At 51.4% G+C, this 57671-nt stretch carries 44 protein-coding genes (2 of these 44 cut by a window edge); 16 read left to right on the top strand and 28 right to left on the bottom strand.

What is annotated here, in order from left to right; genetic code table 11:
* Together H7U12_RS03370 and H7U12_RS03365 are read right to left on the bottom strand one after the other, a co-directional pair.
* Positions 1–1971 carry the 5' portion of a PAS domain S-box protein gene (locus H7U12_RS03370; protein WP_255897405.1) on the bottom strand. The gene continues 567 nt to the left of window position 1, outside the view, so only the first 1971 of its 2538 coding nucleotides appear in the window; its start codon is at positions 1969–1971; the stop codon falls past the left edge of the window.
* 526 nt (positions 1972–2497) lie between these two features.
* The gene (locus tag H7U12_RS03365; RefSeq protein WP_186632889.1) at positions 2498–2890 is read right to left on the bottom strand and encodes a response regulator; all 393 of its coding nucleotides are present in this window, start codon (positions 2888–2890) and stop codon (positions 2498–2500) included.
* Between the two features lie 398 nt (positions 2891–3288).
* On the opposite strand from H7U12_RS03365, the gene H7U12_RS03360 reads away from it, so the two are divergent.
* Positions 3289–3636, top strand: a complete 348-nt coding sequence (locus tag H7U12_RS03360; RefSeq protein WP_186632886.1) for a TM2 domain-containing protein — start codon at positions 3289–3291, stop codon at positions 3634–3636.
* A gap of 88 nt (positions 3637–3724) precedes the next feature.
* Here the strand turns inward: H7U12_RS03360 and treF are convergent, their stop codons facing one another.
* From treF to H7U12_RS03345, 3 genes are all read right to left on the bottom strand, one after another.
* Positions 3725–5263, bottom strand: a complete 1539-nt coding sequence (gene treF, locus H7U12_RS03355) for an alpha,alpha-trehalase TreF (protein WP_241749083.1) — start codon at positions 5261–5263, stop codon at positions 3725–3727.
* A 242-nt stretch (positions 5264–5505) separates the two neighbouring features.
* Complete coding sequence (locus H7U12_RS03350; protein WP_186632878.1) at positions 5506–6192, bottom strand: potassium channel family protein; 687 nt, start codon at positions 6190–6192, stop codon at positions 5506–5508.
* Between the two features lie 12 nt (positions 6193–6204).
* Positions 6205–8031 (bottom strand): TrkH family potassium uptake protein, encoded by a 1827-nt coding sequence (locus H7U12_RS03345; protein WP_186632875.1) that lies wholly within the window; start codon positions 8029–8031, stop codon positions 6205–6207.
* Positions 8032–8172: 141 nt separating this feature from the next.
* Here H7U12_RS03345 and H7U12_RS03340 point away from each other — a divergent pair, with 141 nt between their 5' ends.
* On the top strand, positions 8173–8469 hold the full coding sequence (locus tag H7U12_RS03340) for a sll1863 family stress response protein (protein ID WP_186632872.1): 297 nt from the start codon (positions 8173–8175) through the stop codon (positions 8467–8469).
* Between the two features lie 286 nt (positions 8470–8755).
* On the opposite strand, the gene H7U12_RS03335 is transcribed toward H7U12_RS03340, so the two are convergent.
* Complete coding sequence (locus H7U12_RS03335; protein ID WP_186632869.1) at positions 8756–9166, bottom strand: response regulator; 411 nt, start codon at positions 9164–9166, stop codon at positions 8756–8758.
* A complete protein-coding gene (locus tag H7U12_RS03330) occupies positions 9132–11024 on the bottom strand; it encodes a PAS domain-containing sensor histidine kinase (protein WP_186632865.1) in 1893 nt (630 codons plus the stop codon). Before H7U12_RS03330 ends, H7U12_RS03335 begins: the two co-directional genes overlap by 35 nt.
* Before the next feature lie 861 nt (positions 11025–11885).
* On the opposite strand from H7U12_RS03330, the gene H7U12_RS03325 reads away from it, so the two are divergent.
* The gene (locus H7U12_RS03325; protein ID WP_186632862.1) at positions 11886–14411 is read left to right on the top strand and encodes a S8/S53 family peptidase; all 2526 of its coding nucleotides are present in this window, start codon (positions 11886–11888) and stop codon (positions 14409–14411) included.
* Positions 14412–14523: 112 nt separating this feature from the next.
* On the opposite strand, the gene H7U12_RS03320 is transcribed toward H7U12_RS03325, so the two are convergent.
* Positions 14524–16800, bottom strand: coding sequence for an aconitate hydratase (locus H7U12_RS03320; RefSeq protein WP_186632859.1), 2277 nt, complete (start codon positions 16798–16800; stop codon positions 14524–14526).
* Positions 16801–16954: 154 nt separating this feature from the next.
* Here H7U12_RS03320 and H7U12_RS03315 point away from each other — a divergent pair, with 154 nt between their 5' ends.
* The 5 genes from H7U12_RS03315 to H7U12_RS03295 all read left to right on the top strand — a co-directional run bounded on the left by H7U12_RS03315 (position 16955) and on the right by H7U12_RS03295 (position 24938).
* Complete coding sequence (locus H7U12_RS03315; RefSeq protein ID WP_186632856.1) at positions 16955–18202, top strand: peroxiredoxin family protein; 1248 nt, start codon at positions 16955–16957, stop codon at positions 18200–18202.
* Between the two features lie 267 nt (positions 18203–18469).
* Positions 18470–18892: a hypothetical protein gene (locus H7U12_RS03310; RefSeq protein WP_186632853.1), complete on the top strand. Its 423-nt coding sequence runs from the start codon at positions 18470–18472 to the stop codon at positions 18890–18892.
* A gap of 301 nt (positions 18893–19193) precedes the next feature.
* Positions 19194–20282, top strand: coding sequence for an efflux RND transporter periplasmic adaptor subunit (locus tag H7U12_RS03305; RefSeq protein WP_186632850.1), 1089 nt, complete (start codon positions 19194–19196; stop codon positions 20280–20282).
* Positions 20283–20308: 26 nt separating this feature from the next.
* A complete protein-coding gene (locus H7U12_RS03300; protein ID WP_186632847.1) occupies positions 20309–23512 on the top strand; it encodes an efflux RND transporter permease subunit in 3204 nt (1067 codons plus the stop codon).
* Entirely contained in the window at positions 23505–24938 is a 1434-nt protein-coding gene (locus tag H7U12_RS03295) for a TolC family protein (protein ID WP_186632842.1), read from the top strand. Before H7U12_RS03300 ends, H7U12_RS03295 begins: the two co-directional genes overlap by 8 nt.
* Before the next feature lie 357 nt (positions 24939–25295).
* Here the strand turns inward: H7U12_RS03295 and H7U12_RS03290 are convergent, their stop codons facing one another.
* The 4 genes from H7U12_RS03290 to H7U12_RS03275 form a co-directional block, all read right to left on the bottom strand.
* A complete protein-coding gene (locus tag H7U12_RS03290; RefSeq protein WP_186632839.1) occupies positions 25296–25856 on the bottom strand; it encodes a hypothetical protein in 561 nt (186 codons plus the stop codon).
* A gap of 92 nt (positions 25857–25948) precedes the next feature.
* Complete coding sequence (locus H7U12_RS03285; RefSeq protein WP_186632836.1) at positions 25949–26434, bottom strand: hypothetical protein; 486 nt, start codon at positions 26432–26434, stop codon at positions 25949–25951.
* 84 nt (positions 26435–26518) lie between these two features.
* On the bottom strand, positions 26519–27205 hold the full coding sequence (locus tag H7U12_RS03280; protein ID WP_186632833.1) for a hypothetical protein: 687 nt from the start codon (positions 27203–27205) through the stop codon (positions 26519–26521).
* 187 nt (positions 27206–27392) lie between these two features.
* Complete coding sequence (locus H7U12_RS03275; RefSeq protein ID WP_186632831.1) at positions 27393–28370, bottom strand: polyprenyl synthetase family protein; 978 nt, start codon at positions 28368–28370, stop codon at positions 27393–27395.
* A 105-nt stretch (positions 28371–28475) separates the two neighbouring features.
* On the opposite strand from H7U12_RS03275, the gene H7U12_RS03270 reads away from it, so the two are divergent.
* Positions 28476–29333: an alpha/beta hydrolase family protein gene (locus tag H7U12_RS03270; protein WP_186632828.1), complete on the top strand. Its 858-nt coding sequence runs from the start codon at positions 28476–28478 to the stop codon at positions 29331–29333.
* Complete coding sequence (gene folK / locus H7U12_RS03265; protein WP_186632824.1) at positions 29333–29827, top strand: 2-amino-4-hydroxy-6-hydroxymethyldihydropteridine diphosphokinase; 495 nt, start codon at positions 29333–29335, stop codon at positions 29825–29827. Before H7U12_RS03270 ends, folK begins: the two co-directional genes overlap by 1 nt.
* A 260-nt stretch (positions 29828–30087) precedes the next feature.
* Here folK and H7U12_RS03260 read toward each other — a convergent pair whose 3' ends face one another.
* From H7U12_RS03260 to H7U12_RS03250, 3 genes are all read right to left on the bottom strand, one after another.
* The gene (locus tag H7U12_RS03260; protein ID WP_186632819.1) at positions 30088–31980 is read right to left on the bottom strand and encodes a polysaccharide biosynthesis protein; all 1893 of its coding nucleotides are present in this window, start codon (positions 31978–31980) and stop codon (positions 30088–30090) included.
* 51 nt (positions 31981–32031) lie between these two features.
* Entirely contained in the window at positions 32032–32907 is an 876-nt protein-coding gene (fabD, locus tag H7U12_RS03255; RefSeq protein WP_186632816.1) for an ACP S-malonyltransferase, read from the bottom strand.
* A gap of 151 nt (positions 32908–33058) precedes the next feature.
* Entirely contained in the window at positions 33059–35809 is a 2751-nt protein-coding gene (locus H7U12_RS03250; protein WP_186632813.1) for a T9SS type B sorting domain-containing protein, read from the bottom strand.
* Between the two features lie 348 nt (positions 35810–36157).
* Here H7U12_RS03250 and H7U12_RS03245 point away from each other — a divergent pair, with 348 nt between their 5' ends.
* The 4 genes from H7U12_RS03245 (at position 36158) to H7U12_RS03230 (ending at position 40382) form a co-directional block, all read left to right on the top strand.
* On the top strand, positions 36158–36847 hold the full coding sequence (locus tag H7U12_RS03245) for a succinate dehydrogenase cytochrome b subunit (protein ID WP_186632810.1): 690 nt from the start codon (positions 36158–36160) through the stop codon (positions 36845–36847).
* Positions 36848–36859: 12 nt separating this feature from the next.
* Positions 36860–38773, top strand: a complete 1914-nt coding sequence (locus H7U12_RS03240; RefSeq protein ID WP_186632807.1) for a fumarate reductase/succinate dehydrogenase flavoprotein subunit — start codon at positions 36860–36862, stop codon at positions 38771–38773.
* A gap of 147 nt (positions 38774–38920) precedes the next feature.
* A complete protein-coding gene (locus H7U12_RS03235) occupies positions 38921–39673 on the top strand; it encodes a succinate dehydrogenase/fumarate reductase iron-sulfur subunit (RefSeq protein WP_186633285.1) in 753 nt (250 codons plus the stop codon).
* Positions 39674–39857: 184 nt separating this feature from the next.
* Positions 39858–40382, top strand: a complete 525-nt coding sequence (locus tag H7U12_RS03230) for an NADPH-dependent FMN reductase (RefSeq protein ID WP_186632803.1) — start codon at positions 39858–39860, stop codon at positions 40380–40382.
* 365 nt (positions 40383–40747) lie between these two features.
* Here H7U12_RS03230 and ftsZ read toward each other — a convergent pair whose 3' ends face one another.
* The 13 genes from ftsZ to mraZ all read right to left on the bottom strand — a co-directional run bounded on the left by ftsZ (position 40748) and on the right by mraZ (position 56365).
* Complete coding sequence (gene ftsZ / locus H7U12_RS03225) at positions 40748–42256, bottom strand: cell division protein FtsZ (protein WP_186632800.1); 1509 nt, start codon at positions 42254–42256, stop codon at positions 40748–40750.
* 23 nt (positions 42257–42279) lie between these two features.
* On the bottom strand, positions 42280–43614 hold the full coding sequence (gene ftsA / locus H7U12_RS03220; RefSeq protein WP_186632797.1) for a cell division protein FtsA: 1335 nt from the start codon (positions 43612–43614) through the stop codon (positions 42280–42282).
* An 8-nt stretch (positions 43615–43622) separates the two neighbouring features.
* A complete protein-coding gene (locus tag H7U12_RS03215; protein ID WP_186632794.1) occupies positions 43623–44384 on the bottom strand; it encodes a cell division protein FtsQ/DivIB in 762 nt (253 codons plus the stop codon).
* Positions 44371–45777: a UDP-N-acetylmuramate--L-alanine ligase gene (gene murC / locus H7U12_RS03210; protein ID WP_186632791.1), complete on the bottom strand. Its 1407-nt coding sequence runs from the start codon at positions 45775–45777 to the stop codon at positions 44371–44373. Before murC ends, H7U12_RS03215 begins: the two co-directional genes overlap by 14 nt.
* Positions 45774–46880, bottom strand: a complete 1107-nt coding sequence (gene murG, locus H7U12_RS03205; protein ID WP_186632787.1) for an undecaprenyldiphospho-muramoylpentapeptide beta-N-acetylglucosaminyltransferase — start codon at positions 46878–46880, stop codon at positions 45774–45776. The genes murC and murG overlap by 4 nt, the downstream gene beginning before the upstream one ends.
* Positions 46873–48039: an FtsW/RodA/SpoVE family cell cycle protein gene (locus tag H7U12_RS03200; protein ID WP_186632784.1), complete on the bottom strand. Its 1167-nt coding sequence runs from the start codon at positions 48037–48039 to the stop codon at positions 46873–46875. The genes murG and H7U12_RS03200 overlap by 8 nt, the downstream gene beginning before the upstream one ends.
* Entirely contained in the window at positions 48036–49385 is a 1350-nt protein-coding gene (gene murD / locus H7U12_RS03195) for a UDP-N-acetylmuramoyl-L-alanine--D-glutamate ligase (RefSeq protein WP_186632781.1), read from the bottom strand. Before murD ends, H7U12_RS03200 begins: the two co-directional genes overlap by 4 nt.
* A 260-nt stretch (positions 49386–49645) precedes the next feature.
* Positions 49646–50863, bottom strand: coding sequence for a phospho-N-acetylmuramoyl-pentapeptide-transferase (gene mraY, locus H7U12_RS03190; protein ID WP_186632778.1), 1218 nt, complete (start codon positions 50861–50863; stop codon positions 49646–49648).
* A gap of 77 nt (positions 50864–50940) precedes the next feature.
* Positions 50941–52404: a UDP-N-acetylmuramoyl-L-alanyl-D-glutamate--2,6-diaminopimelate ligase gene (locus H7U12_RS03185; RefSeq protein ID WP_186632775.1), complete on the bottom strand. Its 1464-nt coding sequence runs from the start codon at positions 52402–52404 to the stop codon at positions 50941–50943.
* Positions 52343–54496: a penicillin-binding protein gene (locus tag H7U12_RS03180; RefSeq protein WP_186632772.1), complete on the bottom strand. Its 2154-nt coding sequence runs from the start codon at positions 54494–54496 to the stop codon at positions 52343–52345. The genes H7U12_RS03185 and H7U12_RS03180 overlap by 62 nt, the downstream gene beginning before the upstream one ends.
* The gene (locus H7U12_RS03175; protein WP_186632769.1) at positions 54486–54926 is read right to left on the bottom strand and encodes an FtsL-like putative cell division protein; all 441 of its coding nucleotides are present in this window, start codon (positions 54924–54926) and stop codon (positions 54486–54488) included. The genes H7U12_RS03180 and H7U12_RS03175 overlap by 11 nt, the downstream gene beginning before the upstream one ends.
* A gap of 38 nt (positions 54927–54964) precedes the next feature.
* Positions 54965–55891, bottom strand: a complete 927-nt coding sequence (rsmH, locus tag H7U12_RS03170) for a 16S rRNA (cytosine(1402)-N(4))-methyltransferase RsmH (protein WP_186632766.1) — start codon at positions 55889–55891, stop codon at positions 54965–54967.
* 6 nt (positions 55892–55897) lie between these two features.
* A complete protein-coding gene (mraZ, locus tag H7U12_RS03165) occupies positions 55898–56365 on the bottom strand; it encodes a division/cell wall cluster transcriptional repressor MraZ (protein WP_186632763.1) in 468 nt (155 codons plus the stop codon).
* A gap of 433 nt (positions 56366–56798) precedes the next feature.
* On the opposite strand from mraZ, the gene H7U12_RS03160 reads away from it, so the two are divergent.
* Both H7U12_RS03160 and H7U12_RS03155 read left to right on the top strand, forming a co-directional pair.
* Positions 56799–57128 carry a hypothetical protein gene (locus H7U12_RS03160; RefSeq protein ID WP_186632760.1) on the top strand — a complete coding sequence of 110 codons (330 nt, stop codon included), beginning with the start codon at positions 56799–56801 and terminating at the stop codon, positions 57126–57128.
* Positions 57129–57212: 84 nt separating this feature from the next.
* A protein-coding gene (locus H7U12_RS03155; protein ID WP_186632757.1) for a TonB-dependent receptor crosses the window boundary here: on the top strand, positions 57213–57671 show its 5' end (the start). It continues 1764 nt past the right edge of the window; the window shows 459 of its 2223 coding nt (coding positions 1–459); its start codon is at positions 57213–57215; its stop codon lies off the right edge, out of view.

Below are 57671 nucleotides of genomic sequence, written 5' to 3'. Positions count from 1 at the left end.
AGAAGTGTCATACATTTCTGAATGCTTGTCCAGTTTGGTCAGGAAATCGGCCAGGCCCATGGCATTGGCCACCGGGGCCCGCAGGTTATGCGACACGATGTAGGTGAACTGCTGAAGGTCACGGTTCTGCCTGAACAAATCATGGGTCATCTCCAGTTGACGTTCTTCGGCCTCTTTTCTAAAAGTAATGTCTTTCTGGATGACGATGTGTTGCGTAATGACACCTTCCTCGTTCAGGATGGGCGTAAAGTCCATGGAGATCCAGACCTTGCGGCCATTCTTCCGGTAGTGAAGCACCATGGCGTTGAAAGGAACACCCAACTTGAGCTTCTCCCCGATCTCGTTGCCTACCTTACGATCAGTCTCAGGCCCCTCCAGAAAGGTGGTGAGTTGCTGCCCTTGGGCCTCCTTGAACGAATAACCCGTGTTTAGGGTAAACGCGCTGTTAACCCACTCAATGTTCCCTAAGGCATCAGTAATGATGACGCCGTTGGAGATCTTACTGGCTACCAGCGACAACTTTTGGCTTTCTTTTATGGCGATCACCCGCTTGGTGATGTCAGAGAAATACACCGAGAGCCCTTCTTCAGACGGGAAAGCTTTCACCTCCACCCAGATCTGGGACTGTTCCAGAAAAGACTCAAATCTTACTGCCTGCCCGGTGTACAGCGCTTTTTTATAGTAGTGGTAGAAACTGCCGTTGATAAGCTCGGGGAACACCTCCCAGATAGTTTTTCCCAGGCACGTTTGCCGGTCTAACTGGAGCATCTGTTCAAACTCAGAATTCATCAGTTTAAACCGCCAGTCACGGCCTAACATGAAGAACGCATCCGTAATGCTCTCAAAGACCGACTGCAGGGTTTCCGCTTGTTTTTTGATGGTGGCCTGGGCAGCAGTTACTTCCGTCAAATCTTTGATGATGGAGTGCGCTCCAATGACTTCACTGTTCACCAGGACGGGAATCTTGGTGATATTCAACACCAGAGACGTATTGTTTTCTCGCGGAATATTCAGATCGAAATTGACGACTTTCCCCTGGAACGCTTCCTCCAGGTAGGACATACAAACATCTTTGTCCTGCGAAGGAACAAATTCACAGAAGTGCCTGGAAATAACTTCCTCTTTTGGAAGCCCCAAATAAGCAAGGAAACGGGAATTCACATCCAGAATGGTTCCGGTTCTGTCTTCGTAGATTACCAGATCCGGATTATTATCAAACAAAGACCGGAAACGTCGCTCACTCTCCTCCAGTTGTAATGCCGCTACCTTGCGTTCGGTGATATCTCTGGCACTCACCACCAAGGCTTTCACGGCAGGATTATCCAACTGATTACTGACAATGGCTTCAATCCATTTCCAGGCTCCATCGCTCGTCTTAAACCTTAAATCTGGCACTTGCACCAACTTCTCGCTTATCACTCTCTCCAAAGCAGATGTTGCCAAATGCACATCCTCCGGATGGATAAAGTCAAAAGCAACTCGTCCTGTCATCTGCTCGGGCGCATAGCCCAACCATCGGGTGACCGCACCTTCTACATGGAGATACTCCCCGGCTTGGTTGAGCAGACCAATCATATCAGAGCCATACTGGACCATGGTGCTGTGCCACTCATCCTTTTCGGCGAGTTTTTGCCGGGCTTCTTTCTGCTCGGCGGCATCTCTTCCCATACAGTACAACAGTTGATCTTCTTCTGACCAAACCGCTGACCAGGCCATCATCACCTCTTCGCCGCTTGCATGTAAAATGGAATTGATGAAATTCCTGACAGGTGTGCCGTCTTTGGCTTTTAGCATCGCCTCAAGCGTTCTTTCCTGATCTGCGGGTGAAACGAAGTTGATGAAATTTCTCTGGAGTAATTCCTCTCGCTGAAAGCCTATTATTGCTTCACTCGTTGTACTTAGGTAGGCAAACTTTCCTTGCGCATCCATGGCACAAAGAAGGTCAGGTGAACTAGCAGTTACCTTTTCCACCACCTTTTGGCTCCACAGGTCTTCTGCTGAATCTATCTTGTCAGATCTCACTTAATAGCTTGAATAATTTTTCTTTGATGCAAGTTACATCATTTTGCTTCTATAAATAGCACTTTATTAATGCAGCCAGAATTCATGAAAAATATTCAATTATTAACTTTTTTATTAATGTCGTTACTTATAAACGTTCAAAATAAGGGGTTTAAAAAATTTTCAAGGTACAAGGCTTACTTAAATTATAAGAATTTAAATAAAACCTTCCCAACAGAGTCTGTTACCAGATAGAACAATAAAGATTGTGTACAGAAAGAGACTTCTCCTGAATTGCTGTATCAAATAGGCATAACCGCCCAATGACCGGTGTCAGGCATTCTTAGATTAACTGAGAATGCCTGACACCGGTCATTGGGATTCCTTAAAGAAATCGCCCGCTACTTTGCTGAAGCAATGCGAAAGGGTGATCAGTTTTCGAGAAAATACCTGAAAACTAATTAGTAAGGGATGAACTAGCTGCAGAATGTAAAACCTACAGTTCTGCCACTACTTTTCTGAAGTCTTTTTCGTTGAGGGGTTTCTGAAGACAGGTAGTAATGCCTAGAGAACGCATCTGGTTCATGTCTGAACTGTTGGAGGAAGTAGACAACACGACAATCTTGGTGGAGGTGTCTTCTACCAGCGGAAGCCTGTAATACTCTTCCAGAAATGAAAAACCATCCAGGACGGGCATGTTGATATCGAGCAGAATCAAGGAGGGGAAGTCATCGGGAGATTGCAATCTCTGTAGGTAAGACAAGCCTTCTAAGCCATTCAAGGCGACTATGATTTCCTCGGCTACGCCCGTCTCTTCAATCACGGTCTGGTTGAGGAAATTGGTTATTTCGTCATCTTCAATGAGTAAAATTGACTTAATCTTCTTCACTTGTACTCAATTTCGGGGTGAGGGTATTTTCGCTGTAAAGTAAAGGCAAACTAAGGAATAAATACTTACACCACCTAAGATTTTACTTAAACACGTGTAAGGATTGCCATAAACCTCTGCCTTAAGAAAAACGCCTCTTTAGCGAAAGTGGTATAAGACCAAGCCGCAGATTCCCTCTATTCTCTTCTTAATCGCTTTATTTCCAGCTCTTAAAACCTGAACGGTAGAAAGCTGGGTAGCCGACCATCCATAAATAATTCTAATGGCTAGACAGTGTACAGATTTTTCCATCGGCTGCGCCGGAAAGAGGTTTTTAAGAAACATTCTCCTAAACAATTCCAAACAAATACAAAAAAGGTATATTCGTTCTCTATCTAAACCGGGCAAAAACTACGCGTATGGAGACGACCAACACCATCTTACCTGCTTCTTTCCTCCGTCAGCTGCCCTATATGGCGCAGGTAGACTTACCTATGCTCTCGCCCCAAATCCAGAATAGCTTTTTCACGCAGTATGTCCAGCGGCAAAAATCCACTGGATTCGCGTACCTGCTTTGGGTCTTCTTCGGGTTGCATTACGCCTACGTCAATAGATGGGGCATCCAGTTCCTGTTCTGGATCACGGCGGGCGGGCTGGGACTCTGGTGGTTCATTGATCTGTTCAGGATGCCGGGCATCGTGCGGAAGTACAACCATGACATGGCGCTCCAATGCCTGGCTTCCATTAGAATGGCGCACCGGATCTAACTAAGCCTACCTGTTTTCAGGCCATTTTCAGGAAAACACCCTGAAAACAGCGATGGCCTTGCCTCTCACCTGCAAGGCCATTGCTGTTTTAGTCTTTCTGTTTTTGAAGCAGTTTCAGCAAAACGCCATTGGTCCAGCCGAAACCGTCCTGGTTGGGATATTCGCCGCCGCCGCCTTCGGCGCCGGGTTTCTCCACGTTGTATTTCTCGGTCAGCTTTCCGGATAACCGGTACACCTCGGTGTTCTGTTTGATCCAGTGATCGGCAATGGTGTTGGCCAAGTCATGCTGCTTGTAGGCCCGCAGGCCTTGAATACTCATCCACTGCAGGGGAGCCCAGCCATTGGGCGCATCCCATTGTTGCCCCGAGTGAGTTAGAGTAGCCGGCAGCCCGCCCGTTTTCAGGAAATCGCGCTGTAACCGCTGCGCCACCGCATTGGCCTGGGCTTTAGATGCCAGGCAGAAAAACAACGGAGTCACGCCCGCCAGAGTGGGAATATCAGTGGTTTTCTGTCTGGTGAAATCATAATCATAGAAGAACTGGTGGGTGGGGTTCCAGCAATAAGCCAGCAGGGCCTTTTTCCGTTTTTCTGCTTTGTTTCGGTAGAGACGTTCCTGGGTTTTGTTTTTCTGAAGCTGCGCCATGTCTGCCAAGGTGATCTCTAGGTGGTAGAGCAAAGCGTTCAAGTCAACGGGAATCAGCTGCGTTGTCCGGATGGTCTCCAGGGTCTTCTGGTCCAGAAACCACCGGCTGCTGAAATCCCAACCAGACTCGGCGGCGGCCCTGATGTCACGGTACACTTCCTCGGGGTTGCGGCCGGAGTGGCGGGCTACTTCCACGTCTTCTTTGTAAGCCTCGGGACGGGGCGTAGGATCATCATCCCAGTAACGGTTCAGCACACTTCCATCGGGTAGCCGAACTACTCGCCGGTGGGCGGGCTGCCCGGCAGAAAGGGTTTCCTGCCCCTGCATCCAGAAGTCATATTCTTTCTGAAGCGCGGGCGCATACTTCAGCAAGATCTCGGGGCCTTTTTCTTGGGCCAGCACACGCAGCATCAGCGCATAGAAGGGCGGCTGAGACCTGCTCACGTAATACGAGCGGTTGCCATTGGGAATGTGCCCGATGGCGTTGATCAGGTAAGTGAAATTATCGACCATGTTCTGGATGAGCCCCACTTGGTTGCTCTCCTGCAGCCCCAGCATGGTGAAGTAGCTGTCCCAGTAATAAATCTCTCTAAAGCGGCCGCCGGGCACCACGTAGGCGTGCGGCAGGGGAATGAGTGAACTCTGCTCCTCCATCGGCTCACGGGTAAGCACCGGCCACAGGGCCCGGATGTGCTCCTCCACTGATTGGCTGGTATTGGAGGCAAACCCGGTCAAGCGTTCTTTGGGCAGCGAAAAATGCCGCAACACAAAGGCTTTCAGATCAAAGCCCGCCTTGTTCTTTTCCTGGGCGTACGCTTGCAGGATCTGGGCCGGCGGAGAAAGCGGCAGGCAATCCGGGAAAGTCTTGGAATCAGGGAACACGGATGCCAGCTGTACGTCCCGGAACAATTCGCCCAGTTCTTCGTGTGGCCTGAATTGCGCCAGCCCCTGCTGGGCCCATCCCCCGAGGAGAAATAAAAGCATAAAAAGAAAGCGTCTGGAAAGGAAAAGAGAAGGCAGGGCGAACGAGTACGACATCAGAAAAGGAATTGATTTGTCCTCTTTCTTACGCGAAAGCCCCTGCTGAAGGATACAGTCTGTGGTTATCTGGTCTATCTGGCTGACATCGCTGCTTGCGCTTTCGGCCTGTTTTCGCAAAAGAGCCTCAAAACGGAATCTTGACGGATGCCGGTCAATCAAAAGCACAAAGCAAAACCGGTAGGCGTTTACCTTGAGTGCAGCAGCCGGTCAATGTCCTGGATTTTCCCGAAGATCACCAGAATATCCCCGGATTCAAACACCGTCTCGGCTTTGACCACGCCCAGCACCGTCGCTTTCTGGTAGGCTTTCCCGAAGAGGTTTTTAGACTCGCGGTACCGCAGAATGGTCAGGACGTTTACCTGGTACTTGGCCCTGAAGTTTGACTCGGCAATGGTCTGGCCTACGTACCGCTCGGGCACAGTCGCCTCTATGATGTTGTAATCTTCGGTTAAGTCAAAAGAGTCAATCACCCCACGCATCTCCAGCTTTTTGGCCAACCGTTCGGCGCTTTCCTGCTCCGGCCGGATGATCTGGTCTACCCCAATGGCTTCCAGCACCGTCTGGTGCAGCGGCGAAATAGCCCGGCTCATGAGGCGTTTTACGCCTATCTGCTTGAAAATGGCCGTCGCCATCACGGAGGCGCCAAAATCCTCGCCAATGCCTACCACCACCACATCGGTCTCGGCGGTGGGCAAGGTGGAGATAGCCTGGGCGTCGCTGGCGTCTAAGCAAATGGTGTGGGTGACGCGGTCTTTGTAGGCTTCCACCTTTTGCATGTTCATGTCAACCGCAATCACCTCATGCCCCATTTCGGTTAATTTCATGGAGAGCGATGAGCCAAAATACCCTAAGCCAATAACAATGTATCGCATTCTTACTTCTTTTTACGTGATGATGATGGATTCCTTAGGATACCGGTACCGCAAGGTAGAGACTTTGCGCAAGAGCCCAATGATGAGGGTCAGCGTCCCTACTCGTCCTAAGAACATGGTCACAATAAGCACTATTTTACTGGGGGCACTCAGCAGCCCCGTGATGCCCACGCTGAGCCCCACGGTGGCAAACGCCGAGAAACACTCAAACGCCACCGCCGCCAGTTCCATCTGAGGATCAAATAGCGTAATCAAAAATACCGCCAGCCCGATTACCAGCAACGAGAGCAGGATGATCGCAAACGCTTTATCTACGGATTCCTTCCCTATCTCTCTCCTAAATACCTCCACCCGGTCTTTGCCCCGGGCCAGACTTATAATGTTGAGGATGGCTACGGCAAACGTAGTGGTCTTGATCCCGCCGCCCACCGATGCCGGCGATGCACCAATCCACATGAGCAGGAGGTAGAGCAGCACGGTAGGCGCGGTAAGGGCGGCCATATTCACGGTATTGAAACCCGCCGTACGAGGTGTCACAGAGCCAAAGATTGCCCCTACCACCTTGCCCCAAGGGCCGTGCTCCGCCAGAGTGTTGTTGTATTCCAACAGATAATACAGAACAGTGCCTACCAGCAGCAAGACCAGGGTAGTGATGCAAACCAGAAGGGTGTTCACGTTCAAAACGCGGGGTGTGTGCTTCTTTGGGTGTTCAGCACGGATGCTGCCAGCCCAGGTGAGCACTTTGTAGCGCAGGTACCGGTATAGGTTGAACACGATGGGGAAACCGAGGCCTCCCACAATGATCAAAACGGAGATGATCAGCTGCAGCGGGTAGTTGAAGCGCACCAGCGGGTCATACAAGCCCAGGGTCAACGTAGAGAAACCGGCGTTACAGAAAGCCGAGATGGCGTGAAACAAAGCAAAGCTGAATTTATCCGGCAAGGAATCCTCGGGAATATCTCCAATCACGGCAAACAGCACCAAGGCTCCCAGCAACTCCACGGCCAGCGTAAAGGTGACAATCTTAAACAGAGTATTCGTAATCTGCCCCAGGTTGTCTTCGCTGAGCCAGTCTTTCATGAAGAGCGATCCTTTCAGGGAAGAGCCCTGGAAGAAAACCCCGAAGAAACTGGCGAACGTCATAATCCCTAAACCGCCGGTCTGGATCAAAAGCAAGATGATCACCTTGCCGGTGGGAGTAAAAACCGTGGCGGTATCCAGCGTAACCAACCCTGTGACGCAGACGGCACTGGTAGCCGTGAATAAGGCATCAATGAAACTGATTCCTTCATAGGTAGATTGGGGCAATAAGAGCAAAAACGTCCCAACCGCGATCAGAAACATGAAACTCAGCACAAACATGCGGGCCGGGTGCAGGGAGCTCCTATAAAAGAGCAGGGTCTTTTTGGAAACTTCTATGAAGAAGATGTAAAAGATAATGATGTAGATGGGCTGTTCGCTGTCAAAGAAGCGCAACAGGGTACTGGCCGTGGTAATGCTGTTCTGCAGCACAAACCTGGAGATCAGCTCCAGGACCATGAAGGACAGCAAGAGCCCTTCAAAGATGACTGATGGCCGGTTTACCTTGCTCCGCAGCAGCACCAACATACGCACGCACACGCACGCAAATGCCACCAGAAAGAACGCGTGGTAGAAATAATGCAAAAGCTGCAGCTCTGACTCTGAGTGTTCAAACCCGATATCAAAGAGGAAAACCAGTAAACCCGCACTGCTCAGGTAGAGCAGAAAAGTGTCTATGAAAGAAACCACCTGTGACGTATTCTGAAAAGCAGCCTGTAGAAGCGGGGCAAGCGGATATGGCTTATTCTTTTTGTCCATCAGAGACGTCTATACCGGGTTATCAAGGACACTTACTGCCTGAATTCACCCCTATGTACGGGACAATTTGAGGCAAGGTGGAACATTTTCAGCTCACCAAAGTACTTAAAAAGCAAAAGCAATCAATTAACCTGGACGAATATGGATACTTATAATTTAAGGCCGGAGAACATGCGGGCCCCTGAGCACCTGAATGAAAAGGAGATACGAAAGAGTTTGGAGGAGTTGGACGGGAAAATTAAGGTCCTCAAGGGCCGCGCCCATGCCACCACCGCCGATTCGCAGAACACGTACCATGAGCACATTGCCGCTTTAGAAACCAAGCGCGCTCTGATTGCCCAGAAACTAACCGACACGTCTACCGCCACAGACAGCACCTGGCAAGACATCAAACGCGGCCTGGATGATCTCACCGAGGGCATTAAAAAGCTTTTCTAACCAACACCTTTCCTCTGGCTTGGCAGGACGCCTCCACTGGTAGCCCTTTCCCGCTACAACTGCAATTTGCTTCCTGATAAGGCCATTCTATTTTAACGCGCTTTGGGGCTGTTTTCTCAAAAACAGTCCCAAAGCGCGTTGAACAATTAATGAAGTCAAATCAGTCAGTTACTCCAGAACATCTCACCCAACTAGCCTCCTTTCCTGTTTTTAGGTTCCTTTGCGTAAAACGGCCTCAAAACAGCGCTAGCCAGAAGTAGCCTTCCTCCCCGTTGTTTGGAAATGGTCAGGTGGTCAGGTACTGTTCCGAGATGATTTGCAGAATATCAGACGTCAAAGGCTTGGAGAAGAAGTCGTTCACCTCTGAGAGATTGCGGGCATGGGTGATGTCGTTTTTGTCCACCGCCGAGGAAAGCACGAACAGGAGGCATTTCTCCGTCAGTTCCGGGGGAAGTTTCCGGTACTCCTCAATAAATTCCCACCCGTCCATGCCCGGCATGTTGATGTCCAGGAAAATGATTTCCGGGAATTTATGCGGAGCATCTTTCACCACGGCGCTCAAGGCATCCAAAGCTTCTTCCGCCCACAGAAAGCTACTTACATTTTCCGCGAACTGTTGGCTTCTGATCACGCTTTCACAGAGGAAATTGTGAATCTCATCATCATCTATCAAGAAGACTCTCTGGTATTTCGTCATTTTTTGGCGCTACTTGAAAATACACTTTAAATGTTGATCCTTTTCCTTCTTCGCTCTCTACCTCCACCCAACCACCCATCGTCTCAATCTGGGTTTTAATCATGTGCAAACCTACTCCTTTCCCTTCAATGTGCGGATGGAAACGGCGATAAAGACCAAAGATTTTTGCTTTTTGCTTCGCCAGATCTATTCCCAACCCGTTGTCCTGGATTTGCAGACATAGATATCCCTTTGAAAATACTGTTTTAATGCGGATTTTCAAAGGCCGGTCCTGAGCCCGGTACTTTATGGCATTGGTGATCAGGTTGAAAAAAATGCTGTGCACGTACCCCTTCACCCCCAACACCGTCTGGCCCTGGGCGAAATCAACACTGAAACAGCAGGGCGTATCCACCAATTGTCCCGCCAAACTCTCCTGCACCTCAGAAAGCACCTTCACAAGATCGGTCTTTTCCAGGGCCTGCTCCTGCTTACTTCTGACGGTCAGGATATCATTCAGATCCCAGAGGGTGTTATCCAGCCGATGGGTGGTACGCTCCAGTTTGTTGATGAGTAAGGAATTGATAGGGTCAGCGTGGTTTTTGCGGTTATAGAGATGCAACAACCCCACAATATTGGCCACCGGTGCCCGGAGGTTATGCGACACGATATAGGTAAACTGCCGAAGGTGCTCGTTTTGCCGGGCCATTTCTTCGGTTAGCCTGTTCTTTTCTGCTTCGGCCTGCTTTCTTTCGGCGATAGGCCTGATGGAGGTGAAGCTATACGTTTCGGGGCCCATTTTGAAATAGTTGAGGTGAACCTCCACCGGATGCAGCTGCCCGTCTTTTGCCTTGAAAACCGTTTCAAACTCCAGGCTTTTGTGCGCTTTAAACTTTGCCCAGAGAAGAGACCAGCTTTGTTCAGTCAGCTCGGGCACCAGATCCAGCGTGCGCCGCTGCAAAAGCTCTTCCTCTGTATAGCCCAGCAGAAGACAGGTGGCGCGGTTCACCCGCGTGATGTGGGCATCGGCGCGGGTCCAGAGGAAAGCGTCAGAAGCGCGTTCAATCGAGAAATCAGCGAAACTCAGCTTCTCCTCCATTTTCTTCCGGCTGGTAATGTCATTGGCGCTACCGTCCATCCTGACCATTTGCCCCTGCTCGTTGAGTTGGGCGGTACAACGCGTGATGAGCCATTTCTCTTCGCCTGAGGCGGACAGCACCCGGTACTCCAACTGAAATTGCTCCGGCGAGACCCTGATTTGGGGCAGTGACTCAACAAACAAAGCTCGGTCATCGGGATGCACGCGGTTAAACCACAGGTATTTGTCGGCATAGAACTGGGCCGGGGTATACCCCAGAATGGCATCACACTGCGGACTGATGTAGGTCATCTCCATCTTCTCATTGAAAGAGAACACCACTTCAACGATATTGTTTAGAATGGACTGGGCGTATTGCTCGGCCTCGGCCAATTGCTTTTGAGCCAGTTTACGGGCGGTAATATCGTGCACCACCACCAGCCGCCTCACGGAGCTCCCCATGACCGGGGAAAGCTCATGGGAGACAATTTCCACGTGCAGTTCAGTCCCATCTTTCTTCAGATGCACCCATTCCCCGGCACTATACAGCGTATCGCGCAGGCTAGCTATCACCTTCAACACCTTCTGCACTTGATCCGCGGGCCGGATATCCTTGAGGGTCATCTGCAAAAACTCTTCTCTGGTGAAGCCATACAACCTCTCTGCCGCCGCGTTCACCGTCAGAAACCGCAGACTGTCTGTGTCATACACCCACATGGGCAGTGGATTATGATCAAACAACAGATGATAATCATCTACATGCGCTGGAGCAGTGCCAACCTCTAACCTATCTATGTTCATGCCTATGTTGATTCTTCCTGACCGAAGCGTCAGAAAGGCTGCTAACCGAAAAGAAGAGACATCTTCTTTCAAGAATGCAAATAAACTATCCTCACTTCCTGCCTTGTTATGTAGCTCCTATCGGGCGAAAGGAAATCGAATTTAAAATTAGTCGGATAAATCATCTTCTCCAAAAAATATCACTCTACCTTCATGAACTACTTTTCAAATCCAGCAGTTAAAAGCGGATAAATCACATTTAATTCACCATCTTTGTCCTAAACTTGATCTAAGACCTTAGTATCAAACATCATAAACCCTGAATTTGCAGCAACTTAACCAAAATATACAAATCTGTTTTTATAATATCCAGAAACCTACCACCAAGAACTTATCACACTCCAATCTAGGACATTACTAATATACATATGGTATATAGACTACACCCTTCAAAAACTCACGTGGGAGACATACTAAATCCCGCATATTGCGTATGAATACAAATACTCCCCTACTTACTGGCTTAAATCTGGTTAATATTCAATATAAACTAAAAATTTTGCTGAATTTGAAAATATTTATACCTTTATTTCAATGAAATATCTGTACTCCCTACTTTCCCTGCTGCTATTTGTATGTTGGGGGAATTCAAGTTCGTCTGCCTGGGCTCAGAACACTCCAAAGACAGAACCCTATACACTAGTTTTTAAACTGAAACCAACGGCACCTTCGGCCTTGAACAAAAGCGCCGGCGTGTCTGCGGTTCAACAGGTAGTTCAACGGGTGGCTGCAACACCGGCTGCCCAAAAATTCCCGACGTCAACTGGCGCGAACTTCAGAAGCACCAAGAAAAATGCGGTGGATCTCTCGTTGATATACCAGATGCAATACAACAAAGACCAAAGCTTTGCCCAGGTTAAAAAGCAGCTCCTGGAAACTGGCTTGGTAGAGTACGTGGAGCCTCTTTATCAATATGAGCCGCTCCACGTGCCCAATGACCCCAAAGCCGATTCAACCACCGGTTCCCAGAACTACCTGAAATTGATCAAAGCGTTTCAGGCCTGGGAAGTCAGCAAGAGCGACACTTCCGTGGTGATTGGTATCCTGGATACGGGCGTAAGACTCACGCACGAAGACCTCAAAAACAAGCTGAAGTACAACTATGAAGACCCGATAGACGGCATTGACAATGACGGAGACGGTTTTGTAGACAACTTCCATGGCTGGGATCTAGCTGACAATGACAATGACCCCACCGCCGATGCCAACGGACACGGCACCTTTGTGACGGGCATCGCGGCAGCCCAGGCGGACAATGGTGTGGGTATGGCCGGAGTTGGCTACCACGCCAAGTTTCTCCCTCTCAAAGTTTTTGCCTCTGGTACCGGTGGCTCTTTCAAGGGTTACGAAGCCATTGTATATGCCGCCGATCATGGCTGTAAAGTAATCAATCTTTCCTGGGGCGCGGCCAGCTTTGCCTCCGCCTTTGAGCAGGACGTTATCAATTATGCCGTCATCAACCAGGATGTCGTGATTGTGGCCGCCGCGGGTAACACCAATAATGAACTGGACTTTTACCCTGCTTCCTACCAAAACGTGGTTTCGGTGGGGGCTTTGGATAAGAACGATGTAAAAGGCGGTTCCCATACCTACAGCTATAACATTGACCTGGGGGCGATGGGCGTGGGCGTGTATTCCACCGCCAATGCCAGTGACACCAACTACAATTCAGGAACAGGATCTTCGTATGCCTGCCCCATGGTAGCCGGAGCCGCCGCCTTGCTGCGCAGCCAATTCCCGTCGCTTTCCGCCTTGCAGATTGCTGAACGCTTGCGGGCTACCGCAGACGATATCTATTCCATTGCCGGCAATGCCACTTATATTGAAAAGCTGGGCAAAGGCCGCTTGAACATCTATAAAGCCTTGACTGAAGCTACCCCCATCTCGGTGCGGTTAAAATCCTGGGACCTGATCAGCACTTCAGAGTTAGGACCTGGCGGAGATGTGAGCCTCATCGGAACGTTTGTCAATTACCTGAGCCCGGTTTCCGGACTTACGGTTAGCGTCACCTCCAGCAGTGAGTACCTTCAGATTGAACAGGGAACCTTTACGCCAGGTACCTTAGGCACCATGGCGAGTGTCAGCAACGAAGCGACTCCGTTCAAATTCAAGGTAGCGTTGAATACCCCGGCCAACACCCCAGTAACGGTGCGGCTTGGTTTTTCTAACGGCACCTACACTGATTACCAATACATCACCCTGGTGCTTAATCAGAACTTTTTAACCACGGACGTGAATAACCTGGCGGTTTCGGTGATGAGCACCGGCAATATCGGGTATAATGGATTGAATTACAGCCAGGGAAAAGGCGTGGTGTACAAGGGCAGTGCTGCACTACTGGCCGAGGGCGGTTTATTGATCGGCTATTCCCCTACCCAGGTATCAGATAATATCAGAAACGAAAAAGGCAGCACCGACCGCGACTTCTACGCCGTGACCAACCTGCAACGCAAACGCAATGCCCCTTATGCTGATTTCTATGGTTCTAATGTCATGGAAGACTCCCTCACCGCTACCAAGACCAAGAGCCTGTCCATCCAGCAGAATGTGTACGCCTGGGCAAACACTCCCAACCGCGACTTTGTAGTACTGGAGTTTATCCTGAAAAACCGGACTAATGACTCCATTTCTAATGCCTACGCCGGCCTGTTTGCTGATTGGGACATCATCTCCGCCGCCAAGAACGTGGCCGAATGGGACAACAGCTCCCGGATGGGCATCATCCGGCACAAGTCTGATACCAGTGTCTGGGCGGGCATCCAGCTACTTACCAAAGGTGCTCCCGGGTTCTATGCCCTGGACAACACCACCGGAACCGGCCTGATCAACACCACCGACGGATTCTCTACCAAAGAGAAATACCAGGCGCTTTCCGGAGGAATTCAGCGAGATAGCGCCGGATTTGACGGCGGGAAAGATGTCTATTACATCATCTCTTCGGCCATTAAAAAGCTGGCCCCGCTGCAATCAGACACCGTTGCTTTCGCCTTGGTGGTGGGTCAGTCCAGAGCCGAGATGAAAAAGAGCGCCAGCGCCGCCCTTCAGAGATACAACCAGATTCAGGGCGGAACGGTCACGGCCACTCCTTCCCTTACAGAGGTGAAAGCCATTGCCGTGTACCCCAACCCAAGTCAGGGGAAAGTAACGGTTGCCTTGCCCACGGCCATGCAACAGACTGCGGTTACGGTGCAACTGGTAGACAGCAAAGGCCAAGTTACCTCGCAGGGAAGCTACCAAAGAAAAGACAAGATCGATTTCGATTTCTCCCACCTCTCCTCTGGCATGTATTTCCTGCGGTTTGTTTCTTCCACCGGTGTAGTAACCCATAAATTAATGCTCTCCAAATAAGCTGTTCATTTCAGGGCCGTTTTCAGGAAAACGGCCCTGAAACGAACAGCTATAAAAAAGAAGAGGCGACCCGTGGGTCGCCTCTTCTTTTTTATACAACAGGATTTACTGCTTAGGCATTTTGCTGTTGCAAGCGGATCAAGTTAAGCGCTGAACCAGCTTTGAACCACTCAATTTGTCCTTGGTTGTAGGTATGATTCGCCTCGAACGTGTAGGTTGTACCGTCTTGGTGCGTTAATCTCACCTGCAACGGAACGCCCGGTGCAAAAGAAGTCAAGCCAACGATATCAATGGTATCGTTCTCCTGAATTTGGTCGTAGTCTGCCTTGTTAGCGAAGGTAAGCGCCAGCATCCCTTGCTTTTTCAGGTTGGTTTCGTGAATACGGGCGAAAGACTTCACCAATACCACTTTCACACCCAGGTGACGAGGCTCCATGGCCGCGTGCTCACGGGAAGAACCTTCGCCATAGTTCTCGTCTCCTACTACCACTGATCCAACACCAGCTGCTTTGTAAGTACGGGCTACTTTTGGAACTTCGTCGTAACCTTCACCTTGCACCAGCAGGTTTTTCACGCTGTTGGCTTCGCCGTTGAAGGCGTTGATGGCCCCGATCAACATGTTGTTGGAGATGTTATCCAGGTGACCACGGTATTTCAACCAAGGACCAGCCATAGAGATGTGGTCAGTGGTACATTTACCCTGGGCCTTGATCAACAGACGCAGACCAGTCAGGTCCTGACCGTTCCATGGCGCGAAGCCTTCCAGCAATTGCAGACGGTCTGACGTTGGGTCAACCACTACGTTTACCTGGCTTGGATCAGCCGCCGGAGCCACGTAACCTGCATCTTCCACATCAAAACCGTTTACCGGGAACTGGATACCAGTTGGCTCATCCAATTTCACCTGCTCGCCGTTTTTGTTCGTGAGGGTGTCCGTTAATGGGTTGAACGTCAAGTCACCGGCAATCGCGAAAGCGGTCACGATCTCAGGCGAGGCCACGAACGCGTGCGTGTTCGGGTTACCGTCGTTCCGCTTGGCGAAGTTACGGTTGAAGGACGTGATGATGGAGTTCTTGCGTTTCGGATCATCGGTATGACGCGCCCACTGCCCGATGCACGGACCACAGGCGTTGGCCAATACCACGCCCCCAATTTCAGAGAAAGTCTCCAGAATACCATCGCGCTCAGCGGTGTAACGCACCACCTCAGAACCTGGGGTAATGGTGTACTCGGCGTTCACGGTCAGGCCTTTTTCAACGGCTTGTCTCGCCAGAGAAGCGGCACGGGTTAAGTCTTCATAAGAAGAGTTGGTGCAGGAACCGATCAAACCTACTTCCAGTTTGGCTGGCCAGTTATGCTCACGCACGGCAGCGGCAAACTGAGAGATAGGCCAGGCGGCATCCGGCGTGAACGGACCGTTCACGTGCGGCTCCAACTCGCTCAGGTTGATTTCAATCAGTTGGTCGTAGAAAGCCTCTGGGTTGGCGTATACCTCCTCATCGGCACGCAGGTGCTCGGCAACCTGGCTGGCCAGGTCGGCAATTTCACCACGCTCGGTATGTCTCAGGTATTCAGCCATAGACTCATCATAGGCGAAAACCGAGGTAGTAGCCCCAATTTCGGCACCCATGTTACAGATGGTAGATTTACCAGAGCAAGAGATGTTGGCAGCACCTTCGCCGAAATATTCCACAATGGCACCAGTACCACCTTTCACGGTCAAGATACCCGCTACTTTCAGGATGATGTCTTTTGGTGCAGCCCAACCGCTCAGGCGGCCGGTCAGTTTCACGCCAATTACTTTCGGGAATTTCAGCTCCCAAGCCATACCGGCCATTACGTCCACGGCATCGGCACCGCCCACGCCAATGGCGATCATACCCAAACCACCCGCGTTAGGCGTGTGGGAGTCAGTCCCGATCATCATTCCGCCAGGGAAGGCGTAGTTCTCAAATACCACGGTGTGGATGATCCCCGCACCCGGCTTCCAGAACCCGATACCATATTTATTAGACACCGAGGCCAGGAAATCATAGACTTCTTTGTTCTCAGCGTATGCTTCGGCCAAATCCTGGTCAGCACCCACGCGGGCCTGAATCAAGTGGTCACAGTGTACAGAAGAAGGAACGGCAACCGTTGGGCGGCCCGCCTGCATGAACTGAAGCAAAGCCATCTGAGCGGTGGCATCCTGCATGGCTACGCGGTCTGGAGCGAAGTCAACGTAAGACTTACCTCGCTCATAGGCCTGCGTGGCAGAACCATTATATAAGTGAGCGTAAAGAATTTTCTCAGTCTGAGTTAAAGGCCGGCCAACCGCCGTACGTGCTGCCGCAATCCGGTCGCCCAGCTGCGCATACACTGCCTTGATCATGTCTACATCAAATGCCATAGATCTGCTTTGTATTATTTAAGTTCGGTGCTACTAACGTCGCGCACAAATGTCGCAAACAGAACACTTTTACACAAGTGTTTACCAGACGCCTTTTGCAAAGGTTTTCCGTTGCCTTTGCGGCAAATTCAAGGGCGTGACTTACTTTTACGGGATGAACAAGAATTCATTTTCCAGATTCTCCCTTTACGCCCTGTTTTCAGCGTCACTGGGCCTACAGGCCTGTTCCTCTTCGTCTTCAGAGGAGTTGAGCAGCGGCTCCTGGCGTGGTATCATTGAGGTAAGCGGCCAGGAAATGCCGTTCAACTTCACCGTTTCTGAACAGGACGGAAAGCAAGTTGCCTATCTTCTTAACGGAGATGAGAAAATTTTGATCAATGAAATTTCGCAGGCGCAGGACAGCGTGCGATTACAGATGCACATCTTTGACGCCGCCCTCATTGCCAAAGTAGATGGAAACCAGCTCAAAGGCCGTTGGGAGCGGAAAGACCAGGCCCAGCCCTACAGCCTGCCATTCACGGCAGAACACGGGAATACGAACCGTTTTTCGGAAAACCCCGCAAAACCAGGCATTGACGTTTCGGGCAAGTGGGAGGTGACCTTCACCGAAGACGGTGGAAAAACGTACCCCGCCATTGGCGAGTTCGTGCAGAAAGGCAACGCGCTGACGGGCACTTTCCTGACTACCACCGGTGATTACCGGTACCTGCAAGGCGAGGTTGACGGAAATCAACTGAAACTTTCTGCCTTTGACGGTGCCCACGCCTATCTCTTCAACGCCACCGGCCAAACAGACGGAACCCTGAAAGGCGATTTCTACGCCGGCCAAGCCAGCCACGAGACCTGGACCGCCAAACGCAACGATGCCTTTCAACTGGCTTCCGCCGATACCCTTACCTACCTGAAGCCCGGTTATGACCGTCTGGCATTCTCCTTCCCAGACCTGAACGGCAAGAAAGTCTCCCTCACTGATCCGCAGTTCAAGGGCAAAGTAGTGGTGGCGCAGATTTTCGGGTCCTGGTGCCCTAACTGCATGGATGAGACCCAATTCCTGGCGCCCTGGTACGAGAAAAACAAAAGCCGTGGCGTGGAAGTGGTAGGACTGGGTTACGAGGTAAGCCCCGAGTTTGACAAGGCCAAAGCCCGTATTGAGAAGATGCGCGACCGCCTGAACGTTTCGTACCCGCTGCTGGTGGGCGGCACCAAAGACAAGGAACTGGTAGCCAAATCACTGCCCGCCCTCAACCACGTGCTCTCCTTCCCTACCACTATCTTCATTGACAAGCAGGGCAAAGTGCGGAAGATCCATACCGGCTTCTCGGGTCCCGGCACCGGCAAATACTACGAGGAGTTTGTGCAGGATTTCAACAAAACCATTGATGAACTGCTAGCCGAAAAATAACAGCTAGAGCTCCAATAAAACGCATCGGGCGCGATTCTGACCAGAACCGCGCCCGATGCGTTTTAGGCCTGTTCTAAGAAAACGAAGCCCAAAACGCTAACGACCTATCCTCTTTAAGCTGCATCTCTTTATGGTGTTTAATCCACATAAAGGAACTTACAAACATTCTCTTGCGAAGGCTCGGAAAGGTGCCCAGTGAAAAGGCGGTTAGATTATAAAATCAACATCTTGCCTTTATCAAAGGCCTGACCTACTTTTGTGCGCAAGATGCATAAGGTCTTCCTGAAATATCTTCTTTCGCTGAGTATCCTGCTGTTGAGCGGGTATAGTCCTCTTTACGCCCATGCGCCTAAGGAGAGTCTCTACCATGCCTCGCCCAGAAACATGCAAAAGAACGTACAGGCCGCCATTGGCGCTGTACAAAAGGACCTTTCCCATCTTATCACGTATTCCTCCGCTGTTGCAGAAAAAGCGCACAATGACAGGTATCTCGCCGAAGCGGAGACGGAGGAAGATAAACCCCTTCTAAAAAAGACCCAGGAGAACAGCACCTATCTAACGGCTGTTTTCTACGCGCAGGCACTCGCCTTCCTTCTTTTCTTCCTGAAAAAGAACTTAACCTACTATAAGGACTTTTTCTCGTTTCCAGCCCAAAGATTATATATCCTCTTCCGAGTTTTCAGGATATAAGTTAAAATTCCCTTGAGGCGATCCAGCCTCCTGTTCCTCTAGTTTCTTTCGTGCCGGGGCTATTTTTTTCCGAATAGCAGCTTACGTGTTGTCACGTAGTGGGCACGTCTCTTCAAAGAAATCACAGGAACCCTTCTTCCAGGTTTTAGGAAATAGTTAAAAGAAAAACCCTTAGGCTTTTGCTTTGCCTAAGCCGCTACTTTCTTATTTAAAATTGCACATCATCCATACCCCTGTGAAAGGTTGGGTGCTTCGGTGTATCGCGTTTTACACATCCCTAATTACAATCAATTCAAGTATCATGAAGAGAATTCTCATGCCCATGGTTTTGGGTTTGTATGTCTTGCTGTGCCATACAGGCTGCGAATCCAAAAAAGAAGAAAAGGAAGAGTCCACCCAGTTTCTGGTAAGCAGTCCCTTGGTGAAGGACACCTTGATCACCAAAGAATATGTGAGTCAGATCCACGCCATCAGTCATATTGAGATCAGAGCTTTAGAGAAAGGTTACCTGCAGAAGATTTATGTAGACGAAGGGCAAACGGTCAGAAAAGGCCAGCTTATGTTTCAGATCATGCCGGCCATGTACGAGGCCGAGCTGCAGAAAGCCCAGGCCGAAGCCAGTTTCGCGGAGATTGAGTACCAGAACACGAAGAAGCTGGCCTCCGGTAACGTGGTTTCTCCCAACGAACTGGCCATGGCCAAAGCCAAACTGAACAAGGCCAAGGCCGAAGTCTCCCTGGCGCAGGTGCACCTGGGCTTCACCCAGATCAAAGCCCCGTTTGACGGCATCATGGATCATTTCCAGGTAAGGCTGGGCAGTTTGGTGGACGAAGGCGATCTGATGACCACTCTTTCTGACAACAGCAAGATGTGGGTATACTTCAACGTGCCCGAAGCCGAGTACCTGGATTACAAAACCAGCCTGAAAAACGACCATACCACCAAAGTAAAGCTGGAGATGGCCAACCACCAGGTGTTTGACTACCCTGGCGAAGTACAGACCATTGAAGCCGATTTCAATAACGAAACCGGAAACATCGCCTTTAGGGCCACTTTCCCCAACCCCAAAGGGCTGCTTCGACACGGCGAAACCGGGAATATCCTGATGGAGGTGCCTATGAAGAATGCCCTGCTCATTCCGCAGAAAGCCACCTTTGAAGTCTTGGACAAGAAGTACGTGTACGTGGTGGGCAATGACAACAAGATCAAGTCAAGGGAAATCACCGTGGCCGCTGAGCTTCCGCACATTTACGTGGTGCAGGAAGGGCTTTCCAAAGACGACAAGATCCTGCTGGAAGGCTTGCGTTTAGTGCGCGAAAACGAAAAAATACACTCAAAATACGTGGAGCCGAAGTCTGTCATGTCTCAGTTGAATTTATATGCGGAGTAGTGGAGGGGTCCTAAAAAGCAGAAGACATGTTTAGTAAATTCATAAGAAGACCGGTATTCGCGATTGTAATATCGATCATGATAGTTTTTGTGGGCGGCTTGGCCATCAAAAAGTTGCCCATCTCCCAGTTCCCGGACATCGCCCCCACCACGGTCAACATCTTCATTGCCTACCCGGGTTCCAGTGCTGATGTGCTGGTGAAGTCTACCTTGATTACCCTGGAACAGGCCATTAATGGCGTGGAGGGCATGCGGTACATCGCCTCAGATGCCACCAGCGCCGGCGAGGCGACGCTCCGGATCATCTTTGAGCCCGGCACCGACCCCAATGATGCGGTGGTGCGGGTAAAAACCCGGGTAGACCAGGTCATGCCGCTTTTGCCGGAACTGGTGCAGCGCGAAGGCGTGGTGATCTCCCCGGTGCAGCCCAGCATGCTCATGTACGTCAACCTCTATTCCAAGGAAAAGAGCATGGACGAAAAGTTCCTGTTCAACTACGCCACCGTGAAGATGATCCCCGAAATCCAGCGGATCAAAGGGGTTGCCCGGGCACAGATTTTGGGTAGCCGCCGGTACGCCATGCGCATCTGGCTGAACCCCGATCGTATGCGCGCCTACAACATCTCAGTGGAGGAAGTAATGAAGGCGTTAGGAGAACAAAGCATCATCGGCCGGCCGGGCCGGTTAGGGCAGAGTTCTGGTATTGCCGCTCAGTCGCTGGAATACGTGCTCACCTACAAAGGCCGGTATAACAAGCCGGAGGAATACAATGATGTGATCATCCGGGCGAACGCCGAAGGGGAAAGCATTCACCTGAGAGACATTGCCAAAGTGGAATTAGGCAGTGAATTCTTTGACATCTATTCCAACCTGGACGGCCGTCCGTCGGCGGCCATCGTGTTGCGGCAGAACTACGGCAGTAACGCCAGTGAGGTCATTGCCAATGTGAAGGCGCAGCTAGAGGAAATGCGTCCGTACTTTCCGCCGGGCATGGATTATAAAATCAGCTATGACGTTTCCAAATTTCTGGATGCCTCTATTGAGCAGGTAGTGCATACCCTGCGCGACGCGTTTATTCTAGTGGCCATTGTGGTGTTCATCTTCCTGGGCGATTGGCGCTCTACGTTGATTCCCATCCTGGCGGTTCCGGTATCGTTGATTGGCGCTTTCTTTATCATTCAGTTCCTGGGCATTTCCATTAACATGGTGACGCTCTTCGCCCTGGTACTGGCCATCGGGATTGTGGTGGATGACGCCATTGTAGTGGTGGAAGCCGTGCATGCCAAAATGGAGGAAGAGCCGCATCTCTCACCTTACAGCGCGGTGAAAAAAGTACTGGGCGAGATCAGTGGTGCTATTATCGCCATTACCGCCGTGATGGTGTCGGTATTCCTGCCTATCTCCTTCATGACGGGTCCGGTGGGTACGTTCTACCGCCAGTTCTCCATCACCATGGCTAGTTCCATTGTGATTTCGGCGCTGATTGCGCTTACGCTCACTCCGGTGCTGTGCGCTATGCTGCTGAAAAACCACCACGGGTACGCTAAGAAAAGCAATATCCTTTCTAAGGCCCTGGACCGTTTTAACCGTGGTTTTGAAAAACTAACCGGAAAATACGTAAGCTTGCTGACCTCTATTGTGAGTAGAAGATGGGTGACGTTTGGGGTGTTGATCGCCTTTGGGGCCGGTATCTTCTACGAAAACCAGATTGTGCCGTCCGGCTTTATCCCGAACGAGGACCAGAGCACCATCTACGCCATCATCCAAACGCCGCCGGGCTCAACCTTGGAGAAAACAAACCAGGTGTCTCAGAAACTGCAGAAAATCTGTGAAGAGATTGACGGCGTGGAGTCTGTCTCCTCACTAGCCGGTTACGAGATCATGACCGAAGGCCGGGGCTCCAACGCGGGGACGTGTCTGATTAACCTGAAAGACTGGTCAGACCGCAAGCACAACGTGAAAGAGATCATGGAAGAGCTGGAGGAACGGTCCAAAGGACTGGGCGCGGTGATCGAGTTCTTCGAGCCACCCGCAATCCCCGGTTTTGGTTCTTCCGGAGGTTTCTCTATGCGTCTCCTGGACAAAAACTCCGAAACTGATTACCACGAGTTCGACAAAGTGAATCAGGAGTTCATGGATAATCTGGGCAAGCGGAAAGAGCTCTCGGGCTTGTTCACTTTCTTCGCGGCCAATTATCCGCAGTACGAACTGCAGATTGACAACAACCTGGCCATGCAGAAAGGAGTGTCTATTGGTAAAGCCATGGATAACCTCAACATCTTGATTGGGAGTACCTATGAACAGGGTTTCACCAAGTTCAACCAGTTCTTCAAAGTGTACGTGCAGTCTGACCCTAAATACAGAAGACTTCCCTCTGATTTGTTGAACCTGTATGTGAAGAACGAGGCGGGTGAAATGGTGCCGTATTCGGCGTTCATGAAGCTGAAGAAGACGCAGGGCCCCAATGAGATTACCCGTTTCAACCTGTACAACTCGGCGGCCATTCAGGGGCAACCAGCCAAAGGCTATACCACCGCAGACGCCATCCAGGCCATTCAGGAAGTGGCGGCCAAATCGTTGCCTAAAGGCTATGACATTGCCTGGGAAGGTCTTTCGTACGACGAGGCCACCCGCGGCAACGAGTCCATTTACGTCTTCGCCATTGTGTTGGCCTTCGTGTACTTTGTGCTGGCCGCGCAGTATGAGAGCTTCATCATTCCGTTGGCGGTGGTGTTCTCTCTCCCTGTCGGGATTTTCGGTTCCTTCCTGGTGCTCCAACTCATGGGGCTGGAGAACAACATCTACGCCCAGATCGGGCTCATTATGCTGGTGGGTCTCCTAGGTAAAAACGCCGTGCTGATTGTGGAGTTTGCCGTACTCAAGCGCCTGCAGGGAGCCACAATCCTAGATGCCGCCATTGAAGGAGCCAGGGTGCGTTTCCGCCCAATCCTGATGACCTCCTTCGCCTTTATCGCCGGTCTGATTCCGTTGGTGATTGCCACCGGGGCCGGAGCTATCGGGAACCGGACCATTGGAGCCTCCGCCATGGGCGGTATGCTGTTCGGGACCGTCTTTGGGGTCATCATCGTGCCGGGGCTATATTTCATCTTCGGCCATCTGGCCGATGGACGTCAGCTGATCAGAAATGAAGAGGAGACCACTTTAACCGAGGACTATGTCCATTCCATTGACAATTTCCCCCAACCTGTAGACGCCGAAGCAAATGTTTAAGAATAGAAGATGGAATTGGTTGGGGATAGCGCTTATCGCCCTCACCTATTCAGCCTGTAAAACCCCTGAGTTAGTTCAGAAATCAGCGAATGCGGCCGTGCCTGCGAGTTATTCCAACTCGCAGGATACCACCAACACCGCGCAGGTGAAGTGGAAGGATTTCTTCACTGATCCTTTTTTGACGGCTCTGATTGATACTGCCTTGCAGAACAACCAGGAGCTGAACATCACCCAACAGGAAATTGAGATCAGCAGAAACGAAGTAAGAGCCAGAAAAGGCGAATACCTGCCATCTGTGGGGCTGCGAGGAGCCGCGGGCCTGGATAAGGTGGCTCGGTTCACCAACATTGGGGCCCTGGAAGCGACCACGGACATCAAGCCGGGCAAGGAAATGCCGGAACCGCTTCAGGATTATATGGTAGGCGCGTATGCTACCTGGGAGGTGGATATCTGGCGGAAGCTGCGGAATGCCAAAAAATCGGCGGTTAGCCGGTACCTCGCCTCAGTGGAGGGCCGAAACTTTATGGTGACCAACCTGATCTCTGAGATTGCCGAGAACTACTATGAGCTGCTGGCCCTGGACAACCAACTGGCTATTGTCAAGCAGAACATAGCGCTGCAAAGCAATGTTCTGAAGATTGTCAGGCTGCAGAAAGAGGCCGCCCGGGTGACCGAGTTGCCGGTGCGCCGCTTCCAGGCCCAGGTGCTCAACATCCAAAGCCTGCAATATGACATTCAGCAGAAGATCACGGAAGCCGAGAACCGCATCAACTTCCTGATTGGCAGATTTCCGCAACCGGTACAGAGAAACTCCCAGCCTTTAGAGAACCTGACGCCTCAAGCCATTCAGGCCGGTGTTCCGGCGCAGTTGCTCGCCAACCGACCAGACATCAAGCAGGCGGAGTTGGACCTGGCAGCCTCCAAGCTGGATGTACAGGTGGCCAGAGCGCGTTTCTATCCTTCTTTAGGGATCTCGGCAGGTATTGGCTACCAGGCGTTCAATCCAACGTTTCTGTTAAAGCCAGAGTCCTTGCTGTACTCCCTTGCCGGTGACATCACGGCTCCGCTGGTGAACAGAAACGCGATCAAGGCCGTCTATTACAGTGCCAACGCGAAGCAGATTCAGGCAGTGTACAACTATGAGCGCACCATCCTGAACGCATACATAGAAGTGGCGAATCAGTTAGCCAAAATCAGCAATCTGGAGAAAAGCTACGACCTCAAAGCCAGAGAAGTGGAGGCGCTCACGCAGTCTATTGAGATTTCAAACACCCTCTTCAACTCAGCCCGAGCCGATTACATGGAAGTGCTCATGACCCAACGCGATGCGCTGGAATCCCGGTTTGATTTGGTGGAGACCAAGATGCAGCAGATGCAGGCCACGGTGAATGTGTACCGGGCACTAGGCGGCGGCTGGAGACAATAGAACAAGAGAGTAGTGCATCGGTCTAGGTATGACTGATTTTCAAAAGGAAAGCCCTTTCACTAAAATGTGAAAGGGCTTTCCTTTTCTAATTACAAGTTATTCTTACCTCTTCTACAAGCTCGTTACGCACTGAAGACTATAACCTAAATTAAAGTATAAAGAAGGAGAATTCAGCTTCAGATCTACTATCATCTCTTTCCTTCTAATTCACGTATTCCTAGTTCATGTTTTTACTCTGTTTTCAAGAAAAGAACCTTAAAGCACGCTTTACTTATTCATCTATCGCTACTCCTCTAACGGACTAGTGTAAACGGCGGCGGAGGCCGTCGGCCGCCGTTTACACGTGGTTATGGGCTGTTATTTTTTTACAATATCTGGGTTATGCATTTTATTGTAAGTCAATTCCATTAACTTGAAAGCGTTCCCTAACTTCATTCTTAAGGTCTTACCTAATTTGAAAGGTGAATGGAAAGAATAGTAGGTAAACTTATTTGAGTTTTTGTCTTTTATATAAACATCAGTAGTGGTGACATGCGTCGGTAAGGGTTCTTTGCAATCCTGAAAAACGGTTAGATTTTGAATGTCGGAAAGAAGCATGTTATACATCTGGTTTTCCTTAGCTGAGAAACTAATACTTTCCTTAAAACCGCTTTCGCTTACTATTCTGCCAACTATCCCAAAATCGTTTACTTCAATCACCGTTACTCTTGCGATACCATTTCCTCTTGAGTAACACAGTATTCCTGGTTCTTCTGATTTTACAAAAATTTTGTAATGAACTTGAAAAAAACTACTGCTGTCTAATAGTATTTCATTTTCTACGGTCACTAATTCGCAAGAAGTTTCAAGGTCTATTTGTCTGGAAGCTGATTTGCAGCCCGCAAACAAAATCAATACTGCTACCAGGATTTTTTTCAAAAGCTAATATTTATAATTGCCCATAAAGGCCTCGTGTAAGCGGCGGCGGAGGCGGTCGGCCGAGGCTGACGTTTAGGTGATGTTATCTGAAGTTATTTTTGTTGAATATAGTAATCGTATGCAATCACAAATACAGAGTCCGACATTTCAGGTCTAGGAACAGCAATTGAGCCATACCATTTATAGTTCTTTACTTCTCCTTTTTGAAGGTCGTCACTTTTTGCGGTGAATTTTATATAGGCAGTGTCTTTAATCACTTTGGCTAATTTATCACTATCATATAATTTCCCCCAAGAAATAGAATCCCCATGATGAAATTTAATTCTTGGGCTCACGCTGTCGGATGGGTACAATTTATCATGATTTACTAAAAACAGCTTTAATCTATAAGTTTCCCCGTTCTGGACAGTATCTTTTTCTACAAAGCCTAAAGCAAAGCTATTAAAATAGGTATTCGGCTTTAACGGGTTGTTTGGTCTAAAATTGAATTCTTCTAAACCGTCTTTGATTTCGTTTGCAGGAGATTTTTGGCATGAAGCCAGAAAAACTGAAGCCATAAATACATATATCAATTTCATGTTTTAATTGCATATAACGGCCTCGTGCATGAGACGTGCAAGGCCGCAGGCCGTAGCATGACTTATGCACTTTGTTGGCTTAAGTTATTTTTTATCCAGTTCCACCTCTAAAGGTTGAGTTTGTATTTTTGTGTACCTGTCAGGTGAAGTTGCTAAAACTAAAGTTGTGTCTACAAGTTGAGTCAAATCTTTAAAATAATATTGTTTTTGGCCAATCCTTTCAGACGGGACAATTTCAAAGCTTAAAGTATTGATTTGTTTTCCCTGAAAGCAGCATGTTTTTCCTTTACCCCAGAAAGTAGAGGGGTTAAAGCCGACACAATGTTCAGTTATATTTCTTCCTGTTGACTCAATTACAATCGGCTTAATGTATGTTTTATCAAAAGTCCACTGGTTTACATAGCCAATCCCGTTACTGTCAACTTTTAAAATGTTGTCCTCAACATTTGACAAGACGAGGTTCACTTCCCCTGTAAATCCTGGTGGAACTGTAATTGTTAAAGTTGGTGAATATAAGTTGTAATGGAATACAATAAAGCCTATTGAAGTATTAATTGAAAACAAAGTCAAAAAAGAGGTGTTTTTAAAAATTAACCTGAAAAAGGCGGCGACTATCAAGGAGCCCAGGAGAAATACAACTAAGACAAAGCTGCCTAAAACTAATCCAGATAAAATCATTCCACCTGGTGCATTAATCAATTTGATGATTAAGCTGATAAGCAGTAGTGTGGAAAGTAGTCCAGCAAATATTTTAAGTTTCTTGTCCTTCATAATTTATGCCAACGACCATACATAAGCAAACATACGCTTATCTGCTTTATAGATACAGATATACAAAACATTGCGTAAAAGGCCAAGTTCGTAGAATAGGCAGATCCATCAGACTGAGCACACGTAGAGCGTTGACCTCCGTTTTAAGCCCGTTTTCAGAAAAAGAGCCTTAAAACAGGAACAGGTATTATTTCTCGCGCTCGATGGTATAGCGGATGAGTTGCTCCAGCGAGTCGCGGGAGGGGGAGGCGGGGAAGGTGTGCAGGAGTTGCAGGGCATCGGCGTGGAGGCTGTTCATGCACTGGATGGAGTACTCCAGCCCGCCGGATTTCTTGACGAAGTCAATGACCGCGTTGATTTTATCGGCTTTGCCGTTGTTGTTTTTGACGTTGTAGATGACCCGGCGTTTGGTCAGCCAGTCGGCGTGCTGAAGGGCGTAGATCAGCGGCAGGGTCATCTTTTTCTCTTTGATGTCAATGCCCACGGGTTTGCCGATCTCGGCGGTGCCGTAGTCAAACAAATCATCTTTGATCTGGAAGGCCAGGCCTACTTTCTCCCCGAACAGACGTGCCCGTTCTACAGTCTGGGCATCAGCTCCGACGGAAGCCACGCCCACGGCGCAGCAGGAGGCAATAAGCGAAGCGGTTTTCTGCCGGATGATGTCAAAATACACCTCCTCGGTGATGTCCAGGCGGCGGGCTTTCTCCATTTGCAGCAGTTCACCCTCACTCATCTCGCGCACGGCGTTGCTCACAATCTTGAGCAGCCCGAAATCATCGTTGTTAAGCGACAGCAGCAAGCCCTTAGACAGCAGATAATCGCCTACCAGCACGGCAATCTTGTTTTTCCAGAGGGCGTTCACCGAGAAGAAACCGCGGCGGTAGTTGGAGTCGTCTACCACGTCATCGTGCACCAGGGTGGCCGTGTGCAGCAGTTCAATGAGGGCGGCGCCCCGGTACGTGGCATCGGGGATTTGCTCCTGGATGAGCTTGGCCATGAAGAAAACGAACATGGGCCGCATCTGCTTGCCCTTGCGTTTCACAATGTAGCCCATGATCTTATCCAGCAGCAAAACATTTGATTGCATGGACTGGCGGAATTTCTTTTCGAACTCCTGCATCTCAACTGCAATCGGGGCCTGGATCTGGTTTAAGGGGCTGCTCATCTTGGTCCGCAATATTACGAGGCTGCGCCCTCAGAAGCAAACGCTGGGTTTGGAATTCCCGTTATTCAGGTGTTACTTCGTCGGCTTTTTCAGATATTTCCGCCCATGATCCAACGCTCCGACTTTCTCCTCTCCTCCCCCCACGGCCGGGACTTCGCCGTGGATGCCCGCTGGCTACAGGACGGCCACGCCAAACCCTTGGTAGTGTTTGTGCACGGCTTCAAGGGATTCAAAGACTGGGGCCATTTCAACCTGCTCGCCGACTACTTCGCCCGCCACGGTTTTGTGTTCGTGAAACTCAACCTCTCGCACAATGGCGTGGAGCCAGACGGCACCGATCTCACCAACCTGGAAGCCTTCGGGAACAACAATTTCTGCATTGAACTAGACGATGTGGGCACGCTGCTGGAGCATCTGAAGAACAGCCCCGCCCAGATTCCGGCGGAGGAACTGGATGCCGATTATATCTTCCTGATCGGGCACAGCCGGGGCGGCGGACTGGTGCTTTTGAAAGCCGCGGAGGCTGCGCACGTCTCGGGCGTGGCCACCTGGTCAGCGATCAGTGACATTGACCAACGCTGGGCCCCCGAGGTGATGGAGAAGTGGAAGCAGGACGGGGTGCAGTACATTGTTAACGGCCGTACGGGCCAGCAGATGCCTTTGTACTACCAATTGGTGGAGAACTTCCACGCCAACCGGCAGCGCCTGGACATTCCCAAGGCCGTGGAGAAACTGCAGATTCCGCTCCTGATCCTGCACGGCGAGCAAGACGAAACGCTGCCCGTGCAGATGGCGCATGACCTGCACGCCTGTAACCCCTACGCAGAACTCTACCTGCTTCCCGAAGGCGATCATTCCTTTGGAGGACGTCACCCATTTGACCAGCCGGAACTCCCCGCCCTGGCCAAGTCCGCCGCCGACAAAACCATTCAATTCTTCCAGAACGCCCTCACCCGTTTGTAATGACCGCATTGTACTTGCTCTTAGGCAGCAACCTGGGCGACCGCGTTTTTTATTTAACCGAAGCAGCCCGCCATTTAGAGGCCGTTTTAGGAAAAATAGCTCTAAAATCGGGTCTCTACGAAACCGCTGCCTGGGGCCTGGCTGATCAGCCCTCTTTTCTAAATCAGGTATTGGTGGTGCAAACGGATCTCAGCCCCCTGGAAGTCTTAACCCACACCCAGCAGATTGAACAGGAGTTAGGCCGAATCAGGAAAGAACGATGGGGCTCCCGCGTCATTGACATCGATCTGCTCTTTTACGGCCAGCAGGTACTTGAAACAGACGAACTGCACCTCCCCCACCCGCAGCTCCATCTCCGCCGGTTCACCTTGATCCCGCTTGCCGAGGTAGCGCCTACGCTATTGCACCCGGTCCTCCAGAAAACAATCACCCAACTATTAGCAGAGTGCCCCGATTCTTTGGAGGTAAAGATTTTTAATGTGCTAATGGGTTAATGTGCTGATTAGAAAAGGGGAAATTGCTAATGTGCTAAATGAGAATGTAGAAGGCGCAGATGCTGAGAAGAAGGAGTTGCAAACAGAAAAAGCTTTGCTCTGAATTTGCTTTGAGGGAGATGTTCTTCTAATAGGAAGATAGCTTTTTGAGGCTACTTTCTGAAAATCAGGCTAAAAACAAAAAAGTAAGTTCCACGTGTTAATCCATTCCCTAATTAGCACATCAGCACATTTCCTAATTAGCACATTAACTAAATTAGCTAAAGATCGAACTTCTGGTAGACAGAGTTCTTGCTCACATACTCCGGCACCAGCTGTTTCATCTTTTTGATGACGACTTCGTTGTTTTGGCTGGCGAATAGATCAATAAGCCCTTGGATTTCCTGAAGCACCTTCTCGCTGCGCGGCGTGGGCAGATTCGCGAGCCTGATCTTAGGGTGCACCGTGGCCTGAACGGATTCGTTTTCGTGGAAGAGTTCTTCCTCCAGTTTTTCCCCGGGGCGCAGGCCAGTGTAGACCAACTGAATATCCTTGCCCAGCGTGAGGCCCGAGAGTTTGATCATCTTCTTGGCCAGATCCACAATCTTGATGGAGTCGCCCATGTCAAAAATGTAGATCTCGCCGCCCGTCCCCATGACGGCCGCCTCCAGCACCAACTGGCAAGCCTCCCGGATGGACATGAAATACCGCGAGATGTCTGGGTGCGTCACCGTTACCGGGCCACCCTCTTCAATCTGCTTTCTGAACCGCGGGATCACGGAACCGGTGCTCCCAAGCACGTTCCCGAAACGGGTGGTGATAAAGCGGGTGCGTTTGTTGCCAGAGTCGCGGAGGTAGTGGTCCATGGCTTGCACGTACATCTCGCAAAGTCTTTTGGAGGCTCCCATGACGCTGGTGGGGTTCACCGCTTTATCCGTGGAGAGCAGCACAAACTTCTGGACCTGGTATTTCACCGCCAGATCGGCTAACACTTTGGTGCCTAAAATATTCGTACTCAAAGACTCGGTGGGGTTCTCCTCAATCACAGGCACGTGCTTGTATGCGGCGCAATGAAAAACGATCTCCGGCCGATAACTCCGGAACATGGCTTCCATGCGGGCTTTGTTACAGATATCGCCCAGCACTACCTCAAAGTTCAGCTTCACGTACAGCTCGGTCAGTTCCAGTTCCAGGTCGTACAGCGCTGACTCAGCCTGGTCCACGAGGATCAGCTGATTGGGTTTGAACTTGATGAGCTGCCGGACCAATTCGCTGCCAATGGAACCGGCGGCACCGGTCACCAGAATAGTTCGGTTCTGCAACTCGCTGTGTAGCATAGGAGAATCAATCTCCGCTGAAGGTCTCCCCAACACATCCTCAATGCGTACTTCCCTGATCTGTTTAAAGCTGAGTTCGCCGTTGATCCATTTGTAGACGGGCGGCACCACCAAAACCTGCACCCCGGCATTCAGGCACGCCTCTACCAGTTGCCTTCTCCGGGCCAGGGAAAGCTGCTGCACCGCCACAATCAATAAATCGATCTGCAGGGCCGAAAGCTGCTGGCCCAGCTCTTGGGCGGGTTGCTGGATGGGTACCCCGTTGACGATCAGGTTCTGCTTCTTTTCATCGTCGTCCAGGAAAGACACAAAGTGGTAGTAGGTACCCATGTCCTGCTGCAGGGTCCGGAGGGTGATGGTGCCAACCTCCCCCGCCCCAAAAATAGCGACGTTGACTTTGTGCGAGTTGGCGTGGTTCCACTCATAATGCACTATCTTGGCCCAGCCCCTGAACAAAGACAAGGCCAGAATGCAGCCCAGATAATCAATCAGGAGAACCGAAATGGGAATGAAATTCTGGTAGCCCAGCAGTTTGTTGTACACCAGCTGGGCAATCACCAACAGACACGAACTGGCCGAGAGCGAAAAGAAAAGTTTTCGGAGATCGTCCAGGCTGGTGTAGTGCAGAATACCCGCGTACGTTCTGCCGTAGTAAAATGCCACCGCCCGCACCGCCAGCACAATGGGCAGCATCTGCGCCACCGAAAGCTCGGTGTACTTCTTCAGGTCGAAGTTAAAGCGCAGCAGGTACGCCATGAAAAAAGACAGGGCACATAAACAGATATCTATCCCAAATACGAGTTGCCTCGGCATTTTCTGTGCGAAGATCTGCTGCATGTGCCCCATCTGTTTTACGCGTGATTTCTGAAAAATAGGTTAAAAACGTGATTAGCTTACCTGGCCAACCTCGGCAGTTTTGTCTATTTTCTTCACTAGTCCCTGCAATACCTTGCCCGGACCGCACTCTACAAAGAGCATAGCGCCATCAGCGATCATTTGTTGCACTGATTGGGTCCAGCGCACGGGCGCCGTCAATTGCTTGATCAGGTTCTGCTGAATTTCCTTGGGGTCTGTATGCGGTTTGGCATCTACGTTCTGGTACACCGGGCAGATTCCCTGGCTGAACTGCGTCTGCATGATGGCCTGCTCTAACTCCGCCTCCGCTGATTTCATCAACGGCGAGTGGAAAGCCCCTCCTACCGGCAGCACCAAAGCGCGTTTGGCACCGGCGGCTTTCAGGCGCTCACACGCTTCCTCCACGCCGGCAATGGTTCCGGAGATTACCAACTGCCCCGGACAGTTGTAATTGGCGGCCACTACCACGTCGTTCACTTCGGCGCAGATTTGCTCCACTTTTTCATCTTCGAGGCCCAAAATAGCGGCCATGGTAGAAGGTTGCTCTTCACAGGCGGCCTGCATGGCCAAGGCTCTTTTGGAAACCAACCTGAGGGCATCTTCAAAGGCCAGGACTTTGTTGGCTACCAGCGCCGAGAATTCTCCCAACGAGTGTCCGGCCACCATTTCCGGGGCGAAATCCTGAGCTACGGCCGCCTGAATCACGGAGTGCAGGAAAATGGCGGGCTGGGTTACTTTGGTTTCCTTCAGTTGTTCGTCGGTTCCGGAGAACATGATATCGGTGATGCGGAAGCCCAGAATCTCATTGGCTCGTTCAAAAAGCTCTTTGGCTGCCGGATGTTGTTCGTACAGGTCTTTGCCCATTCCCACAAACTGAGCGCCCTGGCCCGGAAAAACATATGCTTTCATGCGTTGCGTGTGTTGGATGTTTTGAGCCTGTTTTCTTAAAAAGAGGCTCAAAACAGCTGGTTTAATTTTATGGTAATCGCAAAGATATAAAAATGGTGCCCATTCTTGGAACAGGCACCATCCTTAAAAATCCAATACGTAAATCTGTGTGCTAACGGATAATCTCCACCCAGCCTTTGAAGGTTCGCACGTCTGGCCTCAGGCCGAAGAACTCCACTTCTACCTGGTAGAAATATGTTCCGTCTGACAGGGCTTTGCCGCCGTTTTCAACGCCTTTCCAGTTCAGGCCTGGATCACCGCTGCTTTCGTAGACTTTGTTGCCCCACCGATTAAACACCCGCAGCGTCGCTTTCTTGATGAAGGTGGCACCTTGTTTAGGGGTGAAGACATCGTTTTTCCCGTCGCCGTTGGGCGTGAAGATGTTGGGCAGCGAGAACACAATACAGTTTTCTTTGCAGACGATGTTGCTTTGTTCCCCTTCCACCCCAGAGAAATCAGTAGCCGTCACTACGTAACAACCGGCATAAGAAAGCAGGTTTCCGTGGATGTACTGGTACACCAGCGCACCGGTATTGTCAATGGTGGCCAGCTTCACAAACTCACCTTCTTCGGTCTCCTTATAATATAAGGTGTAGAAGTCAATCGTTCTGGAGCCACACTCAGGAGGTAATCTCCAGGCGAGGGTATTGGAGAAAGGTGGACCGTTGGGAACGAAATTCTCATCGCAGACCAATGGATCAATGGACAGTTCCGGTACACATAAACGGGTGACGCACACTTCCTGGCTGTTGTTCAGGATAGGATCTGGCAGGAACGGGTTATTAAAGGTTCCTTTGGTTTGCACATAGGCACAATATTCTCTGCCGGCTATCAGGGGAATCTCTTTGCTGTAGGTACCGGAGGTAGCCGTAGCCTGCACGCTGTCATACTTCACAAAAGTCCCGTCGCCGTTATCATCCAGGTAAATGACGTGGTAGAGCGGCTTGGTGGGAGTACTGGCGTTGTTCCAGGGCACATTGTAGGTCCAGTTGAGCACCATGGTTCCTCGCTGGGCCTGCCCGTTTAACCGCACGCTGCTGGCGGTAGAAGAGTCTACCAGCATGGTTGGGCTGCCCACGGTTCCTGAATGGTAAAACTCCACGCGGTAGGTATAGGAGGTATCTTCGGTATTCAGGTTATTATCGGTGAAGACGGTATCGTTCAGGCTGGTGAAGTTGTAGCCAGGTACCGGCGTAAAAGCTGCGGTGGCACTCCGGTTCTGGCCGGGAACGCGCAACAAACGATACGTGAAAGGAGCCGTCAACTCAGCAATGTTGGCCGGACGGGGCCTGCTCCACTCCACCCGGATCTTCCCGGTGGTGGTACTGGTTTCGGTGACGCTCACTTTGGTGATGGAAATAGACTCCAGCGTGGCGCAGACTTCATTAGACGCAATACTTTTGCCCCCGCCCGGTTGCGGGAATTCGGCATAGATGCGGTAACAGTAGGTTTTGTTGCGCTCCAGGCCTCGGCCGTTATTATTGTCCAGGAAAGTCACCACCCCGGCGCTCACCTGCCCCACCAGCGTATACCCAGCCGAGGCTGGAATACCAGTGGTACACGTATCAGGCCGGAAGTCTGAAGGTCCTTCCTTGCGGTAGATGTACATGGTGGTCGCATTAGGACAGGTATACCGGCTCCAGTTCAGCCGGATACTGCTGCTATTCTGCGGCACAGCAGAAACCAGCACCGGCGGCGGCCCCACAACAGTGATGCGCCAAGGCCGCAGATCCACTAAAATCGAGCCAGATGGCGGTCGATCCTCGGCTTTGAACACCACCTGATACGGTTGCTGGCGCACATCCTGGCAGGTTGTCTGCCAGTTGAAAATATGGGTAGTGTCGTTTAGCTTCGGGAAAGTGGCAGGCGGCAACATGCTTCCAACGGCCGATATAATGACAGGATCACGGTTAGGATCTCTGGCCCGCACCGTATCACGCAAGAGGGTACCGGCCACAATACAGGTATCTCTGGGAATAATGAGCACCGGCGGCTTGTTAGAATTATCTAACACCAATATCTGCATGTCTCGGATCACCTGACCAATCAAGCGGCCATCTCGCCACTCCTCCACCACAAAGGCTATGTTGAATTCCCCAATCATGTTCGGGGTGTTCCAAGTCAATTGCCCAGTGTTTCGGTCTAAAGTAAAGCCATCAGGTCGAGTTGCGTCTCTAAAATTAGGATCACTCAGAAAATTCTCCAGCCCTCTGTAGCCGGGAGCAGTTCTCCCAATAGGGTTACCGCAAGCATCATTGCTACCAATTACCCTTGGTTCCAGCATCTTGAAGGAGAGGCTGTCTCCATCTGGGTCATAGGCTCCGGGATTGTGCACAAAGACTTGGTTCCGGACAGCAAGATCTACCGGCGGATACTCGAGTATAGGTGACTGGTTAATCCCCAGAAAAGGGTCAACGGTGAGTGTACTTTGTAATAAGAAGGTCTGTTGAACAGAATTGGAGAGATTGACAATGGACGCGTTTCGGTTCTCTCCCACAAAGGTTACCGTGAAAGTACCCGGCCCTGAATAGGTATGTTCAAACCGATATGTATTGACATAGGTACTGTTCTGCCCATTTGGCAATACCACCTTGGAAGCTCTGGGCACCCGTAGGCTTGTACAGTCCCCGAAATACAACGTAGCTTCGGTGTCTTCAAAGGCTCCTGGGGCTGCCACACTGAATGTGACTAAGGTAAAGAAAAACCGCAGCGGGTTTCTGGCGCCAGTGGTGTCACTCTTCACATAAATGTTCCCTGCCCGTAAGTGCGTGGCCTGGGCTTCTGACGAGACAAATAAAGAAAAAACAAACAGCCCACACAGCAAAATCAGGAAGGCCCTCACTTTCTGTAAATTTAGAGGCATATAGTAGCGTTTTGCATGCAAAAACAAAGATAGAAGAATCTATAGATAGGCCATGGTCTCACTAGAACAAATCTATAGGACCTTGGTTATATAGGTACAGGATTATGTCTATAACGAAATCTCCCCTGCTCTGTTGTAGTATACATCATCAATTCCTGTTTTTGGGGTATTTTCCCGAAAACATTGCAAAAAAGGCAAATCGCGACTTCATAGCTGGGGTATGATTGTAAACAATTTAGATTGATTCAAAATAAACATCACAATTGCTTGACAAAGCCGCGGCATGTACCTTTGAAGAGATTTAACCAATCCTTTACACACCTTATTTATCAACCTTAACACAACAAAATGAGTTGGTTTTCTAAAACGTTTTCCAGTAGCATCGGGCGCAAACTCCTGGTGGCCGTCACTGGTTTGTTTCTCTGCTCTTTTTTGGTGGTGCACCTGGTGGGCAACCTGCAATTGTTTAAAGGTGACGGAGGAGCTTCCTTCAACATCTATTCCCATTTCATGGCCACCAACCCATTAATCCGCACCATGGAGATAGTGCTGGTGTTAGGCTTCGTGTTCCACATTTACGAGGCCCTGGTGCTTACCCGCCGGAACAAAAGCGTGAGACCCGTTCAGTATGCGTACAACCGCCCGCAGGACAACAGCAACTGGTCTTCTCGCAACATGGGCTTGTTGGGAACCGTTATTCTGGTGTTTCTGATCATCCACCTCTATAACTTTTTCTGGCGCGCGCGCTTCGGCGAGCCTAACATGATTCCCATTGAAGGTACTGATTATGATGACCTGTACTCAGTGGTGGTGCAGTCTTTTCACTTGTGGTGGTATGTGTTGATCTATGTGTTAGGTCAGATTGCCCTTGGCTACCACTTGTACCACGGGTTCTCCAGCGCGTTCCACACGTTAGGGTTGAACCATAAAAAATACACCCCGGCCATTCAGAAATTCGGGGCTTTCTTCTCCATTGTGGTACCAGCGGGTTTTGCCGCCATGCCGCTTTACTTTTTCATCAAAGACGTTGTTTTGTAATAAGCGAACTCTATGATTTTAGATTCAAAGATTCCTGAAGGGCCATTGGCCGAAAAATGGGACAAGCATAAATTCAATGTGAAGCTGGTGAACCCAGCCAACAAGCGTAAATACGACATCATTGTGGTGGGAACCGGTTTGGCCGGAGCTTCTGCTGCTGCCACTCTGGCCGAGCTTGGCTACAACGTGAAGGCGTTCTGCTACCAGGACAGCCCGCGTAGAGCCCACTCCATTGCCGCTCAGGGAGGTATCAACGCCGCTAAGAACTACCAGAACGACGGTGACAGCGTGTACCGTCTGTTCTATGACACTATTAAAGGTGGTGACTACCGCGCCCGCGAAGCCAACGTGTACCGTCTGGCGCAGGTGAGCGTGAACATCATTGACCAATGCGTGGCGCAAGGCGTTCCTTTCGCCCGTGAGTACGGCGGATTGCTGGCGAACCGCTCCTTCGGGGGTGCGCAGGTAAGCCGGACCTTCTACGCCCGGGGACAAACCGGTCAGCAGTTGCTGTTGGGTGCCTACTCTGCCCTGAACCGTCAGATTGCTTACGGGAAAGTGAAGATGTACCCACGCACCGAGATGCTGGACCTGGTCATGGTAGACGGCAAAGCCCGTGGTATTGTGACGCGTCACCTGATTACCGGTAAAATTGAATCGCACAGCGCCCACGCTGTGATTCTGGCCACCGGTGGTTACGGAAACGTGTTCTTCCTTTCTACCAACGCCATGGGTTCCAACACCACGGCCATCTGGAGAGCCCACAAGAAAGGTGCTTTGTTCGCTAACCCATGCTTTACGCAGATTCACCCCACCTGTATTCCTGTATCGGGCGGTTACCAGTCTAAGCTCACGCTGATGTCTGAGTCCCTGCGGAACGATGGTCGGGTGTGGGTGCCGAAAGCGGTAGGTGATAACCGTCCAGCGGACCAAATCCCCGAGGACGAGCGCGACTACTTCCTGGAGCGCAAATATCCATCCTTCGGTAACCTGGTGCCTCGTGACGTGGCTTCCCGTAACGCCAAACTGGCCTGCGACGAAGGACGCGGCGTAGGAACCACCAAACTGGCCGTGTACCTTGACTTTGCCGATGCCATCAAACGCGAAGGTTTAGAGAAAATCAGCCAGAAATACGGGAACCTCTTTGACATGTACTCCAAGATCACCGGCGAGAACCCGTATGAGCAACCCATGCGGATTTACCCGGCGGTTCACTACACAATGGGCGGTCTGTGGGTAGATTACAACCTCATGACTACCGTACCAGGCTTGTACGCCACAGGTGAGTGTAACTTCTCTGACCACGGTGCCAACCGCTTAGGAGCTTCGGCTTTGATGCAAGGTTTAGCTGATGGTTACTTCGTAATTCCTTACACCATTGGCGATTACCTGGCGCAGAACCCTACTGCCCGAGTTGAAACCAGCCACCCTGCCTTCAAAGAGGCGGAAGCTAATGTGCAGGCAGATGTGAACCGTCTGTTGAGCATCAACGGAACCAGAACCGTTGATGATTTCCACAAAGCCCTTGGGCACATCATGTGGGATTACTGCGGCATGGCCCGTAACGCGGAAGGCCTGCAGTTTGCCAAACAGGAGATTAGAAAGCTGCGTGATGAGTTCTGGAGAGACGTGAAGATTCTGGGCACCAACGAAGAGCTGAATGTTACCCTGGAGAAAGCAGGCCGCGTGGCCGACTTCCTGGAACTGGGTGAACTGATGGTGGAAGATGCCTTGAACCGTAACGAATCTTGTGGCGGTCACTTCCGTGAGGAGTACCAGACCCCAGAGAACGAAGCCCTCCGTGACGATGAGAACTACACCTACGTAGCGGCGTGGGAGTACACCGGCCCTAACCAACAGCCGGTGCTGCACAAAGAGGAGCTGAAGTTCGAGAACGTGAAACTGACGCAAAGAAGCTATAAGTAATGAATAATTATGAAGCAGGAAGTAAGAATTAAGAGACCGCAACCTTTGTTCTGAGTTAGAACAACCCCTCTTTTCTGATTTCTACTTCAACATTCGTAATTCTTAATTAGAAAGAAAATGGCTGGTAATAATCCTAACAGCAAACCAATGAACCTGACGCTGAAAGTGTGGAGACAGAAGAACTCCAAGGCGGCGGGCAACCTGGAAACATATCAAATAAAAGATATCTCCCCGGAGATGTCTTTCCTGGAAATGATGGACGTGCTGAACGAGGACCTGCTCCTGAAAGGCATTGATCCGGTGGCGTTTGACCATGACTGCCGCGAAGGTATCTGCGGGATGTGCAGCCTGTACATCAACGGACGGGCGCACGGGCCAGAGCGCGGCACCACCACCTGCCAGCTGCACATGCGCAAGTTCTCTGACGGTGACACCATCACCATTGAGCCTTGGAGAGCAGGTCCGTTCCCGGTACTGAAAGACCTTTGCACCGACCGTTCTGCCCTGGATAGAATTCAGCAGGCCGGTGGGTACATCTCGGTGAACACCGGTGGGGTACCTGACGCAAACGAGATTCCGATCCCGAAGACCATCGCTGACAAAGCTTTTGACGCGGCAACCTGTATTCAGTGCGGGGCCTGTGTAGCGGCTTGTAAGAACGGATCTGCCATGCTTTTCACATCTGCCAAAGTATCTCAGCTGGCCATGTTGCCACAGGGTCAGGTAGAGCGTAAGACGCGCGTGGAGAACATGGTGGCCCAGATGGACAAAGAAGGCTTCGGGGCTTGTACCAACATCGGTTCCTGCGCGGCAGAGTGCCCGGTAGGTATCTCGCTGGAGAATATCGCCATGCTGAACCGTGAATACATTGGTGCTTCTTTCACGTCTGAGAACGTCTAGAGAATCCCTTATTTTTATCTTAAAGGCGAAGCTTCTTCACGGAGGCTTCGCCTTTTTGTTTTAAGCCTGGTTTTCCTAAAAGGCCCCGTAAACGCGCCAACTTAAACTGGAGGTTAGCGGTTGAAAACAAAAGCCGTAACTTTACCCCTGCTTCCCCTGTTCTACAAGCAAAACACAGATCTGCATGATACTCATTATATCGGGTACAAACCGGCCGAATTCCATCACGCTCAAGGTGGCCAAACTCTACCAACAGCTGCTTACGGCCCGAGAACAGGCTTCCGAAATACTAGACTTACAGGACCTCCCCCTTGATTTTGCCTCTCCCAATCTTTACAAGCGCGAGCTGTATTCACAGGAGTTCCTGGCGCTGAGAGAACGCGTGGCGGCCGTCCAGAAAATCGTCTTTATTGTACCCGAGTACAACTGCTCCTACCCTGGCGTTCTGAAAGCGTTTATTGATGGCCTGGAATATCCAGATGCGCTGCGCCGAAAGAAAGGCGCTTTGGTGGGCCTATCCACCGGCGGACAGGGCGGCAACATTGCCTTAAGTCACCTCACAGATGTGCTGCACTATTGCGGCCTTCATCTTCTGGCTCAGAAACCTCGTTTCCCCTACATCCACAAACACATGCAGGAGGGGCAATTCACCAATGCCTTGTACCGCCAATTGCTGGAAGAACAGATTGAGGAGTTTCTGTCTTTTTAGCTACCTGCGTTTTAGCGCTTCTTTTCAGAAAACAGCCTTAAAACGCAACTTGTAAATCAACTTTCTAACCTCTCTCTCTATTACATCCTGATTTACGCGTATTGGCTTTCCAGCATAGCTTGGAAGTTGCTTGCGAGAATTGCTAGGGGAAGTCACGGAAGTAACTTCCGCGCCATAGTTTAGCGAATGTTCACATCATTGACAGGAATTAGACAAGCGTCGCAAATAACAAAAAAGATTAGACAGTTATGGAGTAAACATCCGTATTGAATAGAGGCGAATCCGTTTAAAGCTTAAAAACAAAAAAGGAGCCCTGAAACATACGCTGTTTCAGGGCTCCTTTTTTGAAAACAGGGCTAAAACGCCTAGTCTACATTATCGTGCAGGAAACGGTTGTCGCCTAATAGTTCATTGTCATCGTTCAGGTTAAAACGGGATATCTTCTGCTCGGCGGAAGGGACTACATTCTCCAGTTGCACGTTTCTGCGCAGGTAAGCCGGTACTTCCAGTTTCTCTTTGATAGAGGCATCTGAATAAGCATCAGCACTTAGTCTGCGAAGGCGCTCACGGCGTTCGTCCATTCTGTTTTGCTGTGGATCTCTGTTCTCCTGAACCGGCTCTGGCGTGCTCACGGCCTCTTCTTCATAGGAAGGAGAAACCAAGCCGCTGTCAGAATCCAGATCGAAAACGATTCTGTTGTTGTTCTCCGCTACTGGTGCCGGCTTCCGCACCGGCTCATTGGCTACTAACTGCGTAGCCGAAGCAGGTGGAGTTACCGAGTAGGTAGTGGATACAACTGGAGCTACTGGCTCTGTAACTTCTTCTGTTACTGCCTGAGGCGCAGTCGCTCCAATGATTCCGGCCTCAATAGACTTTTTTGGAGCAGGCAGGCTTTCAATTTCCCGCGCAAATCCAGTGGCAATCACGGTCACCCGGATGCTGGTGCCCAATGTTGAATCAATGCCGTGACCAAAGATCACCTCTGAGTCATCGCCGGCTTTCTCCTGGATGTAATCCGTAATCTCTGTCAGTTCATCCATCTCCAGTTCCGCTTGGTCGCCAGACATGATGGAAAGAAGGATTTTCTGCGCCCCGTGAATATCGGTGTTGTTCAGCAACGGAGAAGACAGGGATTCCTCGGCAGCACGCAAGGCTCTGTTTTCGCCTTCGGTGATGGCAGAACCCATCACGGCGGCACCAGAGTCTTTCATGACCGTTTTCACGTCTTCAAAGTCCACGTTCACCTCAGACGTCACCGTGATGATCTCGGCAATAGATTTAGCGGCAGTGGTTAAGACGTTGTCTGCTTTGGCAAACGCCGCCCGGATAGGCAGGTTCCCAAACATCTCCCGTAGTTTGTCATTGAGGATAACAAGAACGGTATCGCAGTTCTGGCTAAGTTCTTTGATTCCGTTATCGGCGGCGGTGCGTTTCTTACGTCCTTCAAAAGCAAAGGGAGCAGTCACAATACCCACGGTAAGGATATCCATTTCCTTTGCTACTTTGGCAATCACCGGGGCGGCACCCGTTCCGGTTCCGCCACCCATCCCCGCGGTGATGAACACCATCTTGGTATGGGCACCTAAGAGCTCTCTGATTTCTTCCTTGCTTTCCAAGGCAGCCTGCTTGCCACGCTCCGGGTTAGCCCCGGCCCCCAGCCCTTCGGTGAGGGTGGTCCCAATCTGGAGCTTGTTGGGCACACTGCTACTTTTCAACGCCTGTTCATCGGTATTGCACACCACAAACTCCACGTCCTTAATGCCTTGGTTGAACATGTGGTTCACGGCATTGCTTCCTCCCCCGCCAACACCAATTACCTTGATGATGGATTTGGAGTGTGATGGCACATCAAACTTATACGATGAAAAACTCATGTTATCTCTCCTGAAATTACGCGTTAATAGTTCTGTTGCTTATCGTCAAAATCATCGATCAGCATGCCTTTGGTACGTTCGAAGATCTTCTTGAAGAAGTCGCTTCCCCCGCCACCACTTGGTTTCTGAACTGGCTTGGCCTCATTTGTGCTTCGCACCACTGGGGTGTTCGCCATCTCAGTGTAACGGTTCACCCGCTCATCTAAGGCCTGGTAACCAGCCAAAACCAAACCAACGGTAGTTGCAAACATAGGGCTTTTCACAGAGTCTATCTTGCTCTTTCCCAAATGCTCATTCGGATATCCGATACGGGCATCAAGGCCTGTCAAGTACTCTACTAATTGCACCAGGTTTTGCAGTTGCGCCCCGCCTCCGGTAATCACAACGCCTGCCGCCAATTGGTTGGCATACCCGCTCCTAACAATTTCTGAGTAAACGAGTTCAACAATTTCCTCCATTCTTGCTTCAATAATGAAAGCAAGGTTCTTCAAGGAGATTTCTTTGGGAGTCCGATCACGCAAGCCCGGGATTGAAACGATCTCATTATCAGAGGCTTCATCGGCGATTGCCTTCCCGAAACGCACTTTCAGCTGCTCCGCCTGGTTTTGCATCACCATGCAGCCCTGCTTGATGTCAGAGGTGATGATGTTGCCCCCGAAAGGAAGAACTGCCGTGTGCCGGATAATATTGTCTTTGAAAATAGCCAGATCCGTGGTACCACCTCCAATGTCAATGAGGGCCACGCCCGCTTCGCGCTCTTCTTCGCTCAACACCGACATGCAGGAGGCCAGCGGCTCCAGGATCAACTGGTCAATCTCCAGACCGGCGCGGGTGATGCACTTGGTGATGTTGTTCACCGCGTTGGACTGCGCCGTGATGATGTGGAAGTTACCTTCCAGACGCACGCCTGACATGCCCACGGGATCCATGATACCATCTTCGTAATCCACTTTGTAGTCCTGTGGCATTACGTGGATGATCTCGCTGCCCGGCGGGGTCACCAGACGGTACATGTCATTGGTCAGGCGGTTCACGTCTTCCACGGTGATCTCGCTGTCCAGAGAAGTGCGCGTGATGGAGCCGTTGTGTTGCAGGCTTTTGATGTGCTGCCCGGCAATACCCACGTTCACCACTTTTATGTCAATGCCAGATTGTTCTTCTGCCTGTTTTATTGCTTTCCGGATGGCCTCAACAGTCTTGTCTATGTTGCTCACCATGCCCCGCACTACCCCCTCAGATACTGCTTTGCCCAAGCCAAGGATCTCTAGCTTGCCGTATTCATTTTTTCTACCTACCAGCGCGCAAATTTTGGTTGTTCCAATGTCTAAGCCTACAACTATTTTGTCGTTCTGCGTCATGTTATTAACTATTCACAAATAATCTGATCCTTGTATTCTACATTCAAGCGGCTGTACTTGTCCCAGCCTACTACTGGCATTACTTCTTTGTAGAAGATGAAAAGCTTTTTAAACTTCTCCTGCACATGAACCGGTTTCCCGAACTCAATGCGCTGATCTCCCACCTGTGTCAGGAAACTCACCTTGCCTTTCTGGTCAATGTCCATCTGGGCGAGCTGGGCGTTCCAAAACGGGTCCTTCTCTATGTAACGTAGCAGAGACAAATATGCGATGCCCACCGAATCCTGAAAAAACGAACTGGCCTTGTCCGAGGTCACCACTGCGGCTGTCACAGGTATGACATGGGCGGTGTAAAGTGACGACAAAGGGAGTTGATTTCCTTCTTCGTCAAGGTACACGTCCTGCTCTGTGCTTAGCAACCGGGCTATGGGCCTGTTTTGCTGAATAAAGACATTTATATTGCCTTCCAGATCGCGAGAGACCTCTGCCTGCCTCACAAATTTATGCGATTTTATCCGCATTTCCAGCCGCTTGAGGTCAATCTCCTCTTTTTTCATTCCAGTGAGTGGCTGACGTCCATTCCGGGTCAGCAGCGCCATTACTTCCGATTCACTAAGAAAGTAATTGTTATACTCATTATCAATTTTAATATTAACTTTTTTACATATTTTTACCTCCTGTCTTGCTTTAGAAAAACCTGCCAAGAAAACAAATCCCCCCATGCAAAATACCGCAAATAGAAGCGCTTTAACCTTTCTATTCCAATACATGGTTCTTTTCCTCCAATAACATTTTAATCGCTGGTACCAAGGTGTCTATGTCCCCGGCTCCTACCGTTGCCAACACATTATAATCCAAATTTTTACTTAATAACTCCAGTACTTCTTCTTTTGCCACAAGAAGCTTGGCTGTCGTCAATAAGTCATACAGCAGCGCCGAGGTCACCCCGGGAATAGGCAATTCCCGGGCCGGATAAATATCCAAAAGCCATACCTCATCCGCGAGGCTCAGGCTCCGGGCAAATCCTTCCAAAAAGTCGCGGGTGCGAGTAAATAAGTGCGGTTGAAAGATCACTCTCAGCCTCTGCCCCGGATACAGCGCCCTTACCGAGTGAAGGAACGCCTCTATCTCCCTGGGGTGGTGAGCATAATCATCTAAATATACCCTTTTTTCAGAAGCATATACCTTTTCGAACCGTCTTTTTACACCCGTGTAGCCAGAAATCCCCGACTGGATTTTTTCCGCCGGTACTCCCGCCAGCGAAACCGCCTGGGCTGCTGCCAATGCGTTCTCCACGTTATGGAAACCGGGCACCTGCAAAGCAGTCTCGGGCAGCAGGAAGTTCCTTCCCTCAGCCGAAAATTTCATGGCTCCCTCCGCAATCTTCACGTCTACGGCAGACAGTTCCTCATTCTCAAGCCCGTACCGGATCACCGTCACCGATGCATCCACGGCCTGGGACAGGCTCTGGTCGGCGGTGTGGTTGAGCAGCAAATACCCGTTCGGTTTGATCTGCCGCACAAACTGCCGGAAAGACTCCACCAAGGATTCCTTCTCGCCATAGATGTCCAGGTGATCGGGATCGGTGGAGGTCACAACCGCAATGTCTGGGTGCAAAGTCAGAAACGAACGGTCGTACTCATCGGCCTCCACCACACACAAAGCCCGCTCTTCCTCTTTATGCGGCAGCAGCAGATTGGAACCCAGATCGGTGGAAATACCCCCTAAAAAGGCCGAGGTAGAAACCCCGGCGTGGTGCAGCAAATGGGCCACCATGGAAGAGGTGGTGGTTTTCCCGTGCGTGCCTGCCACGGCAATCAGGTATTGGTCCTGCGTTAGAAGCCCCAGCACCTGGGAGCGTTTCATGATGGTGAACCCCTCCTGCTCCAGATACTGCCGTTCCTGGTGCCAGGCCGGAACCGCGGGCGTCAACACGACCAGCGTTTCGGGCTTGTTTTCCTTAAAAGAGGCCGGAATTAGGTTCACGCCATCTTCAAAGTGAATGGAGGCGCCTTCTTCTGCTAATTTCTGAGTCAGCGGCGTAGGAGTCTTGTCATATCCGGCCACGGCAAATCCCTTGGCCAGAAACCAGCGGGCAATCGCGCTCATGCCAATTCCCCCGATGCCCAGAAAATAGATATGGCGGTATTGGTGCAGATTCATGAGATCAATTTCATTAGTTCCTGAACAATGGCTTCGGTGGCCTGCGGTTTGGCCAATTGGGCGATATTCTCGCGGAGGGTTTGCTGTTTGCTAGCATCTTTCGCCAGCGCGAACGCCGTCTCCCACAGTTTCTGGGAGGCTTCAATGTCTTTCACCAGCAAGGCGGCGTTTTTCTGTACCAGGGCCATGGCGTTTTTGGTTTGGTGGTCTTCGGCCACATTAGGCGAAGGCACCAGAATAGACGGCTTTTTAGCCAGGCACAGCTCGGAGATGGAAAGCGCTCCGGCGCGGGAAATCACCACATCGGCGGCAGCGTATGCCAAATCCATCCGCTTGATGAAATCATAGGCTTTGATCTGATCTGCCGGATGATTTCTCACCGATTCCTCGGCGGTGGGGAAATAAGTTTTCCCGGTTTGCCAGATGAGGTTATAGCCGGCCTGCTCAATTTTCTGCAGCGCCGCATCGGTGCTTTGGTTCAAGGTTCGCGCGCCCAAACTGCCACCAATCACCAAAAACGTCAGTCGGTCCGGGTTCAGGCCGAAGAACTGAATGGCTTCGGTTCGTTTGCCTTCCAATTCGGTGATGTCGCGCCGCACGGGGTTGCCGGTGAGCACAATCTTGGCGTTGGGAAAATACTTGTACATGCTGTCATAGGCCACGCAGACTTTGTCTACTTTGTTCGCCAGCAGCTTATTGGTGATGCCCGCGTGCGAATTCTGCTCCTGGATAAGGGACGGAATTCCCATTTTGGTGGCAGCATAGAGCAAAGGACCACTCGCGTAGCCTCCCACGCCTACCACGGCATCGGGTTTAAAGTCTTTAATGATTTTGTACGCTTTCCGGACGCTGGAAATCACCTTCAACGGAAACGACAGGTTGTCCACGGCGAGGCGGCGTTGCAGGCCGCTGATCCAGAGCCCGATGATTTTATAACCGGCCTCGGGCACGCGCGTCATTTCCATGCGGCCCTGCGCACCCACGAAAAGAATCTCGGCAGAAGGGTGCAGCCGCTTGATTTCATTGGCGATGGCTACCGCCGGATAAATGTGTCCGCCCGTGCCGCCGCCGCTGATGATGAATCTGTATTGTTTCTCAGGCATGCGTTAAGACGTTTGCAGGTTTGTTGGCCGTGGGCGTGGCGGCCATCTTAGCCTCGTGCTCACTGCGGCTCACACTCAGGATAATCCCGATGGAAATCCCGGTGAAAATCAGGGACGTTCCGCCCATACTCAGCAAAGGCAGCGGCAGACCCGTGATCGGGCCAAGGCCCACGGCCACGCCCATGTTCACCATGGCCTGGATGACCAGACTGAAACTGATGCCCGCCGACAATAATCCGCCGAAGGCTCCCAAACTGTTGGTCACCGCCATCATGCCCCGGTACAGGAAAGCCAGATACAGGAAGAGAATGACAGCGCCTCCTACCATGCCGTATTCCTCAATGATGATGGCGTAGATAAAGTCAGAGTACGGGTGAGGCAGCACGTTGCGCTGGTCTGAGTTTCCGGGGCCTTTTCCCAAAACCCCACCCGTGGCAATGGCGATGTACGACTGCTCCAACTGGAAAACCGTCTGCTCCTTGTCCATGAAGTTCTCAATCCGGGAGATGGCCGTCTGCATCCGTTGCCCAAGGGTCAGGGCGATGCTCCCAAAGATGGCCCCCACCACAATCATGGTCAGGATGGGTTTCATAGGCACCCGCCCGATGAACATGAGCAGAATACAGGTCAGGAACAGCAGCAAGCCGGTAGAGATGTTACTCATGGCAATCAAGCCGCAGATCAAACCGCTCCACAGAAACAGCGGAATCAAGGTCTGCTTGGACTCAATGTTCATCTGGCGCTTGCTCAGGATGCTGGCCAAATACGAGATCAAGGCCAACTTAGCCAGATCCGAAGGCTGAAACGTCTGGTTGATCACCGGAATGGTCAGCCACCGCGAGGCCTCGTTGATGTTGGAGCCTTTCAGATAGGTATAGATGAGCAAAGGAACCGAGAAAATCAGGGCCAGCAAGCTCAGTTTGGCATAGTAACGGTAGTTGATCTTGTGCGCGAGCCACACAAACGCCAAGCCGATGAAGATAAGGCTGGAGTGTTTGAACAGGTAATACTCGGTGTTGCCGCCCATCTTTTTGTACGCCAGCGTACCCGTGGCCGAGTACACCACCGCAATACTGATGAGCCCGAACGTGAGGACGATTCCCCATAAAATAGGGTCGCCTTTCAGGTTGTCACGTAGCCAGTTTTTGATTGGGGTCATGCTACAGTACTTTTAAGGGCGGCCACGGCTTCAGCGAAAGCGCGACCCCGGTGTTCGTAATTATTGAAAAGGTCAAAGCTGGCGCACGCCGGCGAAAGCAGCACCACATCGCCGGCCTCGGCAAAATCCTTGGCCAGCTGCACGGCTTCCTGCACGTCCTGGGTCTCCACTATTTTCGGGCCAAATTGGGAAAACGAGGCCAAAAGCTTGCTGTTGTCCACGCCCAGACACACAATGGCTTTCACTTTCTCCTGCACCAACGGCTGAAGCGTGGAATAATCATTGCCTTTGTCTTTGCCGCCCACTACCCACACAATGGGCTGCCGGATGCCGTCCAGCGCGTACCACACCGCTTCCACGTTGGTAGCTTTGGAGTCATTGATGAACTGCACGCCGTCTACCTCGCCCACCGGTTGCAAGCGGTGCTCGGCGTTCTGGAACGTTCCCAAGGTTGCCTCAATCTGCTCCGGCGCGATGCCCACCAGCAGCGCCGCGCCTACGGCCGCCATGGTGTTGTACTGGTTGTGCTGCCCGATCAGCGGCGAGTTGGCAGTTTCTATTTTAGCCTCGATTTCCGAAAAAGAGGCCGAAATCGCTGATCCCTGGTATTGGATCGCCAAGCCATCCGCCGCTTTCAACCCGAAAGGCACCTGGGTTCCCGGCACTTCGTGAGAAGCCATGTAGTTCATGATCTCGGCATCGTCGTGGTTGAACAGGAAATACTCGGCTGAAGTCATGTTCTGGGCGATCCGGAACTTGGCGGCCGCGTAGTTCGCCATTTGGTACTCGTAGCGGTCCAGGTGATCTGGGGTGATGTTCAGCAGAATGCTGATGTGGGCTTTAAAGCCGTACATGTTATCCAGCTGAAAACTGCTCAATTCCACCACGTAGTAGTCGTAGCCGCCTTCCAGGACTTTGCCCGCCAGGCTCTCGCCCACGTTTCCGGCCAGGGCTACTTTCAACCCGGCGCTTTTCAGCAGGTGGTACGTCAGCAGCGTAGTGGTGGTCTTGCCGTTGGTACCCGTGATGCAGATGAACTTGCCCGAAGCGTAGCGCCCCGCGAACTCAATCTCCGAGATTACCGGAATGTTCCGCTCCACCGCACCCTGGATTACCGGCACGGTATCCGGAATGCCCGGACTCTTAATGATTTCCGTGGCCGCATAGATCTGTTCCAGCGAGTGCGTTCCTTCTTCGAAAGGAATCTGCGCCTGAGTCAGCTGCTGCCGGTACTTTTCCGCAATAGAGCCGCGGTCCGAGACGAACACGTCAAAGCCCTTGGCTTGTGCCAACAAGGCTGCTCCCACGCCGCTCTCCCCTGCTCCTAGTATGGCTATTTTTTGCATTGCTTTTGTGTTTATGTTCTGCGTTTCGGACCTGTTTTCAGGAAAGAGGCCTAAAACGTTTCTTTCTCACTTCTGCTTTCTTTAAGCTCTTTTTTTCTTTTGTCATCCTGGAAGGATCTTGGTGGCGAACGGCAAAAGCGCTGCTATATCTGTCCGTCTAGCTTGCCCCAAGATCCTTTCAGGATGACAAAAAGGGGTTTGTCTTGGATAAGTTTTGGGTTGTTTTAGGCCTATTTTCCTAAAAACAGGCCTAAAACGGCTTACCTTAATTTCAAAGTCACCAGCGTCAAAATGGCTAGCATGATGCCCACCGTCCAGAACCTTGACACGATCTTGGATTCATGGTAGCCCAGTTTCTGGTAGTGGTGGTGCAGCGGCGACATCTTGAAAATGCGCCGGCCCTCGCCGTATTTCTTTTTAGTGTATTTGAAGTAACTCACCTGTAGCATCACTGAAAGGTTCTCCACCAGGAAGATGCCGCACAGGATGGGGATTAAGAGCTCCTTTCTTAAAATCAGGGCTAAAACGGCGATGATGCCGCCGATAGACAGGGAACCGGTATCGCCCATGAACACCTGCGCCGGATAGGAGTTGTACCACAGGAAACCCACGCAGGCCCCCACAAAGGCGGTACAAAAAATCACCAACTCGCCCGTGTTGGGGATGTACATGATGTCAAAGTAATCGGCGAAGACGGAGTTACCAGATACCCAGGCGAACACGGCCAGCGTGGTTCCGATAATCGCCGAAGTACCGGCGGCCAGACCGTCAATGCCGTCGGTGATGTTGGCACCGTTAGACACGGCCGTGATGATGATGATCACCAGCGGGATGTAGAGGAAACGGGCATAGGAGCCCAGCAACGGACTGGCGAAACTGAAGAACTGGTGGTAGTCCAGCTCGTTGTTCTTGGTGAACGGCACCGTGGTGATCATCTTCCGGACATCGGTGAAGCTGCCGGAAACGTCAATCGCGGAGAGCCCTTTGGACGTCAGGTATTGGCGCACCACCACATCCTCGGAGAAAAACAGCGTCAGGCCCACAATCAACCCCAGGCCAATCTGGCCCAGAATCTTGAACCGACCTGCCAAGCCTTCTTTGTTCTTGCGGAACACCTTGATATAATCGTCCAGAAACCCGATGGCACCCAGCCAAATGGTGGAAACCAGCATCAGGAGGATGTACACGTTGTCCAGACGGGCAAACAGAAGCGTGGGCAGCAAAATGGCTAGAATGATGATGAGACCACCCATGGTAGGCGTGCCTTTCTTCTCCAACTGGCCTTCTAAACCTAGGTCGCGGATGGATTCGCCCACTTGCTTGCGGTGCAGCAACCGGATGAGGCGCCCTCCAAAGATCATGGCAATCAGCAGTGACACCAGCGCAGCCAATCCGGCCCTGAACGAGATGTACCGCATCACGCCCGCCCCGTAGAAGTCAAATTGCCTGTCTAGAAAATCAAAAAGGTAATAAAGCATCCGTTTCGTATTATCGTCTGAGAAGGAGCGGTGATAAGCCTCTTCCCGTCTAAGTCATTTTAGTTTTAGCTTCCGCCTTACTTCTGCAGCAAGGCGAAGGATTCCTGCAGCACCTGCTTGTCATCGAACGGAGAGCGCACGCCTTTCACTTCCTGGTAGGTCTCGTGCCCCTTGCCTGCCACCAGAATGATGTCATCGGCCTCGGCCAGCAACACGGCAGTTTTAATGGCCTCCCGGCGATCGATCACCGAAAGCGACTTCTTCAGGTCGGTGGGTTTCACGCCGGCCTGCATTTGGTTCAGGATTTCCTGCGGATCTTCGTCGCGCGGGTTATCAGAGGTCAAGATCACGCGGTCGCTCATCTTGGCGGCGATATCAGCCATGACCGGACGCTTGGCCGCGTCGCGGTTTCCGCCGCAGCCCACAATGGTGATGACTTTCTGCTCCGGCTTCCGGATCTGCTGAATGGTTTGCAGCACGTTCTCCAGCGCATCAGGCGTGTGGGCGTAATCCACAATACCGGTAATCTGCCCCGGCGACACCACGTAATCGAATCGGCCCGCGGCCGAGGTCAGGCTAGACAAACTCGCCAGCACTTCCTGCTTGTCTTCGCCCAGCAGCGTGGCCGCGCCGTACACCGCCAGCAGATTATAGGCGTTGAACGTCCCGATCAGGCGGAACCAAACCTCCTGCCCTTCCAGCTCCAGTTGCAAGCCCTGGATGGAGTTATCCAGCAGACGGGCTTTGAAATCAGCTTCTTTGCGGAGGGCGTAGGTGTATTTGGTGGCTTTGGTGTTCTGCAGCATCACCATGGCGCGCTTGTCATCAGAGTTCACCAAGGCAAACGCCTTCTTGTTCAGGTGATCGAAAAACAGCTTCTTGGCTTTGATGTATTCGTCAAAAGTACCGTGGTAGTCCAGGTGGTCGTGGGTGATGTTGGTGAACACGGCGCCGGTGAACTGTACCCCAGTCACGCGGTGCTGCACCAGGGCATGCGAGCTCACCTCCATGAACGCGTGCGTGCAACCGGCTTTCACCATCTGCGCCAACAACCCTTGCAAAGTGATGGCATCTGGCGTGGTGTGCGAAGCCGGGATCACCGTCTCGTTAATCTGGTTCTGTACCGTAGAAAGCAACCCGGCATTGTAGCCCAAGTCACGGTACAGTTTGTGCAGCAAGGTCACGCAGGTGGTTTTGCCATTAGTGCCGGTCACGCCCACCAGTTTCAGTTTCTTAGAAGGGTTGCCGTAGAACTCAGCAGCGATCAAGCCCATGGTTTCGGCGGTATCGGGTACCTGCACGAAGGTTACCGTGTCAGGAGTGTTTTGGGGCAGTTTTTCGCAAAACACCACCGAAACGCCCTGCTGCACGGCCGTCTCTATATAGTCATGGCCATCGCGGAGCGTACCCCGGATAGCAAAGAAAGCCACGCCTGGTCCTGCCTGGCGGGAATCCATCGTTAACGCAGAAAGCTCGGGGTTAGTAGGCCCGAGCAATTGCGGTGACTGGAGTACCTGTAGCAGGTTTTCTAGTTGCGCCATGTTTTGAAAGTGTAATGGTCATAATTGTTCCTTTGGCCAAAGGCTCTCCCGGCGGGATGCTTTGGCTCTCCACCCGCCCGAACCCGATGGCCCGCACTTTGATCCCGTGGTTCCCCAGGATGAACAGCGCATCGCGCAGGGTCATATCGGTTACATCGGGCACCTGGCCCATTTTCACCGGCACCGGTTTCAGGGCCACCGAATGTTTCTGAGTATCTACCCGTACCCAGTCTTCCTCGGGGCTCAGCGGATGCGCACTCACACCCAGTTTGTTGCAGAGAATGGTGAGTTCTTCCTGGTTTCCGGCGTGCAGCACCGGCAATTTAGGTGCCACGTTTGCCGGACGGCGCGCCATGGGCGCGTGAATGGCCAGATCCTGAGCGTAGGCTTTGTCAGCGAGTTCCCGGAAAACCGGGGCGGCCACGTCACCGCCGTACTGGGCGTTTTTCTGTGGGCTGTCAATGATCACGATACAGCTGTATTTAGGCCGATCTGCCGGGAAGTACCCCACGAAAGAGGTGGAATATTTACGGGTATACTGGCCGTTGATGACCTTCCGGGCGGTTCCGGTTTTACCGGCTACTTTGTAGTCTTTGCTTTTCAGGTTCTTGGCCGTTCCGTTCTCCACAACCCCTTCCATCATCTGCCGCAGTTCCTTCACCGTCTGCTCAGAGCAGATGCTGGGGTTGAGCACTTTCGTTTCAAAGGACTCCAGCACCTGATCGGCGCGCTTGATGCTTTTCACGATCATGGGCTGCACTTTCACACCGTTGTTCGCCACCGCGTTATAGAACGCCAAAGTCTGCAACGGAGAAATCTTCAGCTCATAGCCAATGGCCATAGTAGAAAGCGACGGACGGCTCCAGCTACGGTCTTTGGGAGATTTGATGTACGGCACCGCCTCGCCGTTCATCTGGAAGCCCAGCGGCTGGTGCAGCCCGAATTTGTGCAGGTAATCCACGTACTTCTGCGGGTTGCTCTCAAACGTCTGTTGAATGAGCTTGGCTACGCCGATATTGGAGGATTTTTCGAAAACTTGCTGTAAAGTAATCTTTCCGTTACCGTGGGTATCCGTTTTCACGGCTCCGCCGATGCGCTCAGAACCATTGCCGGTATCCACGGTATCGGTGAGGCTCATGTCGGTTTCTTCCAGCAGGGCCATCATGGAGGCCAGCTTGAACGTGGAGCCCGGCTCGGTCCGGCCCTGGTTACCTACCGCGTAGTTGTAATCCTCGGCGTACACGCCTTCGCTCTGGCGGCCCAGGTTGGCAATGGCTTTGATATGGCCGGTGCTCACTTCCATGAGAATCACGCAACCGTGGGCGGCATCATTGAGGGTAAGCGCACGGTTCAGGGCGTTCTCGGCAACGTCTTGCAGGTTAATGTCAATGGTGGTCTGTATGTCAAAACCCGGCATGGGTTTCACCTCGGTGCCGTCATTGATGGGCTTGTTACCCCCGGCCATGCGCTCATACAGCGCCTCGCCGTCCTTCCCGGCCAAATGGCGATTGAAAGAGAACTCCAGACCGGCTCCGTTGCGGTCTTCGTTGATAAACCCGATGGTCCGTTTGGCCAGTGACCCGAACGGCAGGAACCTACGATCCAGTTTCTCGAAAATCACCCCGCCCCGGTTCTTACCAGCCCTGAATACCGGCCACTTGGCCATCATCTTCTTGTCCTGGTAATTGATGAGGCGGCCGTTCAGGCGCACGTATTTACGTCCGGCGCTGCGGGCATTCTTGATTTTGCGCTTGTAATACTCCGGCGAACGGTCACCGTAGAAGCGGGACAGTTGAATGGCTAAGGAGTCGATGCCTTTGGAGAAAACATCGTCCGGGGAAATGGTGGGGTCAAAGGCCACCCGGTAAAACGGCAAAGAAGTCGCCATGATGCGGTCATCGTTGGAATAGATGTTTCCGCGGGTGGCGTACACCGGTTGGTAATGGAACCGCTTCTCGTTGGCAATCTCGCGCCAACGGTCGCCGTCCTTGAACTGGATGTACCCTACTTTGTAGATAATTGCGAACGCGAAAAGACAGATGGCCAAAAAAGCCACCCGCACGCGCGTAACGATGGACCTCTTAATATTCATCTTTCTTCAGAACTACTTGGATGGGTGGAGTTGAACTTTCCATCAGACCGAGGGGCTCCACGTTGCGGGCCACCTCAGACTGTTTGCTCGCCTCCATGTAATCAGACTTCAACGTGGTATAGTCGGCGCGCAGGTCCTCGGTCTCGGCTTTGGTTTTGTCAATGCGGCGGAGCGTGCGGTCGGCGTAGTGGGTGTTGCCAATGTAAAACAAGGTCACACCCATCAGGAAAAGCACCTTGGGCAAGTACCGCACGGGCAGACCTTCGGCGAAGAACCAGTCTACTTTGGTGTAGCGGTCTAACAGTTCAAACAGACTGGTGCCCTTCTGGCGCGGCGGGCGGGCCGGACGCGGTTTCTCTACCTTAGGCACTTCCCGCAGGGTGTTTGCCTTGGGCCGATTCACTTGTGGACGTACGGTGTTGACTGCCATAATTAAATCGTAAAATGTGTTACTCCCCTTCTATCTCTCTACTTCTTTGACGATTCAGGTGTCTCTCTTTTCTGCGCCACCCGCAGTTTGGCGCTGCGGGAGCGGTTATTCTCCTGCAACTCCAGCGCGCCCGGCACAATGGGCTTGCGGGTTACAGAATCAAGCGGTTTAATCTCGTTCCCGAAGAAATCTTTCTCCACCTCCCCAAAGAACTTGCCTTTGCCGATGTAGTTCTTCACCAGTCTATCTTCCAGGGAATGGTAGGAAATCACCGACAGCCTTCCGCCCGGCTTCAGTACCTCCACGGCTTGCTCCAGCATCTCCTCCAGGGCTTTCAGCTCATCGTTCACTTCAATGCGCAGCGCTTGGAAAACCTGGGCCAGGTACTTGTTCTCTTTTCCTTTGGGCGTACAGCCGGCAATGGCCTGCTTGAAATCAGCGATGGTCTCAATGGTCTGCACGTTTCTGGCGGAGACTACTTCCCGCGCCAGCGTCTTGGCATTCTTCACCTCACCGTACAACCCGAAGATTTTATGCAGCTGCTCTTCTGAGTATTCCAGAATCACCTGCTGCGCGGTAAGCGGACTGTCTTTGTCCATGCGCATGTCCAGCGGACCGTCAAAACGGGTGGAAAATCCGCGCTCAGCGGTATTGAACTGATGGGAGGAAACGCCCAGGTCAGCTAAAATGCCGTCTACTTGGCGCACGCCGTAGAGGCGCAGGTATTTCTTGAGGTAGCGGAAATTGGCTTTGACAAACGTAAATTGATCGGAGATCAGCTTTTCGGCTTGTTTCTCGGCATCGGTGTCCTGGTCAAAGGAGTAGAGCTGGCCCCCCTGCATCTGAGTTAAGATGTGCGCCGAGTGGCCGCCACCGCCAAAGGTGACGTCTACGTAAATGCCGCCGGGTTTAATGGCCAACGCATCTACCGATTCCTGCAACAAAACGGGCTGGTGGTACTGCATAGGCGTTTATTCAGTTGGGGGTGAGCTCGGTTGGTCACCGAGGAACTTCTGCGCCAGTTGCGAGAAGTTCTGCTGGTCTTTAATTAAAAATGCGTCGTACTTATCTGGGTTCCAGATTTCTACCCGGTTTCCCAAACCTACCACAATGGCGTCTTTCTCTATCTCGGCGTACCGTACCATGGTGCGCGGCAAGATAAATCGGCCGGCGGCATCCAGTTCAATCTCGGTGTTTCCCCGGAAGAAATTCCGCTGAAAATGACGGTACTCTTCGTTGAACTCATTCAAGCTCGCCACCTTATCGTAGATCGTTTTCCACTCCGTTTTGGGGTACAACACCAGGCAAGGCTCAAACCCGCGGGTCAGGACCACCTGGTTTCCGCACTCATCGGGCAAGTTGGATTTGATTTTGGCAGGCAGCACCAATCTTCCCTTCGGGTCTAGCTTACATTCGTATTCGCCGGAGAGGAAGTTCATGGTGGTTGTGGCAGTGACGACAGTCTTTGGTACAAAACAAAAGTACTAAAGGGGGAAGCAAAGTCAACCACAGTCTCCCACATTTTCCCACTTTGTGGATAAATCATGGTTATCCACCCCACTTATGCACATTATCCACATTTTTCCCGCCACTTTGGGATAAGTTATGGATAACATTTTCAATATATTTGCTAAATAACACGTGAATACTTGCACAAACTACTAATGATCAAATACTTAACCACAAACACCCTCTTCTGCGGACTACTGAAAGCACTTGGGGCGGGAAGGTGGTGGAAAGTGGGTCAAAATTCCATATCTTTGCCCTATGAGAGGAAAACTCAGACATTTCGTGCTCTTACTGCTGGCGTTTAGCCTCCTGACGGGTTCCGTGGGGGTGGCGGCTTCACAGCGTTTTTGTGCAATGTTGAGCATGTCCCCATCTCAAGATCCGGCCCAGAAAATGGAGGAGATGGGCTGCTGCGCCACCAAGAAGAAAGCAGCTTGCCCGGAGGGAACAACCCAGGTAGAAAAGGCTTCCTGCTGCTCTGTTTCCACCACCCTGCACAAACTGGACATCCCTTCCACCCTGAAATTCAGCAAGGTGGAGTTTGCGGCTCTTCCGCCGGCCCTAGCCTCTGTTTTCCTTCTTCCGCCGGTGGTTGGCGCTCCCGAGGAAGGTGCCTGGCCGAATTACTCTGACACCTCGCCCCCGTTGGCGGGCCGAGCCCTGCTGCACCGTCTGCACATCCTGAACATATAGGAAGACCATCTATTCCCCTGGCTGAAGCGGTTTTTGCCGTGTCTCAGCCCCAGAACAGATGTTATACCTAATGCAAACCAATTCATGTTATCTTCTAAACGTCAGGCATTTTTAGCCGTGACTTTACTTGGGCTTCTGCTCCCTTTCCTGGGAACGGCCCAGACGCTTGCCGGCCGCGTGACAGATGCGGCTAATGCTACTCCTCTAATTGGCGCCTCCGTTAGCTGGCTAGGCACCAGCCAAGCCACCAGCACTGATGCCACCGGGCATTTCACCTTAGCCGCTGCCCCGGCCGGAGAAACGGCCGTCCTCATCTCCTACATCGGCTACAAACCAGATACCGTGCAGGTACAGGGCAGGTCCCACATTATAGTGCAGTTGCGGTCCATTACTTCTATCAAGGAGGTGACCATCACCGGCAAGCAAGACCGCTACTCGGCCATGACACCCACCAACTCGCAGGTCATCACCGCCCAGGACTTAACTAAATCTGCGTGCTGTAACCTGGCCGAAAGTTTTGAAACGAACGCCTCGGTGGAGGTT

Origin of the sequence: Rufibacter sediminis, from assembly GCF_014269285.1 — a bacterium.
In the GTDB taxonomy this organism is placed as follows: Bacteria; Bacteroidota; Bacteroidia; order Cytophagales; family Hymenobacteraceae; genus Nibribacter; species Nibribacter sediminis.
Note: the sequence above shows the minus strand (reverse complement) of the source record. Positions and strands in the feature narration are given on the sequence as shown.

What these genes read in the sequence shown, in the direction of transcription:
- murG (WP_186632787.1), bottom strand. Translation starts at nt 46,880, where the DNA reads ATGCCTGAGAAACAATACAGATTCATCATCAGCGGCGGCGGCACGGGC.
- ftsZ (WP_186632800.1), bottom strand. Translation starts at nt 42,256, where the DNA reads ATGAGTTTTTCATCGTATAAGTTTGATGTGCCATCACACTCCAAATCC.
- H7U12_RS03180 (WP_186632772.1), bottom strand. Translation starts at nt 54,496, where the DNA reads ATGAATATTAAGAGGTCCATCGTTACGCGCGTGCGGGTGGCTTTTTTG.
- H7U12_RS03260 (WP_186632819.1), bottom strand. Translation starts at nt 31,980, where the DNA reads ATGCAGCAGATCTTCGCACAGAAAATGCCGAGGCAACTCGTATTTGGG.
- fabD (WP_186632816.1), bottom strand. Translation starts at nt 32,907, where the DNA reads ATGAAAGCATATGTTTTTCCGGGCCAGGGCGCTCAGTTTGTGGGAATG.
- H7U12_RS03310 (WP_186632853.1), top strand. Translation starts at nt 18,470, where the DNA reads ATGCATAAGGTCTTCCTGAAATATCTTCTTTCGCTGAGTATCCTGCTG.
- H7U12_RS03250 (WP_186632813.1), bottom strand. Translation starts at nt 35,809, where the DNA reads ATGCCTCTAAATTTACAGAAAGTGAGGGCCTTCCTGATTTTGCTGTGT.
- folK (WP_186632824.1), top strand. Translation starts at nt 29,333, where the DNA reads ATGACCGCATTGTACTTGCTCTTAGGCAGCAACCTGGGCGACCGCGTT.
- H7U12_RS03315 (WP_186632856.1), top strand. Translation starts at nt 16,955, where the DNA reads ATGAACAAGAATTCATTTTCCAGATTCTCCCTTTACGCCCTGTTTTCA.
- murD (WP_186632781.1), bottom strand. Translation starts at nt 49,385, where the DNA reads ATGCAAAAAATAGCCATACTAGGAGCAGGGGAGAGCGGCGTGGGAGCA.
- H7U12_RS03350 (WP_186632878.1), bottom strand. Translation starts at nt 6,192, where the DNA reads ATGCGATACATTGTTATTGGCTTAGGGTATTTTGGCTCATCGCTCTCC.
- ftsA (WP_186632797.1), bottom strand. Translation starts at nt 43,614, where the DNA reads ATGACGCAGAACGACAAAATAGTTGTAGGCTTAGACATTGGAACAACC.
- H7U12_RS03295 (WP_186632842.1), top strand. Translation starts at nt 23,505, where the DNA reads ATGTTTAAGAATAGAAGATGGAATTGGTTGGGGATAGCGCTTATCGCC.
- H7U12_RS03275 (WP_186632831.1), bottom strand. Translation starts at nt 28,370, where the DNA reads ATGAGCAGCCCCTTAAACCAGATCCAGGCCCCGATTGCAGTTGAGATG.
- H7U12_RS03175 (WP_186632769.1), bottom strand. Translation starts at nt 54,926, where the DNA reads ATGGCAGTCAACACCGTACGTCCACAAGTGAATCGGCCCAAGGCAAAC.
- mraZ (WP_186632763.1), bottom strand. Translation starts at nt 56,365, where the DNA reads ATGAACTTCCTCTCCGGCGAATACGAATGTAAGCTAGACCCGAAGGGA.
- H7U12_RS03345 (WP_186632875.1), bottom strand. Translation starts at nt 8,031, where the DNA reads ATGGACAAAAAGAATAAGCCATATCCGCTTGCCCCGCTTCTACAGGCT.
- H7U12_RS03280 (WP_186632833.1), bottom strand. Translation starts at nt 27,205, where the DNA reads ATGAAGGACAAGAAACTTAAAATATTTGCTGGACTACTTTCCACACTA.
- H7U12_RS03325 (WP_186632862.1), top strand. Translation starts at nt 11,886, where the DNA reads ATGCAATACAACAAAGACCAAAGCTTTGCCCAGGTTAAAAAGCAGCTC.
- H7U12_RS03335 (WP_186632869.1), bottom strand. Translation starts at nt 9,166, where the DNA reads ATGACGAAATACCAGAGAGTCTTCTTGATAGATGATGATGAGATTCAC.
- H7U12_RS03305 (WP_186632850.1), top strand. Translation starts at nt 19,194, where the DNA reads ATGAAGAGAATTCTCATGCCCATGGTTTTGGGTTTGTATGTCTTGCTG.
- H7U12_RS03340 (WP_186632872.1), top strand. Translation starts at nt 8,173, where the DNA reads ATGGATACTTATAATTTAAGGCCGGAGAACATGCGGGCCCCTGAGCAC.
- H7U12_RS03240 (WP_186632807.1), top strand. Translation starts at nt 36,860, where the DNA reads ATGATTTTAGATTCAAAGATTCCTGAAGGGCCATTGGCCGAAAAATGG.
- H7U12_RS03285 (WP_186632836.1), bottom strand. Translation starts at nt 26,434, where the DNA reads ATGAAATTGATATATGTATTTATGGCTTCAGTTTTTCTGGCTTCATGC.
- murC (WP_186632791.1), bottom strand. Translation starts at nt 45,777, where the DNA reads ATGAATCTGCACCAATACCGCCATATCTATTTTCTGGGCATCGGGGGA.
- H7U12_RS03215 (WP_186632794.1), bottom strand. Translation starts at nt 44,384, where the DNA reads ATGTATTGGAATAGAAAGGTTAAAGCGCTTCTATTTGCGGTATTTTGC.
- rsmH (WP_186632766.1), bottom strand. Translation starts at nt 55,891, where the DNA reads ATGCAGTACCACCAGCCCGTTTTGTTGCAGGAATCGGTAGATGCGTTG.
- H7U12_RS03270 (WP_186632828.1), top strand. Translation starts at nt 28,476, where the DNA reads ATGATCCAACGCTCCGACTTTCTCCTCTCCTCCCCCCACGGCCGGGAC.
- H7U12_RS03330 (WP_186632865.1), bottom strand. Translation starts at nt 11,024, where the DNA reads ATGAACATAGATAGGTTAGAGGTTGGCACTGCTCCAGCGCATGTAGAT.
- H7U12_RS03185 (WP_186632775.1), bottom strand. Translation starts at nt 52,404, where the DNA reads ATGGCGCAACTAGAAAACCTGCTACAGGTACTCCAGTCACCGCAATTG.
- H7U12_RS03160 (WP_186632760.1), top strand. Translation starts at nt 56,799, where the DNA reads ATGTCCCCATCTCAAGATCCGGCCCAGAAAATGGAGGAGATGGGCTGC.
- H7U12_RS03245 (WP_186632810.1), top strand. Translation starts at nt 36,158, where the DNA reads ATGAGTTGGTTTTCTAAAACGTTTTCCAGTAGCATCGGGCGCAAACTC.
- mraY (WP_186632778.1), bottom strand. Translation starts at nt 50,863, where the DNA reads ATGCTTTATTACCTTTTTGATTTTCTAGACAGGCAATTTGACTTCTAC.
- H7U12_RS03230 (WP_186632803.1), top strand. Translation starts at nt 39,858, where the DNA reads ATGATACTCATTATATCGGGTACAAACCGGCCGAATTCCATCACGCTC.
- H7U12_RS03320 (WP_186632859.1), bottom strand. Translation starts at nt 16,800, where the DNA reads ATGGCATTTGATGTAGACATGATCAAGGCAGTGTATGCGCAGCTGGGC.
- treF (WP_241749083.1), bottom strand. Translation starts at nt 5,263, where the DNA reads ATGCTTTTATTTCTCCTCGGGGGATGGGCCCAGCAGGGGCTGGCGCAA.
- H7U12_RS03200 (WP_186632784.1), bottom strand. Translation starts at nt 48,039, where the DNA reads ATGACCCCAATCAAAAACTGGCTACGTGACAACCTGAAAGGCGACCCT.
- H7U12_RS03300 (WP_186632847.1), top strand. Translation starts at nt 20,309, where the DNA reads ATGTTTAGTAAATTCATAAGAAGACCGGTATTCGCGATTGTAATATCG.
- H7U12_RS03235 (WP_186633285.1), top strand. Translation starts at nt 38,921, where the DNA reads ATGAACCTGACGCTGAAAGTGTGGAGACAGAAGAACTCCAAGGCGGCG.
- H7U12_RS03360 (WP_186632886.1), top strand. Translation starts at nt 3,289, where the DNA reads ATGGAGACGACCAACACCATCTTACCTGCTTCTTTCCTCCGTCAGCTG.